Annotated in this window: 46 protein-coding genes and 2 pseudogenes; 9 read left to right on the top strand and 39 right to left on the bottom strand. The window is 35.9% G+C overall.

Features of this window, described 5'->3' with window-relative positions; genetic code table 11:
* Positions 1 to 29 precede the first annotated feature (29 nt).
* The 8 genes from ACFO5Y_RS07295 to glgB form a co-directional block, all read right to left on the bottom strand.
* Complete coding sequence (locus ACFO5Y_RS07295) at positions 30 to 2,915, bottom strand: ATP-binding protein (protein WP_197104696.1); 2,886 nt, start codon at positions 2,913 to 2,915, stop codon at positions 30 to 32.
* Positions 2,905 to 4,176 (bottom strand): metallophosphoesterase family protein, encoded by a 1,272-nt coding sequence (locus tag ACFO5Y_RS07290; RefSeq protein ID WP_197104695.1) that lies wholly within the window; start codon positions 4,174 to 4,176, stop codon positions 2,905 to 2,907. The genes ACFO5Y_RS07295 and ACFO5Y_RS07290 overlap by 11 nt, the downstream gene beginning before the upstream one ends.
* A 119-nt stretch (positions 4,177 to 4,295) precedes the next feature.
* Positions 4,296 to 4,655 (bottom strand): YlbF/YmcA family competence regulator, encoded by a 360-nt coding sequence (locus tag ACFO5Y_RS07285; RefSeq protein WP_197104694.1) that lies wholly within the window; start codon positions 4,653 to 4,655, stop codon positions 4,296 to 4,298.
* Between the two features lie 124 nt (positions 4,656 to 4,779).
* On the bottom strand, positions 4,780 to 6,906 hold the full coding sequence (locus ACFO5Y_RS07280; protein WP_197104693.1) for a transglycosylase domain-containing protein: 2,127 nt from the start codon (positions 6,904 to 6,906) through the stop codon (positions 4,780 to 4,782).
* Positions 6,907 to 7,213: 307 nt separating this feature from the next.
* Positions 7,214 to 8,650 (bottom strand): glycogen synthase GlgA, encoded by a 1,437-nt coding sequence (gene glgA / locus ACFO5Y_RS07275; protein WP_197104692.1) that lies wholly within the window; start codon positions 8,648 to 8,650, stop codon positions 7,214 to 7,216.
* Between the two features lie 10 nt (positions 8,651 to 8,660).
* Positions 8,661 to 9,809 (bottom strand): glucose-1-phosphate adenylyltransferase subunit GlgD, encoded by a 1,149-nt coding sequence (glgD, locus tag ACFO5Y_RS07270; protein ID WP_231606900.1) that lies wholly within the window; start codon positions 9,807 to 9,809, stop codon positions 8,661 to 8,663.
* Complete coding sequence (locus tag ACFO5Y_RS07265) at positions 9,793 to 10,944, bottom strand: glucose-1-phosphate adenylyltransferase (RefSeq protein ID WP_197104691.1); 1,152 nt, start codon at positions 10,942 to 10,944, stop codon at positions 9,793 to 9,795. The genes glgD and ACFO5Y_RS07265 overlap by 17 nt, the downstream gene beginning before the upstream one ends.
* A 71-nt stretch (positions 10,945 to 11,015) precedes the next feature.
* Positions 11,016 to 12,923, bottom strand: a complete 1,908-nt coding sequence (glgB, locus tag ACFO5Y_RS07260; RefSeq protein ID WP_197104690.1) for a 1,4-alpha-glucan branching protein GlgB — start codon at positions 12,921 to 12,923, stop codon at positions 11,016 to 11,018.
* 1,049 nt (positions 12,924 to 13,972) lie between these two features.
* On the opposite strand from glgB, the gene ACFO5Y_RS07255 reads away from it, so the two are divergent.
* Positions 13,973 to 15,133 carry an ABC transporter substrate-binding protein gene (locus ACFO5Y_RS07255; protein ID WP_197104689.1) on the top strand — a complete coding sequence of 387 codons (1,161 nt, stop codon included), beginning with the start codon at positions 13,973 to 13,975 and terminating at the stop codon, positions 15,131 to 15,133.
* Positions 15,134 to 15,200: 67 nt separating this feature from the next.
* On the opposite strand, the gene gloA is transcribed toward ACFO5Y_RS07255, so the two are convergent.
* The 3 genes from gloA to ACFO5Y_RS07240 form a co-directional block, all read right to left on the bottom strand.
* Positions 15,201 to 15,581: a lactoylglutathione lyase gene (gene gloA / locus ACFO5Y_RS07250; protein WP_197104688.1), complete on the bottom strand. Its 381-nt coding sequence runs from the start codon at positions 15,579 to 15,581 to the stop codon at positions 15,201 to 15,203.
* 67 nt (positions 15,582 to 15,648) lie between these two features.
* Positions 15,649 to 16,056 (bottom strand): cytidine deaminase, encoded by a 408-nt coding sequence (gene cdd / locus ACFO5Y_RS07245; protein WP_138405437.1) that lies wholly within the window; start codon positions 16,054 to 16,056, stop codon positions 15,649 to 15,651.
* Positions 16,057 to 16,180: 124 nt separating this feature from the next.
* Entirely contained in the window at positions 16,181 to 16,447 is a 267-nt protein-coding gene (locus ACFO5Y_RS07240) for a glutaredoxin (RefSeq protein ID WP_138405436.1), read from the bottom strand.
* Positions 16,448 to 16,622: 175 nt separating this feature from the next.
* Between ACFO5Y_RS07240 and ACFO5Y_RS07235 the strand changes: the two genes are divergently transcribed.
* Positions 16,623 to 17,468: a DUF368 domain-containing protein gene (locus ACFO5Y_RS07235; RefSeq protein ID WP_197104687.1), complete on the top strand. Its 846-nt coding sequence runs from the start codon at positions 16,623 to 16,625 to the stop codon at positions 17,466 to 17,468.
* Positions 17,469 to 17,539: 71 nt separating this feature from the next.
* Here ACFO5Y_RS07235 and ACFO5Y_RS07230 read toward each other — a convergent pair whose 3' ends face one another.
* Positions 17,540 to 18,538: a LacI family DNA-binding transcriptional regulator gene (locus ACFO5Y_RS07230; RefSeq protein ID WP_197104686.1), complete on the bottom strand. Its 999-nt coding sequence runs from the start codon at positions 18,536 to 18,538 to the stop codon at positions 17,540 to 17,542.
* Between the two features lie 245 nt (positions 18,539 to 18,783).
* Here ACFO5Y_RS07230 and malQ point away from each other — a divergent pair, with 245 nt between their 5' ends.
* Both malQ and ACFO5Y_RS07220 read left to right on the top strand, forming a co-directional pair.
* Positions 18,784 to 20,427, top strand: a complete 1,644-nt coding sequence (gene malQ, locus ACFO5Y_RS07225; protein WP_331459526.1) for a 4-alpha-glucanotransferase — start codon at positions 18,784 to 18,786, stop codon at positions 20,425 to 20,427.
* Between the two features lie 87 nt (positions 20,428 to 20,514).
* The gene (locus tag ACFO5Y_RS07220; RefSeq protein WP_197104684.1) at positions 20,515 to 22,800 is read left to right on the top strand and encodes a glycogen/starch/alpha-glucan phosphorylase; all 2,286 of its coding nucleotides are present in this window, start codon (positions 20,515 to 20,517) and stop codon (positions 22,798 to 22,800) included.
* Between the two features lie 64 nt (positions 22,801 to 22,864).
* Here ACFO5Y_RS07220 and ACFO5Y_RS07215 read toward each other — a convergent pair whose 3' ends face one another.
* Positions 22,865 to 23,329 (bottom strand): S-ribosylhomocysteine lyase, encoded by a 465-nt coding sequence (locus tag ACFO5Y_RS07215; protein WP_197104683.1) that lies wholly within the window; start codon positions 23,327 to 23,329, stop codon positions 22,865 to 22,867.
* A 168-nt stretch (positions 23,330 to 23,497) separates the two neighbouring features.
* Positions 23,498 to 24,559, bottom strand: a pseudogene (locus ACFO5Y_RS07210) (glycoside hydrolase family 3 N-terminal domain-containing protein); the annotation flags it as partial.
* Positions 24,560 to 24,569: 10 nt separating this feature from the next.
* Here ACFO5Y_RS07210 and ACFO5Y_RS07205 point away from each other — a divergent pair.
* Positions 24,570 to 24,755, top strand: a pseudogene (locus ACFO5Y_RS07205) (IS3 family transposase); the annotation flags it as partial.
* Positions 24,756 to 24,808: 53 nt separating this feature from the next.
* On the opposite strand, the gene ACFO5Y_RS07200 reads toward ACFO5Y_RS07205, so the two are convergent.
* From ACFO5Y_RS07200 to dhaK, 17 genes are all read right to left on the bottom strand, one after another.
* Positions 24,809 to 25,516, bottom strand: a complete 708-nt coding sequence (locus ACFO5Y_RS07200) for a FadR/GntR family transcriptional regulator (RefSeq protein ID WP_197104682.1) — start codon at positions 25,514 to 25,516, stop codon at positions 24,809 to 24,811.
* A 96-nt stretch (positions 25,517 to 25,612) separates the two neighbouring features.
* Positions 25,613 to 26,434: a metallophosphoesterase gene (locus tag ACFO5Y_RS07195; protein WP_197104681.1), complete on the bottom strand. Its 822-nt coding sequence runs from the start codon at positions 26,432 to 26,434 to the stop codon at positions 25,613 to 25,615.
* A 123-nt stretch (positions 26,435 to 26,557) separates the two neighbouring features.
* Positions 26,558 to 27,058, bottom strand: a complete 501-nt coding sequence (locus ACFO5Y_RS07190; RefSeq protein WP_197104680.1) for a PTS sugar transporter subunit IIA — start codon at positions 27,056 to 27,058, stop codon at positions 26,558 to 26,560.
* A 70-nt stretch (positions 27,059 to 27,128) separates the two neighbouring features.
* A complete protein-coding gene (locus ACFO5Y_RS07185) occupies positions 27,129 to 28,046 on the bottom strand; it encodes an aldo/keto reductase (protein ID WP_197104679.1) in 918 nt (305 codons plus the stop codon).
* A gap of 18 nt (positions 28,047 to 28,064) precedes the next feature.
* The gene (nagA, locus tag ACFO5Y_RS07180; RefSeq protein ID WP_197104678.1) at positions 28,065 to 29,213 is read right to left on the bottom strand and encodes an N-acetylglucosamine-6-phosphate deacetylase; all 1,149 of its coding nucleotides are present in this window, start codon (positions 29,211 to 29,213) and stop codon (positions 28,065 to 28,067) included.
* 165 nt (positions 29,214 to 29,378) lie between these two features.
* The gene (locus ACFO5Y_RS07175; protein ID WP_197104677.1) at positions 29,379 to 30,485 is read right to left on the bottom strand and encodes an ABC transporter ATP-binding protein; all 1,107 of its coding nucleotides are present in this window, start codon (positions 30,483 to 30,485) and stop codon (positions 29,379 to 29,381) included.
* Between the two features lie 50 nt (positions 30,486 to 30,535).
* Positions 30,536 to 31,363 carry a DUF1189 family protein gene (locus ACFO5Y_RS07170; protein WP_197104676.1) on the bottom strand — a complete coding sequence of 276 codons (828 nt, stop codon included), beginning with the start codon at positions 31,361 to 31,363 and terminating at the stop codon, positions 30,536 to 30,538.
* 17 nt (positions 31,364 to 31,380) lie between these two features.
* On the bottom strand, positions 31,381 to 32,229 hold the full coding sequence (locus ACFO5Y_RS07165) for a sugar ABC transporter permease (protein ID WP_197104675.1): 849 nt from the start codon (positions 32,227 to 32,229) through the stop codon (positions 31,381 to 31,383).
* A 2-nt stretch (positions 32,230 to 32,231) separates the two neighbouring features.
* The gene (locus ACFO5Y_RS07160; RefSeq protein ID WP_197104674.1) at positions 32,232 to 33,539 is read right to left on the bottom strand and encodes a carbohydrate ABC transporter permease; all 1,308 of its coding nucleotides are present in this window, start codon (positions 33,537 to 33,539) and stop codon (positions 32,232 to 32,234) included.
* An 88-nt stretch (positions 33,540 to 33,627) separates the two neighbouring features.
* Positions 33,628 to 34,875 (bottom strand): extracellular solute-binding protein, encoded by a 1,248-nt coding sequence (locus ACFO5Y_RS07155; RefSeq protein ID WP_197104673.1) that lies wholly within the window; start codon positions 34,873 to 34,875, stop codon positions 33,628 to 33,630.
* A 116-nt stretch (positions 34,876 to 34,991) separates the two neighbouring features.
* On the bottom strand, positions 34,992 to 36,287 hold the full coding sequence (locus ACFO5Y_RS07150; protein WP_197104672.1) for an alpha-amylase family glycosyl hydrolase: 1,296 nt from the start codon (positions 36,285 to 36,287) through the stop codon (positions 34,992 to 34,994).
* Positions 36,288 to 36,422: 135 nt separating this feature from the next.
* Entirely contained in the window at positions 36,423 to 38,258 is a 1,836-nt protein-coding gene (glpO, locus tag ACFO5Y_RS07145; protein ID WP_197104671.1) for a type 1 glycerol-3-phosphate oxidase, read from the bottom strand.
* A complete protein-coding gene (gene glpK, locus ACFO5Y_RS07140; protein WP_197104670.1) occupies positions 38,258 to 39,775 on the bottom strand; it encodes a glycerol kinase GlpK in 1,518 nt (505 codons plus the stop codon). Before glpK ends, glpO begins: the two co-directional genes overlap by 1 nt.
* Before the next feature lie 41 nt (positions 39,776 to 39,816).
* A complete protein-coding gene (locus ACFO5Y_RS07135) occupies positions 39,817 to 40,530 on the bottom strand; it encodes an MIP/aquaporin family protein (protein ID WP_138405104.1) in 714 nt (237 codons plus the stop codon).
* Positions 40,531 to 40,547: 17 nt separating this feature from the next.
* Entirely contained in the window at positions 40,548 to 40,922 is a 375-nt protein-coding gene (gene dhaM, locus ACFO5Y_RS07130; RefSeq protein ID WP_197104669.1) for a dihydroxyacetone kinase phosphoryl donor subunit DhaM, read from the bottom strand.
* Positions 40,922 to 41,503, bottom strand: coding sequence for a dihydroxyacetone kinase subunit DhaL (dhaL, locus tag ACFO5Y_RS07125; protein ID WP_197104668.1), 582 nt, complete (start codon positions 41,501 to 41,503; stop codon positions 40,922 to 40,924). Before dhaL ends, dhaM begins: the two co-directional genes overlap by 1 nt.
* A gap of 12 nt (positions 41,504 to 41,515) precedes the next feature.
* A complete protein-coding gene (gene dhaK, locus ACFO5Y_RS07120; protein ID WP_197104667.1) occupies positions 41,516 to 42,508 on the bottom strand; it encodes a dihydroxyacetone kinase subunit DhaK in 993 nt (330 codons plus the stop codon).
* Positions 42,509 to 42,704: 196 nt separating this feature from the next.
* Here dhaK and ACFO5Y_RS07115 point away from each other — a divergent pair, with 196 nt between their 5' ends.
* On the top strand, positions 42,705 to 43,463 hold the full coding sequence (locus tag ACFO5Y_RS07115; protein WP_197104666.1) for an NADPH-dependent oxidoreductase: 759 nt from the start codon (positions 42,705 to 42,707) through the stop codon (positions 43,461 to 43,463).
* A gap of 74 nt (positions 43,464 to 43,537) precedes the next feature.
* Here ACFO5Y_RS07115 and ACFO5Y_RS07110 read toward each other — a convergent pair whose 3' ends face one another.
* Positions 43,538 to 44,398, bottom strand: coding sequence for an AraC family transcriptional regulator (locus ACFO5Y_RS07110; protein ID WP_197104665.1), 861 nt, complete (start codon positions 44,396 to 44,398; stop codon positions 43,538 to 43,540).
* Between the two features lie 143 nt (positions 44,399 to 44,541).
* Positions 44,542 to 44,742 carry a cold-shock protein gene (locus ACFO5Y_RS07105; RefSeq protein ID WP_138405099.1) on the bottom strand — a complete coding sequence of 67 codons (201 nt, stop codon included), beginning with the start codon at positions 44,740 to 44,742 and terminating at the stop codon, positions 44,542 to 44,544.
* Between the two features lie 344 nt (positions 44,743 to 45,086).
* Between ACFO5Y_RS07105 and ACFO5Y_RS07100 the strand changes: the two genes are divergently transcribed.
* The 3 genes from ACFO5Y_RS07100 to ACFO5Y_RS07090 all read left to right on the top strand — a co-directional run bounded on the left by ACFO5Y_RS07100 (position 45,087) and on the right by ACFO5Y_RS07090 (position 49,962).
* Positions 45,087 to 46,727, top strand: coding sequence for a phosphoenolpyruvate carboxykinase (ATP) (locus ACFO5Y_RS07100; protein WP_197104664.1), 1,641 nt, complete (start codon positions 45,087 to 45,089; stop codon positions 46,725 to 46,727).
* Between the two features lie 572 nt (positions 46,728 to 47,299).
* The gene (locus tag ACFO5Y_RS07095; RefSeq protein WP_197104663.1) at positions 47,300 to 49,087 is read left to right on the top strand and encodes a LysM peptidoglycan-binding domain-containing protein; all 1,788 of its coding nucleotides are present in this window, start codon (positions 47,300 to 47,302) and stop codon (positions 49,085 to 49,087) included.
* Positions 49,088 to 49,362: 275 nt separating this feature from the next.
* The gene (locus ACFO5Y_RS07090) at positions 49,363 to 49,962 is read left to right on the top strand and encodes a nitroreductase family protein (protein ID WP_197104662.1); all 600 of its coding nucleotides are present in this window, start codon (positions 49,363 to 49,365) and stop codon (positions 49,960 to 49,962) included.
* Positions 49,963 to 50,012: 50 nt separating this feature from the next.
* Here the strand turns inward: ACFO5Y_RS07090 and ACFO5Y_RS07085 are convergent, their stop codons facing one another.
* The 6 genes from ACFO5Y_RS07085 to pulA form a co-directional block, all read right to left on the bottom strand.
* Positions 50,013 to 50,900, bottom strand: coding sequence for a VOC family protein (locus ACFO5Y_RS07085; RefSeq protein WP_197104661.1), 888 nt, complete (start codon positions 50,898 to 50,900; stop codon positions 50,013 to 50,015).
* A 174-nt stretch (positions 50,901 to 51,074) separates the two neighbouring features.
* On the bottom strand, positions 51,075 to 51,662 hold the full coding sequence (locus ACFO5Y_RS07080) for an acetate uptake transporter (RefSeq protein ID WP_231606898.1): 588 nt from the start codon (positions 51,660 to 51,662) through the stop codon (positions 51,075 to 51,077).
* A 105-nt stretch (positions 51,663 to 51,767) separates the two neighbouring features.
* Positions 51,768 to 53,576, bottom strand: a complete 1,809-nt coding sequence (glmS, locus tag ACFO5Y_RS07075) for a glutamine--fructose-6-phosphate transaminase (isomerizing) (RefSeq protein ID WP_197104659.1) — start codon at positions 53,574 to 53,576, stop codon at positions 51,768 to 51,770.
* Positions 53,577 to 53,961: 385 nt separating this feature from the next.
* Positions 53,962 to 54,459 carry a flavin reductase family protein gene (locus ACFO5Y_RS07070; protein WP_197104658.1) on the bottom strand — a complete coding sequence of 166 codons (498 nt, stop codon included), beginning with the start codon at positions 54,457 to 54,459 and terminating at the stop codon, positions 53,962 to 53,964.
* A gap of 114 nt (positions 54,460 to 54,573) precedes the next feature.
* Complete coding sequence (locus ACFO5Y_RS07065; RefSeq protein WP_209494372.1) at positions 54,574 to 55,200, bottom strand: phosphoribosyltransferase; 627 nt, start codon at positions 55,198 to 55,200, stop codon at positions 54,574 to 54,576.
* Positions 55,201 to 55,556: 356 nt separating this feature from the next.
* Positions 55,557 to 57,506: a type I pullulanase gene (gene pulA / locus ACFO5Y_RS07060; protein ID WP_197104656.1), complete on the bottom strand. Its 1,950-nt coding sequence runs from the start codon at positions 57,504 to 57,506 to the stop codon at positions 55,557 to 55,559.
* Positions 57,507 to 57,671 lie beyond the last annotated feature (165 nt).

Raw genomic sequence — 57,671 nt, 5'->3', positions numbered from 1 at the left:
TCAGATACTGACTTGTCTAATTTAACCTTTTATTCAGATACTTCTTCCTTTGCTGCTTCCATTGATTCATCCAAAGCTTCTTTATAATCTTGAGTGTTCTCATTAGGTAAATCAATCGAGTTAATCTCCTCTAGATTAATAATAAATTTCGGATGGAATGTTTCATTGGCTTGCTGATCAAAGGTAAAGAATAGCACTTGTATGTCTTCACTAATATCTTGAAGCACTTTATACATGCTAGTCTTACGGAATTCGTCAAAGTTTACAAAGGCATCATCAATGATGATTGGCATCTTAATCATTCTTTGAGCACTAATGACAAAGGCTAATCTTAAGGCAACATATAATTGCTCCAAGGTACCTTGTGACAATTCGTGTGGCGAGAATAAAACGTCACTAAATTGTTTTACTTTAATATCTTTCTTGTTCATCTTAATTTGTGTATAGCGACTGAAACTTAAGATATTAAAGATGCGATCAGCAATATCATTCATCTCATTGACTGGGTTATCCAGACCTTTACGAAGTGTTTGATTAATTATATCCATTGCTAGACGTTTTGTTCCCCATTCTTGAATCACTTCAAGAATTTCAGTCTTTTTATTCTCAAGTTGTTGTGATAATTCTTGGAAAGTACCATCTTGTTCAAGTTGTTGAATCTCAACTACGAGATTCGCTCTTTCACGAATATTAGGATCTAACTTCCCTTTGAGAATTGTATGTTCACGTTCTGATTCATGGAATGACTCGTTAAGACTTTGTTTACTTTCAATCGAAGCTAAATCATCTTCGAAGCCAGTAATTTGTTCTTTATATAGTTCTTTCTTATTCGTTAAGTCTTCAATTTCTTGGTTAATTGACACTCGTTGTTCAAATTCTAAACGGTTTGTCACATCCGTCTTATTATAGATGTCTTGAATCTCAACTTGTCGTGCGTCAATTTTGTCTTTGTTTTTCTCAATGCGTTCTCTAGCCTCAACTAAACGCTCCTTCAAGCTATTCCCTCTTTGTTGAGCTTGAATTAATGACGCTTCAACTTCTTCCACGTGACGAATTAACACGCGCGTAGTTACATCCTTGGCTGGGAATCGTTCTAGAAGTGGCGAGATTGCATCTTTCCAATCTTCAATTTGCGATGCTAATTTGGCCAATTCTGCTTCATAAGTCTCGCGTTTTTCCATCTCAGAGAAGTAGCTTTTCACTGGATTTGTCTTTAGAATCCATTCTGGATCAGCTGTTGGATAAAAGCCAATCTCAGTTAACCAATGATTTTGATCTTTTACAATTTCAGCTTTAGCTTCTTCTAATTCATTAATTGTATCTTCTTTTTCATTGATTTCTGTACCAAGTTCACGACTTTGCTCACTCACTTGTTTCTCTTCTTCTTTCAACTGGTTTGCTCGATCGAGGACTGGACTATTATTAAACTCATTCATTAAGTTACGGTGTTTTATAAACACATAAGACATTGACGCAATTCCGATAATGGTCATAAACACACCTAACCAGAATATTATATTCGCCATACTTGCTTCATTAACTAAATTGAAGAATACGACAATGAGCCCAACAACTAACAGTGTTAAACCTTTAAAGTACTCTGATAATCGTGTATTTTGAATTAGAATTTCTTCCTCATTTACACGCTGATTCTCAATCTTCGCCACATTTTGACGCAAGTTTGCGCTTTTATTTTGCAGATTTTTCCTCTGTTCTAAAAGCATCTTACGTTGAATTCGAATGGTTTCAATTTCAGAATTGCTGTCGATTAATTTTGTTTGGATGATTAAGCCTTTTTCAACTTTTTCTTCATAAGCTTGGCTGTTCTCAATCTTTTCTGGATAGAATTGTCCTTTTACCGCTAATTGAGTCATAGATTCGTTTGTTTCATGAATACGCTGATTCATTTGCTCAAATTTGGTTTGAACTTCTTTAATTTGCTCTGTATGAGATAACCATTTCTTACGGTCTTGTTCATGATTATTCGCCCAATTAAATCGTGTTAGCTGGCCTAAATCGTTTTGAATGTGAGAGATACGTTCTGTTAAGGCTGTATTCTCTTCCTCCAAGTTTTGGATGGAGTCCACATTATCTTTCAATTTCTTTGGAGCGTTCTCAGGAATAGTCGTAAATACAAGTCCCTGTAAGGCTTTCTCTGTCGCTTTGAGTTTCAAGTAAGTGTCATAACGCGAGATGAGTTTATCTTTTTCTCGTATGTCTTGTTCAACTTGATTGAGTTGTTGATTTGTTTCTTTGATGACAACATCAATTTGGTCCCGACGTCTAGTTAAATCATTGTAGCGTCCCGTGTTTCTTTTAGCTTCATTGGCTTGTTCAGAAAGAAGATCATAATCATTAAGCAGACGGTTTAGTTCAGGTTTAACTCCCCTAGGTTTGAATAATTCATCCGTTTGTTTCTCAAGATCCTTAGAGATGCTTAAGAACTTATCGCTTCCAAGGGTTCCAATACTTAGAAAGTAATCATTTAACTGATCCGCACCAACATTCGCTAATTCTTGTAAATTTGCTAAGTTAAAAGCATAAAAGTTATCAAATAATGACTCGTCTAAGCCACCTAATATTTCATTCAGTTTAGATATAGCTAATTCTTCGCCTGAATCTGTATAAAGTTTCAATTCTTTATCCGTTCTTTCGATCCAAACATCACCATAGATTGTTTCTGTTAACAGAATGCGTCCACCGTATACGTCACTATTCTTAGGTTCATAACGATTAGGTTGGTTTACTTTTTTACGTCGACTTGGAAAACCGAAGAGAATCGAACGAATAAATGATTGTAAAGTTGATTTACCTGACTCATTACGGCCATAGAACAATTGAATGTCATCGTTAATATCAAACTTTTGGTTAATCCAACGGCCATATCCATAAATATCTAATGTTTTAATTCTCATGAGTCTCATCCTCCGTCTCTTTATCTAGCCCGATCATTTGTGCTATTAATTGTCGAGCAGAATAAATCATATCTTCCTGTAAGGATTCATCATGTTCTAAGTTAAAGTGACGTTTAATTAGTGGATGTTGATACAAATCAGATACGACTGTCTTAAAGCGGTCGCCCTCTTCTAATTCTACCACCACTTTATTAAAACTTTCCTCCAAACCTGGATCAAAATGAAAGACATCTAAAGATACATTTAATTTGGGTGTCATTCGATGAATGAGTACAAATGGACTTTCGTGATAATCTTGGTCTAAGACTTGGAAAAATTCGCCATCTTGAATTTGTTCAAGAAGTAGTGGGTCAAGTCTTTGGGCTTGAGTTAACTCCACATGAATAAAGTAAGTTTGTTGGTTAGCGTTCGCTTCGTCTTGGAAATTAGCCCTGATTTGTTGTAATTCTTCAATAATATCATTCGCTTGCCAATCAGATTCGCACTCTAATTTAGCATTTTCCCAAACAATTGAAGCGAGAGAGTAAAACGTGTTTTTCGTTTTTTGACCCTTCTCTAATTCAACGATATAGCAACCTTTATCGCCTGTTTCATTAATATGACGGCCTTGAATTGTCCCAGCATATTGAATTAATGGTTCTTGGTTCATCACTTCAGCTTTATGAATATGTCCCAAAGCCCAATAATCATAGTTTTTTGAGAGTAACTCCTCGATACTAAAAGGAGCATAATTTCCTGAATCTGATTCAATTCCTTCTAAAGCTCCATGTAATAGCCCAATACTAAAAGCATCTGGATTATTATTAATTGGATAAGCATTAATCACTCGTTCGTGAATCCATTTCGTTGTATAACTAAAACCATGTATTTGAACTAATCGGCCATCTGCTAGATTAAATTCATAACTCGATACTTGGCGCGAATCTAAAGCATGCACATTGTCGGGATAGACCATGCGCGCTTTATCAGGTCGAATATAGTCATGATTTCCATGAATTAGTACAACTGGAATGTTCACTTTGTCTAATCGTTCCATTTGTTTCATAAAAAAATGCTGAGCGACGATGGATTGTCGCTCACTGTTATAAATATCGCCAGAAATTAACATCGTATCGACGTCTTCATTAATGGCAATACTCACACAGCGTTCAAACGCTTTAAACGGGGCATTGATTAACTCTTTCTGTAGTTGTGGAGACTCATTCCCTAATCCTGCAAAGGGACTATCTAAGTGTAAATCGCTGACGTGCAATAATTTCATCTTGTTTGCTCCTTTCATTGAATAGTTTTATATAAGAGAGAAAATTTACGTAAAGAAAACCAGCCAAAAGCATCGATCGTCTCGAAAACTTCCAGCTGGCAATAAAGTTCAGCAAATAATTACTGGCTCATGTTTTGGTAAACTTCATTTAATGGCTTCGTAATGATTTGGTTGATGTCATTAATCGTTTGGCTTACTTGTTGCTCACTAGCCATTAAACGGTTAATGTTCTCATCTTCTTGAACTTTAACAGACATTGCTTGAATGTTTGCAATCTCTTCTTCTGTAGGTGCTTCACCTTGCATTTGTTTCTGTTGTAATTGTTGCGAAATCGCGCGGAATTCTTTGAATAACTCACGACTCTCATCGTTCGCTTCAATGGCAGCAACTGATTCTTTTAAATCATTATATGCTGGTAATGCTCTTAAGTCGCGCTCCAATTGATTCGCAGTATCATAAATATTGTTATTTTCTGTCATAATCTCTCTCCTTCTTAACTTCTATCTTAATATTAGCAAAATTAGACTCTCTTTACTACCAGAAACGGTTATAAATCTGAATTAATTTGAAAGTTACAAAGACGCATTTTCAAAACAAAATTAACTAGTTTATCCATCCCGAAACTTCCTCAACGACATTTGACCCAATTCTACCCACCTCATCAAGTAAATTACCTCCGTGTTCGGAAATAAACTCACCCGCATCATTCAGGAAGTACGTTGCTTGTTCTTGCCAATTATTCGCATTCTCCACAATGTTTGTAGACTCTTGAGTTTGTGACGCATAAGTGACATCGAAAGGCGTCTGTGGTGATTGATTCATTAGTGCGGTTGTCTGAAGATTGAATAAGGCACCCATACCAGTTGGCATTAGTTCATCTAAAGACGGTTGGCCTTCGACGTCTACTTCGTCTAAACCTGACCATGACACGACGACAAAGTCTGGTGTGTAACCAACCATCCATCGATCACGTGTATCCATATTTCCTTCTGCTACTTCGGTACTTCCAGTTTTACCAGCTAACATACCATAATCTGGCCCGGATCCATAACCGGTCCCGTACCCGCCATAAGTATCTAGCATCATACTTGTCATATCTGCAGCGACATTAGAAGTCATTACCATATGTTTCGTTGGTGATTCATTGTTGTAGACCTCTCGTCCCGTTGCATCTTCAATTCGACGAATAAAACTACTTTCATAACGAATACCTTCATTAGCAAAGGCTGAATATGCATTCGCTATTTGAAGTGGTGAAAGCCCTGGATTAATAACTCCAAGTGCTAAGGATAAATCTTGATTCTCTTGCGGGACATTAATACCAAATTGTCTTAATTTTCTGACCGATTCACTAATTCCAATTTCATCCATTAAGTGGACTGCTGTTGTATTCTTACTTTGCGCTAAGGCATAGTACAATTCAGTTTCTCCACCTGGTTCCGTATAATTATTATAATTATTTGGCGCATAATCATTCGCACCATGACCTTCCACGACATCCGGAACGATTGAATGCATATTGTAACCTTTCTCTAAAGCGGGTACATATACAGCCATTGGTTTAAGTGTTGAGCCTGGTAAGCGGTTCATGTCCGTTGCGCGGTTAAAGCCGCGGTAGACATAGTCACCTCGGCCACCGTAGACTGCCATAATCCCACCTGTATTTGGATCAATAACGACACTTGCACTTTGAACTAATGGTTCACCTGTGCCATCATCTGGAAATATCCATGTATTATCATATGAACTGTCAATGGCATTTTGATATGCAGGATTTAAATTCGTATATATTTTATAACCTTTTGATAATAAATCATCTTCTGGAATATCAGTCACTGCCACTGCTTCATTAATGACACCATCGAAGTAATAGGGATAAGTGTAACTATCCTCGACATAGTAATTATCATAAAGATATATTCCTTCAGCCATAATGGCATTGGCATCTTCTTGGGAGATGACATTATCAGAAGCCATCAATTGGGCCACTACATTCCGTCTTTCAATCGCCGCCTCATAGTCATCGATCGGATTAAATATCGATGGCCCTTTTAGCGTACCGGTTAGGACCATACTTTCATTATAGTTAAGTTGCGAAGCTGGATGTCCAAAGTATTTCTGAGAAGCATCCTCAATCCCCCAAACTCCGTTACCATAATAGGAATTGTTTAAATACATTTCTAAGATTTGATCTTTTGTATAATGCTTTTCAACTTCTATAGATAGAAAGAGTTCTTTAATCTTCCGTTGGAAAGTTTGATCGAGCGTTAAGAAGGCATTCTTCACCAATTGTTGGGTAATTGTACTCCCTCCACCGCCACTCGTATCTCGATTAATTAATAACCTAACGAAGGCTCGTCCAATACCAATCGTATCGAAACCATTATGTTCGTAAAAGCGTTTATCCTCAACGGCAACTAATGTTTCTCGCATCTGGGGCGAGATTTGTTCTAAAGGTACATAGGTCCCTTTTTGGGCCATTAAAGTACCAGCACTTGTATCATCATAAGCATAAATAGTTGTTTGAGACATGAGTCCTTCTTGCAAAGTTGCGACACTCGTTGTCTTAGCAATAAGAACAGAATAACTTGATAACAGTAAGGCAAACGTTAAGCCAATAAAGATTAACCATTTCCAACCACGGTAATATTGCCACATGGATTTTACTTTGTCCCAGGTCGTATTACTTTTTCTCGTCGGTCTCGTTGGTTGATTGTTATTTTCTTCCATAGTTTGCCTCCTTTCATTTTTTATTGTATAAATTAATATAGTATTATCTTACTTAATTGTTATCAGCCTAAGGACTGATAACTTTACTTATTATATAGATAAATTTCAGCAAGACAAGTCAGATTACACTAATTTAACTTAAGGACATTATAAGCAATAAGTGTGAAAAATAAATGAAATATTCGCTATCTTTAATAGGTATACCACTTTTAAGATATTTGATAACTTTTGAAATTGCCTATGCAATTATTGCATAACAAAAAACTACTGGATACAAACAAGATATCCAGTAGTTTTATTCATTTAATTATTCATTGAGTAATTCTTCATATAATTTAATATAGTCTCGAGCTGGGCCTTCCCAACTAAAGTCACTCTTCATTGCTTGCTCTACTAGCTGGTTCCAAGTTTCTTTATCATTGCGGTAGATATGTAAGGCTAAATTAATTACATCTATCATCGTTTGAGCATTAAATGGCGAGAAGCTGAACCCAGTCCCTTCACCAGTGAATTGATTATATGCCTGAACAGTATCTACAAGGCCACCAGTTTCGTGAACGATTGGTAAAGTCCCATATCTCATGGCCATCATCTGTGATAAACCACAAGGTTCAAACGCACTTGGCATTAAGAACATATCCGAACTCGCATAAATCATTTGAGCTAGCTCGACATCAAACATAATGCAAGAACGCATCTTATCGCGGTAAACTTCTTCAAAATATCTAAACGAGTTTTCAAATTGTTCTTCACCCGTACCAAGTAAGACGACTTGAACATCTTGTTGAAGTAAGTCATTCAATTTTTCTTCGATTAACTGGAAGCCTTTTTGATCTGTTAAACGACTTACCATTCCAATGATTGGTACATCAGGATTCTCTGGTAAACCTAAACGTCGTTGAAGTTCAAGTTTATTCTTAGTTTTCCCTGACATATCTTCAATTGAAAAATGATGTGGAATAAGTGGATCAGTTTCTGGATTGTTTGAATCATAGTCAATACCATTAATAATCCCACGTAATTTCCAACGATTATGACGAATCACAGCGTCTAAACCTTCACCAAATTCAGGTGTCGTAATTTCATTCGCGTAAGTTGGGCTGACGGTTGTTACACGATCAGAGAAATTAATTCCACCTTTTAGATAGTTAACTAATTCATTATATTTAACGCCGTCATCCGTAAAAGTGTTATAACTTGTCCCAAAGACATTCGTTAATATATTTGGATCATAAATTCCTTGGAAGCGAATATTATGAATCGTAATCACTTTACGAATTGACTTCAAGGCATTCTTCCAATGATATCTATCCACTAACATGGCTGGTATCATTGCTGTTTGCCAATCATTACAGTGCACAATATCTGGAATGAAGTCTACTACTTCCATCATTTCTATAATTGCGGTTGAGAAGTAAGCAAAGCGCTCGCCATCATCCCACTCACCGTATAAATCTGGTCGATCAAAATAACTTAAATTATCTATAAAGTAGTACATGACATTGTCATGTTTTAATGTTTTGATTCCGCAGTATACATTTTTATTTCCTAATTGAAAACGGAAATGAGAATGCTCCTCTAATTGGCTTTTGTATTTTTCTGGCATTTTTGTGTAATTCGGTAATACAACTCGAATATCAACGCCTTGTTTGACTAATTCCTTAGGTAATGCCGCAGCAACATCCCCTAGTCCTCCAGACTTAAAGAATGGTGCTGCTTCCGCTGAAGCAAATAAAACCTTCATTTTTACCCTCCTAGTCTGCTAATACGTGTGAATTTTTACCAATAACTTTAATATCATCGGGTGTTCCAATAATTTTAGCACCTGGTTCCACAACCGTATTCTTATCGATGATGGCATATTCGATTTGAGCACCTTCACCAACTTTAGTACCTTGTAAAAGGATACTGTTAAGAACAAGCGCATCACTTTCAACAACGACACGACGGTTTAATACCGAACGTTTAACTGTTCCTTTGATAAAAGTATCACTACCAACAAATGATTCTCTTACTACTGATTCAGGTGCATAATATGTTGGTGAACCATGTTTTGATTTTGTTAAAATCGGAATGCTCGTTTGGAATAATGAAGAAAAAGTTGGGAAACTTAATAAATCCATATTCGCTTTGTAGTATTTATCAATTGTATCAATATTTGAAGCGTAACCAGTATATTCAAATCCGTTTAATGAACAAGCTGTCGCATAATGTTGTAATAATTCATTAAGTTCTAGATAAACTTCATCTTCAGTAGCTTGATCTAAGATACTTAACATCTTATCAACACTTATGAAGTACATATTTAAACCAAGATTTACTTTCCCTTCTTGACTTGGTACGACATAGTCTGTGAATTTCTCGATCTCATCGCCATTAAAGACAATACCATGTGCTAACATTTCATCGTCAGAGATTTGATTTTCATCAAAATGTTTGTAGACAACTGTAATATCACGGTCATTTTGAATATGTTGTTGTCTAATTGCACGAATATCTACGTTTGCAATAATTTTACTTCCGGCAACGAAGACGTATTCTGCTTTTGATCTTTCTAAGAATAAGCGGTGGTTATAATAAAAATCTTCATTTTCATCAGATTTTGGATGACTTCTCTTCCAATCTTGGTGTGAGAAAGTAAAAATACCTCCACTGACTTCAGATTGTAAATCCCAAGCTGCTCCTGAGCGAACGTGGTCATAAATAGAACGACCAGACTCACCAATAAATAATCCTACCGAATCAATCTCAGCATATGCTAAGTCTGAAAGCATAAAGTCAATAATACGGTAACGTCCTGCGAATGGTAATCCAGCGATAGGACGATTGTTTGTTAAGGGTTTTAATTTAGTTGCATCTTCCGTTAAGTTTATAATTGCACAAATATTATTTTTCGCCATCATTCTTTGGGCCTCCTACCTTATCATAAAATCCAACTACAGCAATTTCATCTCTTGTTCCAACAACTTTCGCTCCGTCTGCGATCACTGCACCTTCACCAATGATTGCGTAATCTATCTCACAGTTTTCTCCAATGACAGCGTTAGACATAATGACTGAATTTGATACTGTAGTACCATGAGAAACGGTTACGTCTTGTGAAATAATTGAATCTGACACTTTACCTGCTACATAACTTCCGTCTACAATTAAAACATTCGAAATTTCTGCATCTTCAGTTAAGAACTGAGCACCCGTTACTTTATTTGATGTGTAGACTCTCCAAGAATTTCGCGTTTCATTTAATGGATGATCAGGATTTAAATATTCCATATTCGCTTCCCATAGACTTTCAATTGTTCCTACATCTTTCCAGTAACCCTCGAATGAATAAGCGAAACAGTTCTCAGCATTATCTAAATAAGTTGGGATAACATCATGACCAAAGTCTTCTAATACACGGTCTTTAGTTGAATCATTCACTAAATATCTACGAAGTGTTGGCCAGTCAAAGATATAAATACCCATTGAAGCTAAGTTGCTCTTTGGCTCTGCTGGTTTTTCTTCGAATTCGATAATGCGATTACTATGATCGGTATTCATAATTCCGAAACGTGATGCTTCGCTCATATCAACTGGGATGACCCCAACTGTTAAACTCGCGTTATTCTCAACGTGAAAATTGTACATTTCACTGTAATCCATCTTGTAAATATGGTCTCCTGATAAGATTAAGACGTTTTCAGGATTTAAAGAATCTATATAACTAATGTTTTGATAAATAGCGTTCGCAGTTCCTTTGAACCACTTCTCACCATCTGAACTAGAGTAAGGTTGTAGAATGGTTGCTCCACCATTACGGCTATTTAAGCCCCATGAAGCACCTTTACCGATATGTTCATTTAACTCTAATGGTTGGTATTGCGTAACAACCCCAACATTTTTAACTCCAGAGTTAGCACAATTACTTAAAGCAAAATCAATAATACGATACTTTCCACCAAAAGGTACGGCTGGTTTAGCGATATTCTTCGTTAGAACTCCTAATCGAGTTCCTTGTCCACCAGCTAAAATCATTGCTATCATTTCATGTTTCATTATACAGTTAGAATATTGTTGAACGTTGGCGAGACGGTTTAACTATGTTAACCAATATTCTATCTCCTTTCCTATTTCTTTACGCCTGAAATACGTTTGGGACGGATGTAAAGGACTGAAGTAGCAGGAATAATCGTCTTAATCGAAAACGGTTGGTCATTTGTTTCGAGTGCTTCGGTTTTTATATCTGGTATTGGGTCAACCCACGTACCACCGAATTCTTTCATTTCTGAATTTAATAAAACTTCATAAGTACCTTCGAATGGAACGCCAATGCGAACATCTTCTCTTTGTACAGGAACGAAGTTACAAATGATTATTAAGAAATCATTTATTTTTTTACTATGTCTAATAAAGGTTAAAACACCTTCGCCATAATTATCTGCATCTAATACCGTCAACCCATCTACGGAATGATCTAATTGATGCAGCGATTTTTCTTTAAGACCTAAATGATTTAAAGTACTCATGTAGTGTTGGTACTCTCGATTGAATTCTCTTTCCAAATCAATCCACTCTAATTCATTATAATATCGCCACTCTAAGTATTGACCAATTTCATTACCCATGAAATGCAATACTTTCCCAGGTTGCGCCATCATATAGCCGTGAATAAGTCTTAATGTTGCAAATTGATTGTATCGGTCTCCTTGAATCTTACCTAACATTGAATGTTTACCATGCACAACTTCATCATGCGAGTAAGGAAGGATATAGTTTTCATTTAACTGATACATGAAAACAAAAGTAATTAGCGTTAAATTTTTTGGTCGATAGAGCGGATCCATCTCAAAGAATTTCAACGTATCATTCATCCACCCCATGTTCCATTTAAAGTCAAACCCAAGGCCACCTTCATCGACACTCTTTGTGATGCCGTTCCAGTTAGTACTTTCCTCAGCCATCATGATCGCTTGGGGCCATTCTTCATGAACAACAGTGTTTAATTTCTGTAAGAAATCAACACCTTCAAGCTTAATGTTAGTTCCTTCTTCATTCGGAGTCCACGGTCCTTCATCAAAATCTAAGTAAAGCATATTAGATACGGCATCTACTCGAATGCCATCTATGTGGAACTCTTTTAACCAGAATAATGCGTTGGAGATTAAGAAACTTTGAACTTGAGTTCTTCCTAAGTCAAAATTAAGTGTTCCCCAGCCAACATTATTTGCTTTATTCAAATCTTCATATTCAAAAGTTGGAGTACCATCAAAATATGATAAGCCGTTTGAATTACGTGAATAATGCCCTGGTACCCAATCAACAAGAACACCAATACCGTTTTGATGGGCATAATCAACAAATTCTTGTAATTCATCTACAGTTCCATATCTTCCACATACTGCATAAAATCCAGTTATTTGATAACCCCAAGAGGCATCTAAGGGGTGATCCATTAACGGCATTAATTCGATATGCGTGTAACCCATCTTCTTAACATAAGGTATTAATGTTTCAGCAAGTTCTTGGAAACTATAATCGCTTCCATCGGGATGTTGACGCCAAGAACTAAAATGAACCTCATAAATTTGTAAAGGTTCTTCTAGTATGTTCTTCTTACGCTGATCTTTAATCCAATTTGAGTCATTCCACTCATAGTTGGGTAAATCCCAAACAATTGACGCATCTTTCGGTGCCGTCTCATGTCGGTAGGCAAATGGATCCATCTTGTATTCAATATGTCCGATACCATTATCGATACCATATTTGTAATGTTGACCCTTTAAATCTTCATTAAAGTATATTGACCAAATGCCTCCATCAATATATTCTAATTCCTTCAGATTCCAATTTGTAAAGTCACCTTGAATAAACACTTGTTTCGCATTTGGTGCCCAAACATTAAATCGATAACCAATCTTACTGCCGTCTTCAACCCGCTGACTTCCTAAAAATTTATAGGCTTGTCTGTGGGTTCCTTGATTGAAATAATAAATATCTTTTTCAAAATTCGAAGCCTTGGCAAGTTCACTGTTCATTAACTCCCCTCCTTATTAGCATCTAGTACTATGGTTTTATTATAACATGAAAGCGCTTTACTTTGTATCATTCTATTAACTCCCGTAACAATATTTTGCAATAAAATATATTTAACACTGTTCATATTTTCATTATAACCTATATCTCATTTTTATTTAATCAAAAAATGAAAATTTACATTTTCTTAACAATTAAATTCGTTTATTGCACAAAAAAACCACGAAGAATTAATTCTTCGTGGTTTTATTCGAACGGTGAAATTAATATAATTAATCGAAGTCTCTGTTCACAGCAGAGAGCTTGCTATACTCGTCTTCCCGACGTTGATGTTAATCAGTAGTATATCACCTTGCAATCTACCTGATCGCTTTTCGACTCATCGCATATTACTATTATATAGCATTATCATTTTTTAGCAATTACTTTTTTGACTTATTTAATTAGATTATGATTAAATAAGTCCCTTTTTATTTTATTTATACTCATTCATTTAATTTTATCTTGAGTTTTAATTAACTAATACACTTAAAGTTTTCATAAAATATTTTAATTCGGTGATGAAAGCTGTTTCATTTATACTTTTTTATTTATTTTATTCCCGCTTTATAAAGTTAGTAAACAATATCTATCAGTCTTTGTCCGTAATATATTATTTTTATTAGAATAAGATTAAAATTAGTGTTGATTTTTAATCTTAATTATTATACACTAACTTTACCAACAAAAAAGGAGGCAAAGTATTATGCAAAAATCTAACCCAAACATTCAATCTAACAGTCATCGATGCTTTGCCATCCAAAATATAGCTTTATTATTATTATTAGACATGTGATAGGATTTTAATCATTAATGATTAGAGTCCTATTCCTCGTGAATTCGGGCTCATGTCAAATGACGAGCCTGAATAACTCAGGCTCGTTTTTTTGTTGACTATTACTAAATAAATGAGGTGGTAAAAGTGGATAGCTTATCAGACTTATCGGATTTATCAGATTTATACATGACTTTAAAATACACAATTTACCAAATTAAACTAGGAGGAACTTAAATGTTCAATTCAATTAGAAAAAATCTTACAAAAATTATTGCTACTGCTACCATTGCTACTAGTGCGTTCACGCCTGCCTTTACTGCTTTTGCCCAAGATGAAGATCCAATTAATCTAGGTGTTATTTATGAATTATCTGGTGCCGTAGCAGCTTACGGAATTACACAGTCCAACGCCATTAAGATGGCGGTTGAAGAAATTAATGAAGATGGCGGAGTGATGGGTCGTCCTTTTAATATCGTTGAGTACGATACTAAATCAGATGATACGGAAGCTGCAATGATTGCGACTCGTTTAGCAACTCAAGATGATGTTGTTGCTATGGTTGGGCCTGCGACGACAAGTCAAATGCAAGCAGCGATCCCAGCAGCAAATGAATATCAAATCCCATTAATTTCTCCATCCGTGACTAATAATGATATTACCTTCGATGACGATGGAAATGTTCAGCCCTTCGTATACCGTTCATCATGGCCAAATTCATTCCAGGGTTCTGGGATTGCTAAATTCGGATACGAAAATATGGAAGCAGAAAAGATGGTCGTTCTATATGATAACTCAAGTGATTATGGTTCTGGGCTATATGATAATTTTGTTGAAGGTTATGAAGGAGAGATTGTCCATACTGAAACTTTCACACCGGAGATGAATGACTTTAGTGCGATTATCTCAAACATTGCTGCTCAAGATTTTGATGCAATTACTATACTAGCCTTTTATCAAACTGCTGGTCCAATTGTTAAACAAGCTCGCGAGTTTGGTATCGATGCTCCAATATTAGGTTCTAATGGATTCGGTAATGATATTATTTATGAATTGGCTGGCGCTGAGAATATGAATAACGTCTACTACGCTTCACTTTACCCTATTCAAGATGAAGACGAATTTGTTGAAAAATACCGTGATCAATTTGACTCAGATCCAGATATGTTTGCTGCCTTAGCTTACGACACAATTTATATGCTTAAAAGTGCCATTGAACAAGCAGGTAGTGATGACCCAGTTGCAGTCAATGAAGCGCTTGAAAATCTTGAAGAATTCTCTGGAATTACCGGCGACTTTATCTTTGATGAAAACCATAACCCGACAAAAAATGTTGTAAATATGATTGAAATTCAAAATGCTGAAGAAACTGCAGTTCATGAAGTTGTCTTTGACTAAAAATAGAAGTACCCAAAAAACCGCTACAAGCTTGAATTCAAGCTTGTAGCGGTTTTTTGGTGTATTGTTATTTGTTAGACATTACTTCTAAACGGTATCCATCTGGATCTGTAATAAAGAAGTATGTAGTTGAATTATCTGATAAAGATTTCATTTCTGTCATTTCATAGCCAGATGCTTTTGCTTTTTCGAAAGTTTCTTCTAAGTTATCAACACCTAAAGCTAAATGACTGAATCCATTACCGATTGTATAAGGTTCTGAATCATAATTGTAAGTAAGCTCTAATTCAAAATTACTTCCAGGAACCGTTAAGTAAGACAAAGTAAATTCATCTTCTGGAAAATCTTTCTCACGACTCACTTCAAAATCAAATACACCCATATAGAATTCTTTTGATGCTTTTAAATCTTGCACACGAATACAAGCATGTAGTAATGTTTGTGCCATTCTCTCACTCCTCATTTATAATAAATTAAATATATCAGATATACGAACGACTCACAAATTATTGGCTTTACATATCCATCGTTGAGAATGCAAATGGTACTAAACCTTCCACACTAGTTTCTAAAACTTTTCCATCTTTACGCGTTAAGTATACTGGTGTCTCGGGTTCACAAAATTCGACCATCACTTGACGACAAATACTGCAAGGTGGTAGAAATTCATCTGTATCGCCTGAAACCGCAATCGCTTTAATCGTTTTAGGTTGATAACCTTGACTGATTGCTGTGAAAATTGCGCTACGTTCTGCACAATTAGTTGCACCGAAGGAAACGTTTTCAATGTTGACCCCAGTAAATAATTCTCCATCGTTCATTTCAATTGCTGCACCAACTCTAAAATTTGAATAAGGAGAATACGAATTAGGTTTAATATTTATTGCTTCTTCAACTAAATTATCTATCTTTTCTTGCTTCATACTAACACCATCCTTTTATTTGTAACTATATTATAGCTTATTATCAGTTAAAATAATTATTTTTTGTCAAAAAAAGTCTTTTAAGTGAAGAAGTTACCCCTCACTTAAAAAACTTTATACATGACTAGTTATCAAATTTATTTCTTAATTGTTCTCCATCAAAAAGGTACTCTTTATCTTCTGTTACTAAAACTGGGATACCTACTTGATTTGTTTCTTTTTTATCATTAAAGACAGCTTCATTATCACGAACTGCCAAGAATTCTTTTAGGTTAGAAATCGATTCAGTGATATTCACACTTTTGAAACGAACCTCTAAACGGTTCAACTCATTTAGAAACGATTTGGTGTCTGGACATACATCACTATAATATAAAATATTGTTTTCCATTTTTTCACTCCTATTTTTTACCTAATTTATTTATACGTTACATTCCTCATAATTTCAACTATGATGATTTGCTCATCATTCAACTTTTAAGTATAATTGGACAGTGAGTGATAAAATTCGATAGAAAAAACTTGAATTCTATTTAATATTTATTGTCATATTAATGGAGGTAACAATGGAAAAAAAAGAAAAAAACGATAACCAAAGTTGGTTGCTTCGTTTCGTAAAAGGTATGTTTGTTGGATCAGGCTTTATTGTTCCTGGTGTTAGCGGGGGTGCACTTGCAGCAATCTTCGGTATCTATGAAAGAATCATTAATTTTTTAGCTAATATTACTAAAAACTTTAAAGAAAATGTTCGCTTCTTTTTACCTGTTGGTATTGGGGCGTTGGTAGGTATTGCCATTCTTTCTTGGGGAATTAGTTATTTACTTGGTTCTTTCGAAGTCATTATTACTTGGTTCTTTATTGGTGCTATTGTTGGAACCGCTCCGGCTCTTTGGGCTGAAGCTGGAAAAGAAGGGCGTGATAGAAAAGATTATATAATTATGATCATCGCTTTTGTTTTCGGTATTATTCTACTTGGTTTTGGGACTCAGCTATTCAACGGTGCGGTTCAACCAAGTTTTATTGCTTGGATGGTCTGTGGTGCTTTAATTGCATTGGGAATCTTAATCCCCGGAATGAGCCCATCAAACTTTATTCTATATATGGGATTATATCAAGCAATGGCAGACGGATTTAAAACTTTTGATTTGGTTATCATTATTCCAATCGGAATTGGTGGTTTAATCACTATTTTATTACTTGCTAGAGTGATCGAGAAGATTTTCAGTACAAATTATAGTGAATTCTTCCACTTTATCGTTGGAATTGTGTTGGCATCAACTATAATGATTGTACCTCTTGGTTCAAAATACGCTGGCTTTAGCTTTTTAGAATTCTTGATGTGTTTTGTATTATTCACTCTGGGTGCTCTTTTAGGCTGGTGGATGTCACAACTTGAAAATCGTTATAAGTAAACTAATATTTAATAAAGCTCCTCATTTAATCCTGATATTGGGTTAAATGAGGAGCTTTTTGGTACAGCTGATTATAAGACTAGTTCTGCTTCGACAATTTCTTGGATATACCTTTGTGTATTATTCTCTGCATGCTTAAATGTAATTATGTCTAAAAGCATCGACAGTGCGCTATTCCCTAATTTTTGAGCATTAATATCCATGAATAACTCGTACTTTTCACAAGATTTATGAGACTCATATGCTTTAAAAGTTGCCATTGGAATAGGCTCTTTTCCAGCTGTTTCCCAGCCAGAACGAATCCCCCGAGCAACCAGCTGGTCAGCTATAACCACCCCATCTAATTCGGGCAATTCTAATAATTTTTCAACTAATTGATATCCCACGTTTGATAGGAATTGAAACTCATTAAATACAAGCGACTGATCCACTTCTATCCCATGCTCTTCAAGCGCTTTACGATACCCTTCATATCTTAATTCGATAAAGTTTAACGACTTCTCTCCCCCAACAAAAGCAATCTTTTTCCCGCCTTGCTTAATAATTTGAGAAGTTACTTCATATGACATGTCCTCATTGTCATTATCCACTGAGTTCACCGCTTTAATTGATGGCGTCCCAATAACAACAAATGGAAAATCAATTTCTTTTAAGAAATGAATAATTTTGTCATTAATTTTTGAATAAAGAAAAATCAGTCCATCAACTTGTTTACCAAATACCATAGTCTTAATTCGATCGAGTCTCTCATCTTCCGTATTACCTGAACTTAAAAGTAATGTATACTTTTCTTCATTTGCTACTTCATTCATACCACGTAACACTGTTGGAAAGAATGGATTTTGATAAAAAGTATCTGTATTATCTGGTAATACTAAGCCTATAATACGTGAAGTACTATTCACAAGGCTCCTTGCATTCATATTTGGATAATACTTTAATTCATCCATAATTGTTCTGACTTTTGTCTTTGTCTTTTCACTGATTGATGGGCTATTTGATATAACCCTAGAAACAGTAGAGGGAGAAACTCCTGCTACTCTAGCAACATCTTTTATTGTTACTGACATTTTTACACCTCAATCTGATAATTCGTCCCTTTTACGCAAACGATTGCGTTTTTTTAATTATACTAAAACATTGTCTTTAAAGCAATCACAGTCTGTAATAAAATATTTTAATCGCTTTCATTACGAAAACGTTTGTTTTTTATTTGTTTCTCTCTTATAATGGAATTGTATTAATTATTACATCTCCTTTTCGTTATGTAAGAGTTTTCAGTTATCTTAGCGAAAGCTTTTGCATAACGGAAAGGATACAAGAAAATTTTTTTAGTAGGAGGTTATACAATTTGACACGTACAAGTGGTGTATTAATGCACATATCATCATTGCCAGGCCCTTTTGGCATTGGAACATTTGGACAATCTGCTTATGATTTTGTTGATTTTCTAAAAGAGACGAAACAAACTCATTGGCAAATTCTTCCGTTAACAACAACCAGTTACGGTGACTCGCCTTATCAGTCCTTTTCAGCTTTTGCGGGTAATACGTATTTTATAGACTATACTCTTTTAGAAGAAGATGGTTTATTAGTGAAAAGTGATTATGAATCAGTCAACTTTGGAGATGATCCTGAAAAAGTGGATTATAGTTTAATTTACAAAGTTAAACGCCCTATCTTAGAAAAAGCTGTGAAACGGTTTATTGAACTGGGTGACTTTGACGATTACTACCGCTTTGAAGAAGCAAATAAGGATTGGCTCATTGATTTTAGTGAATTTATGAGTATTAAAGAAAGTTTCAATGAAGAACCTTGGTATAACTGGGACGAAGCGAGTATTAATCGAGAACCTGAAACAATGAAGGAATATCGTGAGACACTCAGTGATCAAATTAATTATCATAAAGTGACTCAATATTTATTCTTTAAACAATATAATCAATTAAAGAAATATGCGAATGATAATCACATTCAAATTGTTGGGGACATCCCTATCTACGTATCTAGAGATAGTGTAGAAATGTGGGCAACACCTCAATACTTCAAGATGAAGAACAAAGTAGAACCAACGCATGTTGCTGGAACACCGCCAGATAGCTTTTCAGATGACGGGCAATTCTGGGGGAATCCAATTTATGATTGGGAATATATGAAGGAAAATGGCTATGACTGGTGGATTTGGAGATTAAAAGAAAGCTTTAATCTATACGATGTTGTTCGTATTGACCATTTCCGTGGGTTTGAATCTTTCTGGGAAGTTCCTTACGGCTCAAAATCATCGGCAGCGGGTCAATGGACAAAAGGTCCTGGCTATGACTTATTCAAACATATTACTGATGCCCTTGGTGAACTAAATATTATTGCTGAAGACTTAGGTTTCATGACTCAAGAAGTTATTGATATGCGTGATAAGACTGGTTATCCTGGTATGAAGATTTTACAATTTGGTTTTAATGGTTTCGAGGATAGTATCGAACTACCCCATAACTACATTCCGAATACTGCAGCCTATGTGGGAACGCATGATAATATGACTGCTCGTGGATGGTATGAAGATACTACGAACCAAGCAATGAGAGACCAATTAGATTCTTACTTAAACAGACGTCCTGGAGAAAAAATCTCTGAAGCATTAAACCGTGGAATCGCTTCTTCTGTGAGTGATTTCGCCATTTACACAATGCAAGACTTACTCGATTTAGATAATAGTGCCCGAATGAATGAACCATCAACCATTGGGCATAACTGGCAATGGCGTATGTTAGACGGTGCGATTGATGAACCTCTTAAAGAGTCATTAACTAAACTCACTGTCGAGTACTTCCGTGCACCTCAACAATATAACCCTGAGCAAACTGAAGAAAATACGGATGAATACGTTGAGTTGGAAGCATCAGACACTAAAGGTGAGTATCACCCAGCACCAGAATTAGATGATGTGGAAACAGATATATAAGAGTTATTAGTGTCTATTTACTTTTATAATCAGTAATATATATGTAGTACGTTACTTAAAATAAATCAACCCATAAAGGAGTTCAAAATGAGTATTTTAGAAAATTATGTTTTAGATAACTTTGATAAGCCGATTCGTGAGTGTTCGGATCAAGAGATGTATAAGGTCTTACTAGATCTTGTTCGTGACAAATCACGTGAATTACCTACAAATGATGACAAAAAGAAGAAATTATACTACTTTAGTGCGGAGTTCTTAATTGGTAAATTATTATCAAATAACCTTTTAAACTTAGGTATTTACGATGAAGTAAACAATGAGTTAATCGCCAATGGTAAAAACATCATGGACATTGAGCAAGCAGAATTAGAACCTTCATTAGGTAATGGTGGATTAGGTCGTTTAGCAGCTTGTTTTGTCGATTCAATTACAACTTTAGGTATTAATGGTGATGGTGTTGGACTGAATTATCATTTTGGTTTATTTAAACAAGTCTTTAAAGATAACCAACAAACTCAACTCCCTGATCCATGGATTACGGAAGAATCATGGTTAATCAAAAACGAAAAATCATATGAAGTGCCATTTAATAACTTTACTCTAAAATCAACTTTATATGATATCGATGTCTTAGGTTATAATAGCGATACTCGAAATCGATTACGACTGTTCGACTTAGATTCAGTAACAAGTGATATTATCGAAGAAGGAACGATTCACTTTGATAAGACTAATATCGAAGAAAACTTAACATTATTCCTATACCCTGATGATTCAGACCGTGAAGGAGAATTATTAAGAATTTTCCAACAATACTTTATGGTATCGAACGGTGCGCAGTTGATTCTTGATGAAGCTGTTGCTCGTGGAAGTAATTTACACGATTTAGCAGAATATGCAGTCATTCAAATTAACGATACTCACCCTGCTTTCGTTATTCCAGAAATGATTCGTCTATTAACACAACGTGGTATTGATTTTGATGAAGCCATTCAAATCACTCAAACAATGACAGCATTCACTAACCATACAATCTTAGCTGAAGCTTTAGAAAAATGGCCAATAGATGAATTAGAACAAGTTATGCCAGAAATTGCGAACATTATCCGTGAATTAGATAATCGTAAAAAAGATGAATTCCCTAATAATCACGCCGTATCAATTATTGATGAACACGACCGTGTACATATGGCACATATGGCTATTCATTATGGTTACAGTATCAATGGAGTGGCTGCATTACATACTGAAATCTTAAAAAATTCAGAATTAAAAGCATTCTTTGATATTTATCCGAATAAATTTATTAACAAAACAAACGGTATTACGTTCCGTCGTTGGATTATGGACGCAAATAAAGAACTTGCTGACTTCATTGATGACCTTATTTCAGATGAGTGGAGAACTTCAGCGAATCTAGAACCATTATTAGACTTTAAAGATGATGAAAATGTCATTACTAAATTGCGTGCAATAAAGTTTAATAATAAACAACGTCTAAGTCATCGTTTAGAAACTATGCAAGATGTTAAGATTAATGAACACTCTATTATTGATGTTCAGATCAAACGTATTCACGAATATAAACGTCAACAAATGTTATTACTTTATATCATTCATAAATACAAAGATATTAAGAACGGTAATATTCCAAAAACACCGATTACAATTATCTTTGGTGGTAAAGCAGCAGCTGCATATACAATCGCAAGAGATATCATTCACGCTATCTTAACTGTATCTGAAATTATCGCCAATGATGATGATGTCAATAAGCATTTTCAAGTGGTTATGGTAGAGAACTATAACGTAACTCATGCACAATACTTAATTCCAGCTACTGATATTTCAGAACAAATTTCGCTCGCATCTAAAGAAGCAAGTGGAACAGGTAACATGAAATTCATGCTGAATGGTGCCTTAACATTATGTACTTTAGATGGTGCTAACGTTGAGATTGCCGATTTAGTTGGTGAGGAAAATATCTATATCTTCGGTAAACGAAGTGAAGAAATCGTAGATTTATATGCTACAAATGGTTACAACGCTCGTTCATACTATGAACGCGAAACAATTAAACCGTTAGTTGATTTCTTAATTGATCCTAAGATGCTTGAATTAGGTAACGAAGATCGCTTATCTCGCTTACATTCTGACATGATTAACAAAGATTACTTCATGGCTTTAATTGACCTTGAAGAATTCATTGAAACCAAAGAGAAAGTTTATGAAGATTACGAAGACCACGATACATGGACTCGTAAAACATTAATTAACATTGCTAAAGCAGGATTCTTCTCTTCAGATAGAACAATTAATGAATATAACCGTGATATCTGGCATTTAGAACAAGAAATTAAAAACGTAAATTAATATAATGTTTTGATACATGAGCAAAAGGGCAATTCCGTTTGGAATTGCCCTTTTTTTGTTCAAATTAAATAACTTTACGTTCAAATGGCTCGATACTAATTCCGTCATTCAATACTTGTTTTGCATATTCTTTTGCTGAAAATAACGAGTGGTCTTTATAATTCCCACATTCGATTGCTGTTGTTGCTTCAATCACATCTGCTTCAATAATTATATTTAAGACTTTCTTTAATGCTTCTGCAATCTCTTCTGGACTGTGATCATTCCAAGCAACCATGTAGAAACCAGTACGGCAACCCATTGGCGAGATATCGATAAGACCTTCGATTTCAACACGCATATGAATTGCTAAGAAGTGCTCTAATGTATGAACAGCACTTGTTGGTAAAGCATCTTTGTTAGGTTGTAGAAATCTTAAATCATACTTCTCAATTACTGCTCCCTTTTCATGCTCTTCTTTACCCGCTAACCTTACATAAGGTGCTATTACTTTGTTATGATCTAACGAAAAACTTTCTACTTTAGCCATTATCATTGTCCTCCTTGTTTTATATAGACGTATTCTTGTTTTCTTTCATATCATATCTTAACATAACCTAGAATAAAGGTCATTTAAGAAATATTTCAGACAAAAAAATCCAGCAAGCACCGGGGGAGATGCTTGCTGGATTCGGAGATTTTGAATGTTTTAATTATATTATTTTCTATCTCTCCAAAGTTTTGTATCCCATAAACCACAGAATGGATCCACTGAGCTTACACCTTGGAATTCAGATTCGCCAGCTAATTTCTTAACTAGTTCTTCCATTGTTACTAACATACCATCGTAAGTATTAATGTAAGTACCTACTTGTGGAACGTCAGCTAAATCGAATGGATTTTGCACTGAAACATAGATAGTTGGAATTTCATGTACATAGAATGGGCTATCTGGAGTACCTTTAGATGCTGGCCAAATAGTACGTTGGATAGTACCACCACTGTTAACATCACCTACGTTAATGATTAAATCATAATTTTCAGTTAAGTTAGCAATTGGTTGTTTTTGAGCATAAACGTTCGCAATAGCTGCTCCACGTTCTTCTTCGGGTAACTTCATGATTTTCTCTTCAGTTGATTCCCAAATTGATACTTCATGTCCACGTTCTTCTAATAATGCTTTCAAGTGGTCATGTGCTTTTGGTTTATTACCAGCGATCATAGCACCGAATCCACCTTTAATACCTGAAACTGGTACTAATAAGATACGTTTGTAACGTTCTGGTGTTACTGGGAATAAATCTTTTTGTTTATCTTTAACTAAAGTGATTGCTTTATCTGCAACGTCACGAACAACTGCAGTGTTTGCTTCTGTCGCGATTCTAGATAGAGCTTCTTCTTTTGGTAACATAATTTCTTCACGTGGAGTGTTATGTAAACCAATTTTAGCTTTTAGACCTAAAGTACGACGAATTGCATCGTGTAAACGTTCTTCAGTTAATAGACCGTTTTCTAGTCCTTCTTTCATCCATTGGAAGTCTTCGTCTGGATCATTGAAGAATAAGTCACATCCAGTTTCAATCGCTGTTGGTAACATTTCACGACGAGGTAATGAAGCAGTCATCGCTACCATGTGTGAAGCATCTGTTACGATAATACCGTTAAATCCAACTTTACCACGTAATAATTCGTCTAATAAAGTTTTGTTTAATGACGCTGGTAAGAAATCATCTTCGTCACGTTCTGGGTGTAATGCTTTTTCGTATTCTGGTAAGTGAATTTGTTCAGGAGGGAACTGTCTAGATAATGCACCGGTGGAAAACTTTTTTGGTTTATTGAAGCAAGAAATGTACTGCGGTGAAACAATTGAAAGTATCGGGGAGTTAGAAGTACGAATCAGATCATATATTTACTGGTACAATCACGAATGTATTAAATCAAAACTAAACGGCTTGTCACCTATTCAATATAGGTGACAAGCCGCTTAAAAAATATTCAATTAAAGTCCATTTTTAAGGGTGCACTACATTCAGTGGTGTTTTTCAAGTTGTTTTTTCTTATTTTTTAATAAACCTCTGCGGTTTGTTACAATATGAATTCGCATCACATCTTCCGCTAAAATCGGATCCCTACCTTTAATTGCATCAACAATCTCCCTATGCGATACAATCGTTTCATCTTTAATTCGGTTACTCGTGTAATAATCATTATAAAGTGAAATTGATTGGTTAATCACCGGAATTAAGTTTGACATAGCTACGTTGCCACTCATCTCAGATACTAACTTGTGAAATTCAATATCTTTCTCAAAATGTTTATCACTGAATTCGCCGATTTTTTCTTCAATTTCAAGACGAATTTTATCTAATTCTTCGATTTGTTCTTCAGTTGCATTTGTCGCTGCCAGACCAGCAACACGTGGTTCTAGAAGATACCTAATCTCAAATAAGTCTTCTGTTAGTTTAAGTGTATCTTTTACAAAGCTAAATCCCAGTGGATCATCAACGATTCCTGTATTCTCACTAACATAAGTTCCTGAGCCTTGTCTGACTTCAAGAATATTACGTGATACAAGCGTACGAACAGCTTCTCTTAATGTACTTCGCCCGACATTCACTTCTTCTGCTAACTTATATTCGTTCGGAAGTTTATCTCCTGTGGATAAGTTATTCGTAATAATGTAGTTTAAGATAGACTCACTTGTTTGTTCAATTAAAGACTTAGCAGTCCCTTCCATATTCTTTCCTCCATATCATCTGATGTCTTCTATTATATATTACACTTTTTTTACGTTTTTGCAAATGCTTTCAGTGTGTTTTAATCGGTTTTCACATCATTTTATATCATATATGTATAGAGCATTTTGGATTTCTTTACGCATATCCTTTGAGCGCCATTCTTTTACATAACCCAGTGAATTCGTTATGTAAAGCGTTCCTTCCCTTTCAACTTCTCCTCTAAAATGAACATGACCCATAATACTTTTCTCGATGGGGTACTTTTCATATAAGGATAGTAAATCATCTGTAGCAATATAAGCATTAAAAAAATCGAATACTCTATGAGGTAATGGCATCGTAAATTCTGGAATAGTAATCATATGAGTGACTAAAATGTAGCTTTCAGCTTGTAGTTTTTGGATATCTTTTTCGATGATTTCTGCAAAGTATTTCGACATTTCTGGATCTTCTTTTGGCCATTGGATATATTTCTTATCTTGCCAAGTTACACCTTTATAGCGCCCTTTTTTAATTTTGTCTAAGCTAAATTTTTCTTTATTGTATTTCACATAATTGTACCAAGCTGTATGACCAACTAGACCAACATTATTATTCAACATGATTGGTGATTCGATGAGACATTGTGGATGTTCTTTGTATTGTTTATAGATGTTCATCGTATTTATATCTGCTTTATCTGATGCTCGGTCCCATAAATCATGATTGCCAGGAATAAAATACACTTGAATATTAGTTTGACTTTGTAGTTTTTCAACAAAATCCGTTGTTGTCTTGTAACTATTCGTAATATCTCCACCGATAACTAGCGTCTCTATGGTATTCTTCTTAATTATTTCTGACATGGTGTCTAAATAATCTTGTACTTCATAAGTAAAATTATCAACATGTAAATCGGATATAAAACCTATGCGCATGCTTCATTCGCCTCCCTCTCAACAATTTGATAGAATCAAAAAAACGGTTCTTTTTAATATATACATGCTCTATTAAAGCACAGTATATAACAAATTTAGAACCGTTTCCTAATTATTTCTTTGTTATTTTAATTTGATTGTGGCAACTAAATCACCTTTAGATACCGTTCCACTTGCTTTTACATCGATATTTTCAATCACTTCTGCGCCGTTTGTAAACACAATAATCATGTCTTTATCTTTATCATTTGCTTCGAGTTCAGATAAATTAACGTCTGCTATATCGTCACCTTTTGAAACTTGAGTGTTCTCATTTACATGAATGGTAAATGGCTTACCTTCTAGAGAAACTGTGTCGATTCCCATATGTAGTAATATTTCTAATTCACCGACTGTGAAACTCACCGCATGTTTTGTTGGGAAAATGTTGTCTACTTGTCCATCTACGGGTGAACTGATTGTACCATTATTCGGTCTAATCGCAAAGCCGTCTCCCATCATCTTTTGAGCAAAAACTTCATCTTGTACATCTTCAATATTGACAAATTCCCCGTCACACATTGCATAGACATTAACTTCTTTTACTACTTCTTTTTTATCTTTCTTCTTAAAAAAATCAAACATATCTCTTTACCTCCTATTATTATTCACTTTAATTATACGATTAAAGCGCTCTATTACAAAATAATATCACTTAGGGTAACTTTCTTCCGCCACTTTTATAAACGTCATACCATTCTTGCTTAGTCAAATTAATTGAAAAAGCCTCACTCATATTTTTAATACGTTTAGGTGACATCGATCCAGCAATCGTCTGCATTTTAGCTGGATGACGATTAATCCAGGCAATCACAATCGCTTCTAGTGAAACGTTATAGTGTTCAGCTAAATTTTTCATCACCTTAGTCATTTCTTCATAGTCAGGATGATTAATAAATAATCCTTCACTCAATGAAACTTGAAACGGTGACCACGGTTGAATCGTAATATCATTTAAGCGGCAATACTCAAGAATGCCTCCATCATGATTGACTGACAAGTCATTCGTCATATTCACATTAAATCCTGCATCAATCATTGGTGTATGAGCGGGTCCAAATTGCAATTGATTCGCAATGAGTGGACGATTCAAGTGTTTTTGTAATAACTTGATTTGCCCAGGATTTTGGTTTGAAACACCAAAATATCTCACTTTACCACTCATATATAATACATCAAATGCTTCTGCCACTTCTTCTGGCTCCATTAAGGTATCGGGTCTATGAAGTAATAGCATATCTAAGTATTCTGTATCCAATCTTTCTAAGATACCGTCTGTCGCCTTCAAAATATGTTCTTTTGAGAAATCAAAGTAGCCATCACGAATACCTACTTTAGATTGTAGAATAATGTCTTCTCGTCTAACTTCTGAATCTTTAAGTGCTTGGGCGAACAATATTTCCGATTGACCTTTTCCATAAATATCTGCGTGATCAAAGAGTGTAATTCCTTGTTCAAAGGCCGTATTAATGACTTCAACAGCTTTCTCTTTTGATTCATCTGCCATTCTCATACAGCCTAAGCCTAATTGACTGGCTGACAGTTGTGAAGATCCTATCTTAATCTTTTCCATTACAATCCACCTTTATATTTATTGCTTATATTTTAGTTCTCCATTTAAAAATGTTGCTTTTAATTCTAGGTCTTCTCCTACAATTATAAAGTCAGCATCTAAACCTGCTTTAATTTGTCCACATACATCATCAATATCGACTGACTTAGCTGGTGAGTATGATGCCATTCTTAAAGCATCTGCTTGAGACACAATGCCCCATTCAAACATATTCCGTACACTTTCATTTAAGCGAAGAATCGATCCAGCTAGATTCCCACCATCTTTCAGGCGAGCTTGTCCGTCTTTTACTATAACTTCAAGTTCCCCTAACATTGATTCACCGTCACCTAAGCCTCCTGCACGCATACAATCTGTTACAAGGACCGTTTCTTTAGGTCCGCGAGCTTTAACTACGACTTGAGCTGCTCCTGGGTGAACATGATGCCCATCACTAATTAATTCTGCGAAGACATTATCTAAGCCTAGTGCTGCCCCAACCATTCCAGGATTACGATGATGAAGTCCACTCATGGCATTGTAAGTATGAACAAATATATTTGCTCCAGCGTCCACGGCTTCTTTCGCTTCTTCATAACTAGCATCACTGTGAGCTAAGGCTGTTTTTACGCCAATTGTGTTTGCGAACTTGATAAATTCTTTTACTCCATCACGTTCCGGTGCAATCGCAATCTTCTTAACTAAGTCTTTCGATAAGTCATTCCAATGTTTTAACTTTTCAATCGATGGATCACTCATATAAGCTAAGTTTTGAGCGCCTTTATACTTTTCAGTAAAGAATGGTCCTTCTAGAAAAATACCGCGTATCTTTGCGCCTGCCACATCTTCATAGTTGTCTCCGATTGTTTGGCATACGTCGTTTAACTGCTCTGTTGGCGCTGTTAACGTCGTAGGTAGCCATGATGTCACACCACACGCTAGCAGTGCTTCTGATATCTCTTGAATCCCTTTGAAATCATTATCCATCACATCATGTCCCACATACCCATGGATATGTGTATCCACAAGCCCGGGTGCAATCGTATCTTCAGAATAATCTAAGATGTCGCCATCCGTTGGTTTCTCTAATGTTATCCCATTGAACTTGCCATCTTCTATAGCTAAGTAGCCATCTTCAATGACTTCGTCGGTTAAAATTATTTTTTTAGCGTGTACATATTGTGTCATGTATTTCAACTCCTCCCTTTTCAATTTACTTATATGATTATCATACCATTTTTTCGATTGAAAATGCCTTCATTTTACATCTATTTATAACAAAACACTCGTTAAAGAATGTATCGGTGACAACTTGTAATTGTGTCAATCATTCATTCAACGAGTGTAAATCTTTTATTTTTTAATTACTTCTTCTGTGTCTACATCAAAGAAATGACCTTTATTCATATTGAAAGCAAGTTCTACCGTTTCGCCAGGTCCATGAGTATCACGTGCGTCTACACGGGCAACAAACGTTGTATCTCCTACTTTCGAGTGAAGCATTGTCTCAGACCCCATTAACTCAGACACTACAACTTCAGCGTTAACACGTGCTTCAGAGTGTAAGTCTAGTGCCACTTGCTCTGCATTAATGTCTTCTGGACGAATACCGAATACGACATCTTTTCCTTCGTAGCCTTTCTCTTCTAATAGACGACGAGCAGGTTCGTATACTTCAACATCAATTTCTTTACCATCTGTGATACGTCCATTTGAATAAGTTACATTAAAGAAGTTCATTGCAGGTGACCCCATAAATCCAGCCACGAACATGTTCACTGGGTGATCATATACTTCTCTTGGTGAACCAATTTGTTGGATAAGCCCACGGTCCATAATGACAATGCGTGTTGCTAAAGTCATCGCTTCCGTTTGGTCATGGGTAACGTAAATCGTTGTTGTGTTTAATGTGTTATGTAATCTAGCGATTTCCGTACGCATTTGAACACGTAACTTCGCATCTAAGTTTGATAAAGGCTCATCCATCAAGAACACTTTTGCGTCACGAACAATCGCACGACCTAGTGCCACACGTTGTCTTTGTCCACCAGATAAAGCTGCTGGTTTACGTTCTAAGAACTCTGTTAATCCTAAAGTTTCAGCTGCTGAATCGACACGCTTTTTGATTTCATCTTTTGAATATTTACGTAATTTTAAACCATAAGCCATATTATCAAATACAGTCATATGTGGATAAAGAGCGTAGTTTTGGAACACCATTGCTATGTTTCTATCTTTTGGCTCAACATCATTCATCACTTCTTCATCGATAACTAGCTCGCCTTTTGTAATGTCTTCAAGACCAGCAATCATTCTAAGTGTTGTTGATTTTCCACATCCTGATGGTCCGACAAAGACGATAAACTCTTTGTCATCGATTTCTAAATTAAAGTCAGAAACAGAATAAGTATCATTTCCTGGGTATTGTTTATAAATATTATTTAAATTTATTTTAACCATTATAGTATAGCTCCTTTATTTTTTGGTAGTAGCAATCCATTAATTATCCTTTATTTATTCTGTACATAAGTATCATTAAAGTGTGTCTTCCAATAAACCCACATTAACATAAGAACAAATAACAATCCTTGAACCGTCAACATTGTTGTTGGGTTTCCACTAATTAAACCAATGACCATGGCAATTAAAGTTGGTAATCCTAAACAATTTAAGACGATGGTTAAAGCTTCAGAATATGAATTAATATCGTACATATCATTTTTGCGCATAAAGGATAGAAAGAAACTTGATCCTAATACTAATAATAGTAGACTCACTATTATTAGTGCACTCAATTGAATATAATTTGTTAAGACAATTGATGTTCGATTACTCCAAAACCATTGTTGTGACATGAGTGTTTTTAAACTCCCCACATCTTCGACTTCATTCATTGCTTTATCACCCGTGTAAGGTTGATAAAATAGAGATGAGCTGTCTTCGCCAAAAATGGTCTGATCAGAAGTATAAATTATACCTCCTCGATCACTCAATAATGTTTCAGCTGCTTCAGTTGAAGGTGCTAAGCCAATAATGAGTTCATCATTTTCTTTAATGATTTTTTCTTCAGTAATCATAAGATCTGTTCCGCTATTATCAAGTGTATTTAACTCTTGAACGACTGATTCGTCGATATAATCCATCACTTCTGGCACATAGTTTGTTAGGTCTGCGCCAGTTGTTCTACCTAACTGAAATGATAAAGGTATCATCATTAATGAAGCGAGTAGAATCATGACAACTAGCTTTTGCCAGTGTTTTAAATACTGTCTTTGTGTAAAGCTTTTAACTGCAGAGAAAGCAGTTATAAAATAATTAATTGGAAATACTTGCGCCATATAAAATCCTTCCTTATCTAACCTTTAGTACCACCACTCGTTAATCCAGATACAAAGTTCTTTTGTAACATAAAGAATAGAATGGAGATTGGAACCGCAATTAAGATTGCACCAGCGGCAAAGAGTGCGACACGTTGATTTCGAGTGTCATTAATAAAAGTTTGTAAACCAACAGCGACCGTATATGATTCTTGACTTCTTAATAAGAATCTAGCTAACATGTAATCCCCGAAAGGTCCCATGAATGCCCATAAAGCTTGAACGGCGATCATAGGTCTAACCAGTGGTGTTACAATCTCCCAGAACGTTCTAATATGTCCGGCACCGTCAATTTTTGCGGATTCATCTAAGTCATAAGGTACTGTATCAAAGTATCCTTTCATTAAGTAAGTATTCATTGGAATACCTCCACCAATATAAAGGAATGAAAGGAACCAAAATTCATTAATCGCATCTAATAAGAAAGCCATGACGAAGAAGGCTGTTAAAGCTGCGGTTGTTGGAACCATTTGGATAATTAAAAACATCATTAAACTATTTTTACGTCCCATAAAACGGTAACGACTGTATGCGTAACCTGCTAAAGTAACAATGGTTACTTGAACAATCATTGTACTGAAGGCTACGATTAATGTGTTGACATACCATCTACCATACATCGTCTCATCGAATAATCGTCTAAAGTTATCTAACGTCCATGTTGCATTTAAATCTAATGAGAAGGACGTGATGTTACCTGCCTGAAAGGCCGAACTCGCTGTTACTAAAAGCGGGTAAATGATAATAATCGATAAGACAATCATAAATAGATACGTTAAGATCTGACTGATGAGTCTTTTTGTTTTCGCTGAACCTTTCTTCTTCATAATTATTCATCCTCCATGTTAAATGCATTTGTCCGTTTAAATACAATCAACGTCACACCAATAACGATAAATGATACGATGATTGTTAAAGCAGCTGCAAGTGAATATTGAGGGGAGTTATTCGTCGTCAGCTTGAATATCCAAGAAATTAAGATATCCGTCTGTCCGGCCCCGCCACCCGCACTTCCGGGTCCACCATCATTAAATAGATAGATCATTGAGAAGTTATTAAAGTTTCCAGTATATTGAGTAACGAATACTGGTGCTGCTACAGCTAAAACTGTTGGCATTGTGATGTCACGGAAACGTCTAATAGCTCCAGCGCCATCAATTTTGGCTGCTTCATATAAATCTTCAGGAATCGCTTGTAAAATACTTGTCGTCATAACGTAAATATAAGGGAAACCTAACCAACCTTGAATCATAATAATTGCAACTTTGGTCCAATAAGGATCTGTCTTCCAAGCAATTCGTCCGATATCCAAGAATGGGATAAAGTTATTTAGAAACGGAATAACTTGGGTGTTAATGGCTCCAACTGAATCGTTAAACATATTCGAGAATGACATAATTGTAATGAACGCAGGCACAGCCCACGGTAATAAGAAAATAACCCCAAAAATACGTTTACCTTTAATGAACGGTTGGTTAGCAATGACTGCTGTGAACACTCCTAAAACAATTTGTAATGTAGTCGCACATAGCGTCCAAATAATTGTCCAAGAGAATACCGATGTGAATGCATCACGGAAAGTACTTAAAGTGAATATATTAAGAAAGTTTTCTAAACCTACCCAACTTAATAATTTTGCCGGTGGCATATTCATAATACTGTAGTCCATGAATGCCATAAATATCGTTACGAGAACTGGGAATATAATTGCAAAGATCATTGCTAAGTATGCCGGTACAATTAATAAATATGGAAATCCATTTTTATATACATTATTAAAAAGTTCACGGAAAGTTTTATTTACGTGAATACCAGAGTTCCAGTGTGACGCCACTTTCTTCGCATCATAAATATTGAATACGTAGAAAAATAAAAATATGACTGTAACTAATACTTGTAATGTTCCTCGAATCATCATAAATAATGAATGATCTTCCATCGGTGTTGTTCCAAGCGTTACTAAATCATATATGGCTTGAATTCCAAAAACATTTAATTCATAAACGAATAAAACAGCTACAGCTAAAAATAAGATACCTTTTATAATTTGCTTATTATAAAGTTGCCCAAGACCTGGGATAATCGATAAGGCAGCTACCAATTTTTCATTTTGAATTGACTTTTTTTCCACTTCCATCATAAAGCCTCCTCTAATACTTCCCAAACTAATGATTAAAAAATCTGGCTGGCGTAGGCCAACCAGACATTGTTAGTTAATTTCAGTATTAATAATTTTGTTGAATTGTTTGCGTAATTAACTCAACTGCATCATTTGCTGAATCTTCTGCAGTTTTAGTTCCTGAAGCTGCATCAAACATTAAACTTTCAGCTCCTACCCATACCTCGGCCATTTGAGGGATATTTGGCATTGGTACTGCGTTTTCATATACTTCAATTACAGCTGCTGTTAACTCGCTGTCTGATTGAGCTGCTTGCTCACGAGCTACTTGGTTCGCAGGAATTTCGCCTAAGCGTTCGTACATAATTGTTTGTTGCTCTTCACTAGTTACCCAGTTTAAGAACTCTTGTGCTAATTCAGTTTTTTCAGTAAAGGCTGAGATTGCCCATGCTTTCCCTCCACCAAATGGTTTGTATTCTTCACCATTAGGTAATGTTGGGATTGTTGTAGTAGCATAAGGAATTCCAGAGTTATTGAAATCATTTGCCATCCAAGGTCCAGTAATTACTGCAGCAGTATTACCTTCCATGAATGATTGGTTAATGAAGTCTGTTGCACTTGTTACGTCTAACATACCTTGTGGCCATGTGTTTTGGTACCAGTTTGTTGCGTATTCAATTGCTTCGATAGCACCTTCATTATTTAATCCGATGTCTTCAGTATTTGTCCCATCTTCACCAAATACATATCCACCGTAACCAGCTAATAGACCATAAGTCATATAGAAGTCAACCCAGTTAGTTAAGAAACCAACGTTACGTCCTTCTTCACCTTCGAATGCGAAACGCTCATCTTGAGAAATCGCTTCTAATTCTTCAAATGTTTCAGGGGCAGCGTCTAGTAATTCTGTATTATAGAACATTACTAAAGTTTCAATAACAGTTGGCGCTCCATAAATTTGACCGTCCATTGTTACTTGTTGCTGATCCGTTTCATCGTAGCCTGCGTCTTCATTTAGAGTCACAGGTTGGATTAAACCTTGCATACTTAATGAACCAATACGGTCATAAGGTGCGATAACTACGTCCGCTCCTGTTCCAGCAGGTCCATCTAATGCTAAACCATCTAATACTTCGAACATGTCAGTGTCCCAAACTTCAACACTTACACCATGCTCTTCTTCAAAAGCTTCGATATTTTCAATAACATAGTCATAATGACCAGCGGCAGAGATAATTAGTGTTTCCTCTTGTGCTAATACTTCCTGTGCAGGTAGTAAGACACTTGCAGCGACAGATGCTCCTAGAATCGCAGTTGTAGCACCTGTAACAATTTTTTTCCAATCAAATTTCATTGATTTTCCTCCTATTTTTGCGTTTGTGTAAACGCTTTAATTACTACAATTATAATACCGCAATCGTTTGCATTAATCAAGCGTTTTCAAATAAAAAATTCACATTTATTTCATAATTAGTAATTATTCACAAGTAAAGCCAGTGGCGTATTGGCTATATCTAGCTTTCCGTCAGTAATTGTTACTTTTTCATCTGAAATTAAATTCGTATATTCGCCATCTGCGACTGGGAAATCGATGAGTCCTTCTGAGTCTTTTAAGTTAAAGACTCCATAAAAAGTTTGTTGAGCATTTTTATAATTTAAAGTCACTGTATTTGTCTTATTATCTGCTTCCAGTGAATATAAACCATCTAATGGAACAAATTCTTTCTGAACATGGGCTAACTTAGCTAAAAACTCGCTGATATCATGCCCACTCTCCCAGTCAATCGGGTCACGATCAAATAAACTTGGTGTCATCTCAGCTAATACTTCTTGTCCGTTATAAATAAGTGAAGACCCTTTTTGCATAAAGGTAAAAGCCGTCCATTGCATTAATTCACTGTCTTTTGGGATACGATGTCTAATTCGTAAGTGGTCATGGTTTTCTAAGTTTCTCATCTTCACATAATTCCAAGGATATGTATAATCTTGTACTTTAAGACGTTCGATATAAGCTTCAATATCAATCTTACCTTCTAAATATAGTTCAAAATGATCATGAACATCATAATCATAAGTCATATCAAAGGCTTGATAAATTTCGCTATCACTTTGTGCAATCATATCTTTTGATCTTAATTCGCGAATAAAACCTGGGTGTACTGATTCTGATAACCAAATCACTTCTGAATTAATTTCTTCTACCGCTTCACGTGCTTGTAACCAAAACTCAATCGGTACTAAAGGTGCCACATCACATCTAAACCCATCTACACCACGTTTAACCCATTGTTCTAGTGATTCAATTTGGTAATTCCATAGATCAGGATGCTGATAATCCAAATCAACAATGTCACTCCAGTCACCGACACGGTTTCCAAAATGACCTTCGGCTGTTTTATAAAACCAGTCAGGATGTTCGTTAGCAAGGATAGAATCAGGCGATGTATGATTATAGACAATATCTATCATAACTTTCATTCCACGATTGTGGATTTCTTCAATTAATTCTTCAAAGTCCTCCATAGTACCGTAATTTGGGTCGACACTGCGGTAATCTTTAATCGCATATGGTGAGCCATCTTCCCCTTTGCGGCTCTCCTCACCTATAGGATACATCGGGAGAAACCAGACGATATCTGTGCCTAAATCTTTGATTCGATCTAACTCAGAAACGACTGCTTTGAATGTACCTTCTTCAGTGAAATTTCTAACAAAGATACTGTAAATTACAGATTTTCTTAAGTTAATACTTCTTTGTTTTGCCATTCAATCTTCCTTTCTTCATTTAGTAAAACGTTTGCATAAAATATACAAAAACAATCCCCTTTTGTAAAGTGAAATGTTAATTAAAATATAATTAACTTGAGTTATAATCTTTACAAAGGGGATGTATGAGTTTGACTATTTTAAATCTTCGAGTGCATGTTCTCTCATTGATTCTTCTAATTCTTTGGCTTGTTTTTCACTTTCTTCTGAACTTAATTCTAACTCTTCAGTAATGATTGCTTGGACTGGGTCGACTAAGGGATGCATCTCATCCGTTCTAAAGAGCATGTAGTTTGTCCGTCTTAAGAAGAAGTCTTCACTTGTTAGGTTAGCTTCTTCATGAATTGCATAGAGTAAACTCATCGCATCTTTAACTGGCAATGATAATTTATCTGCATATTCTTTGGCTTGATCTAAATATTGTAATACACGTTCAGCGTTTGAACCGTATAGATTTGCTAAGTAATCAGCCTCTTCTGAATTCAAACCAGCTTCTTCGTATAATTTGGCAAATTCTTGGATGGATTCATCGACGCGCGTTTTGTCAAAATGTCCACCAGACACTTGGTACGCTTTAGAATCAATTAAAGTAAATTCTTTATCAGCCTTTTTGTTCAAAGTATCGATTATAACTTTCATCGCGCCTTCGGCCATTTTACGGTAGTCAGTTATCTTTCCACCAGCAAGGGTCAGAAGTCCAGACTCACTGACAGATAAATCACTTCCACGAGAAATGGCGGATGGGTCATTTCCAGACTCTGCATTATTGCGATTCGCGTCACGAATTCCTTTCTCAACTTCGGCTCTTGGAACTCTTCCTTCATTATATTCAGTAAATAATAAAGCTAATTCATCAAAGCTTTCATCTGATAATGCGCCATTATGCCCACCATTATAATCCGATCCACTATTTCCTGAAATGAGCGGTCTCAGACCTGCCCAACTCGCTTCAATATCATCAATTGTAATTTTCGCTTCTGGAAAACGGCGATTCACAATCTCAAGTAAATACTCAACGTCATGTAAGCTGACTTGAGGGTGTTTTAAATCACCATCATAATCTGTATCGGTTGTTCCAAAATACGTTTTAGTTTCTCTTGGTAGAACGAATACCATTCGTTTGTCACCTTCACCACTATCAAAGTATATGGGTGAATTAACAGGTAGTTTCTTAGCATCAACTACCAAATGAACCCCTTTAGTTGGGCGCATTTGAGGTGTTGATTCAACTTCCGTATCAAGTGTTCGAATTGTATCACTCCACGGTCCAGTCGCATTAATGACTAACTGGCTTTTCACTTTAAATGATTCTTGACTCAAGATATCTTCCACAACGACAGACTGAATTCTTTGTTGATCATCATATTTAAAGCCTGTCACTTTTGCACGACTTAAGACCGCTGCACCATCTTTATTGGCTTGCTTAATATTTTCAATAACTAAGCGTGCATCATTATTACGATAATCTAAGTAAAAACCGCCACCAACTAAATTTTCTTTCGCTAAGTTTGGTTGTCTTTCGATAACTTCTTCTCTTGATAATAGTTTATTCGCAAAGTCCGTCTCTTCGACACCAGCTAAACGGTCATATAAATCCATCGCCACTTTTAACTCTAATTGAGAAAAAGATGCGCCTGGTTCGTCATATAATGGTAGTAACATTGGATCTGGTTTCGGTATGTGCGGTGCAATACCTTGAACAACTGCACGTTCTTGAACTGTCTCAGATACAACTTCTACATCAAATTGCTTCAAGTAACGTAAGCCTCCATGTACTAATTTCGTTGAACGGCTACTTGTTCCTTCGGAAAAATCTTGCATTTCGAGCAAGGCCGTTTTCATTCCACTCGCCGCTGCTTGTACCGCCAGTCCAGCTCCAGTAATACCGCCACCGATGATTACTAAATCAAATGTATCTGCTTGTAACTGTTCAATTACTTCAGATCTTGAGCGATATGATAGAACTGCCACTATTCATCTCCTCCTTGAGATTTCTTAGCATAATAGATTGTTGCGTCTACTGCATTTTCCCATCCTTCATATAAGGCTTTACGCTTGTCGTCTGCCATATCTGGTTCGAATGTTTCACCGACTTCAATTAATTGTTTCAGTTCTTCTTGGTCTTTCCAATAACCTACAGCTAAACCAGCTAAGTAAGCTGAACCTAGAGCAGTTGTTTCTAATAATTTTGCACGTACAACTTTTACGTTCGCAATATCAGATTGGAATTGCATTAAGTATTGGTTCATTGCTGCCCCACCATCAACACGTAATTCCTCTATCTCTAAACCAGTATCTTTCTTCATTGTTTCTAATACGTCACGTGATTGGTAAGCAATTGACTGTAATGTTGCTTTAACTAAGTCTTCTTTAGTAGTACCACGCGTTAAGCCGTAAACTGAACCACGGGCTGCTGAGTTCCAATGCGGTGCACCTAAACCAGTAAATGCTGGTACTAGATATACTTCTTCTTCACTTTCTGATTTATATGCCATCTCTTCAGTTTCTGGTGATTCTTTGAATAACTCAAGACCATCACGTAACCATTGAATCGCTGCTCCAGTAACGAAGATCGATCCTTCTAATGCATAGTGCACTTTACCATCAATGGCGTAACCAATTGTAGTAATTAAGTTGTTCTCAGAAGCTTTAGCTTCTTCACCCGTATTCATAATCATAAATGAACCTGTTCCGTAAGTATTTTTAACCATACCTGGTTCAAAGGCCATTTGTCCGAATAAGGCTGCTTGTTGGTCGCCTGCCATCCCTGCGATTGGCACTTCTTGTCCATAGAAATGATATGTCTTAGTGTATCCATAAACTTCAGAGTTTGATTTAACTTCTGGAAGCATTGAGGCTGGAATATTTAATAATTCTAGGATTTCGTCATCCCATTTTAGATCATGAATATTAAATAACATCGTACGAGCTGCGTTTGAATAGTCCGTGACGTGAACGTCTCCACCAGTTAATTTATAAACTAACCATGAATCAATTGTTCCGAATAATAATTCGCCGTTTTCAGCGCGTTCTTGTGCGCCATCAACTTTATCAAGAATCCAACGAACTTTAGTTGCTGAGAAGTACGCATCGATAACTAATCCAGTTTTACCTTGGATCATATCTGTATGTCCATCTTTAATTAATTGATCTGCGATTGGTGCGGTTTGACGAGATTGCCATACAATGGCGTTATAGATTGGTTTTCCAGTTTCTTTATCCCAGATTACTGTTGTTTCACGTTGGTTTGTGATACCAATGGCTTCAATGTCTTCTGGTTGTAATTCACTTTCAATAATTGCTTTTGAAATTACCGCTTGTACATTGTTCCAAATCTTATTCGCATCATGCTCTACCCAACCACTTTGTGGGTAAATTTGTTCGAATTCTTCCTGGCCACTTCCAACGATTTCACCTTTTTTGTTAACAATAATTGCTCGTGAACTTGTTGTTCCTTGGTCAATTGACATAATATATTTTTCAGCCATTCATATTCTCTCCTTTTTTAAACTCAAAGCGTCTCAAAAAATTAAATACCTGCTAAAACTAGATTATAAATTAATCCTCCAACGATACCACCAACGATTGGTCCTAATACTGGTATCCAAGCATAGCCCCAGTCAGCATTTCCTTTGTTTTTCATTGGTAAGAATTGATAAACGATACGTGGCCCTAAGTCACGAGCTGGGTTAATCGCATAACCGGTTGTTCCACCAAGTGAAAGTCCGATGGAAGCTACAATTGCACCAACGACGAATGGTCCAAAACCTGATGATAAGTTATTTGGTCCCATTGCCATTACACCAATCACTAGGACTGCTGTACCAACAACTTCACCAATGAAGTTTGACGTTGTATCACGAACAGCGGGTGCTGTTGAGAATGCGGCTAATTTAGTTTCTGGATCTGGTGTCATATCCCAATGTGGTAAATATTGTAACCAAACAACGACTTGCGCTAACATTGCCCCAATCATTTGAGCAATAATATACATAAATGCTGTACCCCAAGATACTTGTCCTAAGACTGCGAAAGCAATCGAAACTGCTGGGTTTAAGTGAGCTGGACTATAGAAACCTGACACAAGTACCCCTAAAGTTACCGCAAGACCCCAACCAAGTGTAATCATAATCCAACCTGTGTTTTCGCCCTTAGTTCCTTTTAACACATTACCTGCAACAACACCATTACCTAATAATACCAATATAAACGTCCCTAATAATTCTCCTACAAAATCCATAATTGCCTACCTCCATTTTTTTATTTGTTTATTTTTAACTCATTAAGCTGTACTTCAATTACTTCTATGTCTGCCTCTGCTTGTAATAGTGCACCGGCTGTATATGCTCCTTCAACTACTGGAACTTCATATACTTTCACTTCTTTATCTGACATTTCGACTGCCATTTCTAAATTCATCTTTGCACTTCCAAGATCAAAAAACGCGAGCAATTTATCTTTTGGATTCTTTTCAATCATCTCTGAAGCAGCATCAAACGTTGTTCCAATCGCCCCATCCTCGTCTCCACCAGCATGGGTAATACTGACATCTTTTGCTACTTCGTCTAATAAGTTATGAATTCCTTGAGCTATATCTTTCGAATGTGACATAATGACAATTCCATATTCCGACATTATTCTATGCCTCCTGCTTCTATAAATGCTTCAAATAGTAATCCTGAAGAGTATGCACCAGGATCAATATGTCCAATTGAACGCTCGCCAACGTAGGAAGCTCTTCCTTTCGTTGCTTTCATATCTTTTGTGTTCTCAACAGCATCTTGGATCACTTCAGAAGTTAAGGCTCCTTCTTTGAGTGCTTTCACAACGGGTGACCATGTATCAATCATTGTCTTTTCGCCTTCAGTGGATTTACCACGTTTTTTTATTGCCTCCAATCCATCATTCATTGACTCTGCCAACTCTGCTTCATTTTGCACACCTTTAGCTAAACCTAAAATTGCAGAACCATATAAAGGACCCGCAGAGCCTCCGACTTTACTCAAAAGATTTTTTGCTACCACTTTTAGAGCGTCTGCTGCTGTTTCTGGTTGATCTGTTTCCAAGCCTTCCATAACAGCTTTCATTCCACGGGACATATTATTCCCGTGGTCTGCATCTCCAATAGGTGTGTCTAGTTCTGTTAATTTAACTTTTTCTGCTTGAACTTTTTCATTGAAAAGTTCCATCCACTTTAATACTACTTCTAATTCCATCAACCATCTCTCCTATTTCCAAGCAATTGTTTTCGCTGGTGCATTTAATGCTTCTAACCATTTCTCGTCTTCGAATTTAATTAATGTTAATGAAAGTCCTTGCATCTCAAGAGACGTCATATTGTCGCCTACTTTTTTGAAGCGAACATCAATATTTTTATCTTCGAGTAATGCACGAACATCATTCATAAAGACATATTGTTCCATTAATGGCGTACCACCCATACCGTTTACAAAGACACCAATTGACTCATTCTCTTTAATCTCGAATGATTCTAATAATTTAGTGACTAATTCTTCAGCTAAGTCTTTTGAAGGCTTTAGTTTTTCAGAACGATAGCCTGGCTCACCGTGTATACCAACACCATATTCAATATCATCGTCTGCTAAATTAAAACTTGGCTTACCACCTTCAGGTGTTGTCGCCCCAGTTAAAGCGAGACCAATTGTATGAATATTTGGTACAAGTGCATCCGCTATTTCTTTGATTTCTGCTAATGATTTTCCTTGATCAGCAAAATATCCAACCACTTTATGTACTAAGACCGTTCCCGCTACCCCACGTTTACCTTGTGTATATAGCGAGTCTTCTACACCGATGTCATCGTCAACAATAATTGTTTCAACGTCGATATCTTCCATCTCTGCTAACTCTTGTGCCATTTCGAAGTTCATAACGTCTCCTGAGTAATTTTTGATTACTAGGAAAACTCCTGCGCCTTCATCTGCTGCTTTAATTGCTTCTAGAATTTGATCTGGTGCTGGGGAAGTGAATACTGGACCACTCACTGCTGCTGATAACATACCCTCACCAACAAAACCTGCATGCGATGGCTCATGACCTGCGCCACCACCTGATACAACCGCCACTCGATTCTTTTTCTCAGAAGTCCGAGTGATAACATCAAACCCAGATAATCTTTCTACAATGTCATTGTGCGCATATGCTAAACCCTCTAACATTTCATCAACAATTTGACTCGGATCATTCATAATTTTCTTCATGAAACGGCACTCTCCTTATTCTTTTGATGCCTTAATCTTACTAGATGAAAACGCTTATATCAATTATTTCAACCATTCTCACTTATTAAACTTATTTATGTGAACCTTAAGGCAGACTTCTAAGCTTCGCAAACGTCTTATGAAAATATTTATGCTACAATTATCTCAATGTTTAGAAGAAAGAGGTCATAAGCATATGCAAAATTACACGACAAGTCATCAATTAGAACACAGAACGATGCGCTTCTTTAAAGATAAGCCAGTTGATGACGACTTAAGACATAACTTATTTACTATTATGAACCGAACAGCAACAAGTTCTGGAATGCAAACTTATTCCGTGATTCGCGTCACAGACCAAGCGAAAAAGAATCAAATTGCTGAAGTTTGTAAACAAGCTTATGTAGCCGAAGCACCTGAATTATTAATCTTTGTGGTAGATACTTTTCGTATGAAGCAAATTGCTGAAGAGAAAGGTTACGAAGGTGAGAGTTACCGATCGATGGATATTTTCTTCCAAGGTGTTGCGGATGCTTACTTAGCTGCCCAAAACTTAACAAATGCTATTGAATCATACGATCTCGGTGCAGTTTACTTAGGGAGTATTCTAAATGACCCGCAAGAAATTATCGATATCTTAGAGCTACCTGAACTAACGTTTCCCATGGTTGGCATGTTATTTGGTTATCCTGATGATAATCCTCAATTAAAGCCGAGAATGGACTTGAAATATAAAGTTGGAGAAAATTCATATCCTTATGTGGCTGATATAACTACTGAACTGAAAGATTATGATGAAGAGATGTCGTATTATTATGACACTCGTGAAAAAAATCGCCGATCTGACACATACACAGATCAAGTAGTTCGTAAATTAAGTACACCAAATCCATTGCGTCAAAAATTGCTGCAAGTTGTTGAGAAGCAAGGGTTTGATTTAATGGTTGATGAATAGTTGGTATATAAAAAAGCCCCAGCCTTCCTGATTGATTGGAAGACTGGGGCTATTGATGTGTGAATTTTGTGGTTCTATTTTTCTTTAACTGCAAGCCAAATTTCGCTATAAACGTTATCTTGGGAATGATCAAATTGTGTAAACGAAATTTCAGGCGCTTCGACTAACTCAAATTTCGATGATGGTAACCACTCAGAATATATCTTCGCCCATGTATCTTGCAATGTTTTAGGGAAAGGTCCTTTATTTGGAAATATTGCCCATGTATGTTTTTCAACATTTACTTGTTCTAAATCTTCAAAGGCATTCTCCTCTGTAGTTAAAAAGCCAATCATATGAGTGAGTTCCCCTTTTTCCTCAAATCGTTTGTCATCAAAATTATATGATGCATTGACGACTTGATTTGGATACAATCCTTTTAGTTGGTGCATTTCTGCTTTTTGTTGTTTTGTAATGGACTTGGCTAAATTGGCAATATGGTTATTTTCACCTTCAAATTGAATGGGTACTGTCGCCTTAACACCAACAATATTAAATGCTTCTTTATGTTCGATTTTAAATTCCATTATTTCTCCTCCTCGAATATCTATATAAAATGAGAGTTTAGAATAAGATTGTTGAATGTTATTCTTAATGACTTCAGAAGGCAGATAACCACTCCACTCCCGAAAAGCTCTTGAAAAACCTTCCACGGTTTGATAGCCAAATCTTAGTGCTACATCTGTAACATTTTTCTTTTGGATGAGTTGTTCATTAGCGAGTGTAAACTTTCGATTTTTTATATATTCGCCGATTGAAATGCCTGCAATGAATGAGAAAGTTCTCTTTAAATGATAGACGGACAAGCCGGCTTTTTTTGCGAGATCGTCAATTTTTAAATCTTCTTCAATATGCAATTCAATATAGTCCATGATTTCATTAAAACTCTGTAACATCTTATTCCTCCTCACATCTATATAATAACGAGAATCTTGGGAATCCACTTGATATTTCTAATACAAATAATGTCGAATCTAGGAAATTATTACAAAATAAAAAAGCAGCCTATTGCTAGGCTGCCCTGAATTTTTAATGTGAATTATAGTTTAACGATGTTAGTCGCTTGCTCTCCACGTTGTCCTTCTTCGATATCAAAAGAAACTTGTTGTCCTTCTTCTAAAGTTTTGAACCCATCACCTTGGATAGCTGAGAAATGTGCAAAAACATCTCCACCATTTTCGCGTTCGATAAATCCGAAACCTTTGTCTGCGTTAAACCATTTAACTGTACCTGTATTCATAAAAAATTTCCTCCATGTGTGCTCTATGCACGTTGTATTTGCAATATATCGTTTTAAAATTGTTGGATTTAATCTAAAATGAATAAAAAGCCAATTAATTTGTTAACTAATAATACTACAATTAATACTATAACATTGGATCTAGTAAATGTAAAGCTTTTTAACAAAATAGTTTTAACTTTTTATAATTCTGTTTCTAAGCTGTGTTTCTGACTGAAATAAGTGAAAAGGCTTAACAAAAGACTTGAACAGGGATATAATATATTTATATAGGAATGTTCTAATGTTTTACGTTTCTTTATGTCAGCAATATTATTTAAATAAAATTTGAAAGGTTGGTAATTATGGGAACTATTAGGAATCACTCGACTGAAACTATTCGCAAAAGTAACCCGAACTTCTCTTCTTTAAAGACAACTGTTGAAACTGCCTTTTATTCAAATAATACACGAGAAATTACTTCTGTCAAAGAAGCGTATGAATTGGCTAAAAATGCACCGCAAACAATTGTATTAGATGCTACCGTTAAACATGCTGAGGAATTAGAATTGCCGCAAGACGCAAATATTTTACTTGTAAATGATGGTGAAACAGTAGGTAGAACTGCACAGGCCCGACGAATCCTCGGCTTAGATTCAAAGGAAGATAAAGAACTCTTCCCTATTGTTCGTGAGGCGATTTACGATGCGAGCTTCAGACCCTTTATCAAATCAACCGGTATCGTTGGTTTAGATGAAGACTTTATGGTGCGCGCTCACATTACAATGCCTGAAAAAGAAAGTAATAATATGTATTCTTGGTTAATGAACTTCCAAATTATAAATGATACGTACGCGAATCGTTACCAAAACTCTAAGGAATATGACGAGAATGATATTTATATTTTCTTTGATCCTGATTGGACCCATCCTGATTATCCTCTGGGCTTATCATATATTGATGCAAAACAAAATGTTGCCTGTATCTTAGGAATGAACTACTTTGGTGAAATTAAAAAAGGAACGCTAACGCTGGCATGGGCATCAGCACATCGTAATAACTATGTGGCTTGTCATGGTGGTTTGAAGAAATTTAAGTCAAAAGACATCGAAAATCATGTCGCTTCTTTCTTTGGACTGTCTGGCTCAGGGAAATCTACTTTAACTCATGCCAAACACGACGACAAATACGAAATAGAAGTTCTTCACGATGATGCGTTTATTATTAGTACTGAAGACGGTTCATCTGTAGCTTTAGAACCATCATACTTTGATAAAACGAGTGACTACCCTGCTGGACATGTGGAACAAGATTATTTTGTCACTGTTCAAAACGTTGGGGTTACATTAAATGAACATAATGAACGTGTGCTTGTCACAGAAGATATTCGAAATGGAAATGGCCGTACAGTTAAATCCAGATATTCAACACCTAACCGGGTTGATAAGATTGAAGATCCAATCAATGCTATCTATTGGATTATGAAAGATGACGCATTACCACCTTTAGTTAAAATAACGGATCCACTACTTGCATCAACATTTGGTTGTACTTTAGCTACAAAACGAACAAGTGCTGAGAATACAACAGATAGTTTAGACCAATTAGTTATTGAACCTTACGCAAATCCATTCCGGGCATATCCATTAGTAGAAGATTTTGACAAATTTAAGTCATTATTCGAAGACGGCGTAGATGCTTATATCATCAATACTGGTGAATTTCTTGGTGAAAAAGTAACCCCCGAAGACTCGCTCGGAGTTATCGAAGCAATTGTTGAAGGTAAAGCAGAGTTTGAAAACTTTGGACCAATCAAAAGTTTCGAGTTTCTTCCATTAGATAAGTTCCCTGTTCCATTCGATGATACTGAATATACAAAATTATTAAAAGACAGAATGCAAGTTCGATTAGACTACATTCAAAATTACAACAAAGAAAATCCTGAAGATAGCTTACCTGAAGAAATTATTCAAGCACTAAAAGAGTTGGTTGGTTCTTTAGGCTAGGATTTGAATATTCCCCATTGTCATGATATGACAATGGGGATTTTTTTGTTAACGGGACAGGTCATTTGGTGACAAGGGAAATTAAACGGTTAACGGGACTGGTCATCTAGTGACATAGGAAATTAGACGGTTAACAGGACGCGTCATGGAGTAACACGGGAAATTAGACGGTTAACGGGACTGGTCATCTAGTGACAAGGGAAATTAGACGGTTAACGGGACAGGTCATGGAGTGACATGGGAGATTAGACGGTTAACGGGACAGGTCATGGAGTGACATGGGAGATTAGACGGTTAACAGGACGGGTCATGGAGTGACACGGGAAATTAGACAGCTAACGGGACGCGTCATTCTGTGACAGGGGAAATTGGAATCCCGCCCCCTCTTTCCCCATTCAAATTCATCTAAAATTCTATGATCGGTTAATATTTATGAATTATTTAAGAAGTTTAAGAAAAATGTAAGAGTTTTCAAGGTTATCCATTGACATTATCCTGTATTATAGTTAACATGAATGTAACGGTTGTGTAATATTTATGTAACAATACAATTTAAGAAAAGGAGCAATAGAATGGAATTACAAAGAAAAATTTTAACATCGTCAATGAGTGCATTGGCGGTAGTAGCAGTATTAGGCGTTGCCCCGCTGAATGTTCAGGCTCAACAAACAACTCATACAGTTGAAGCTGGGGAGTATTTATATAATATTGCTCCTCAATACGATGTGACAGTAGATGAATTGATTGAATGGAATAATTTATCATCAAATGATTTACAAATCGGAGATCAATTAATTGTTCAATCTCCTAATGAGGAAACTCCAGAAGAAGAAACTTCTTCTGAAATCACTGACGAAACGACTAATGAAGAGATTGATACTACGGTAGACGAAACACAAACCGTTCAACCTACTTCGGAAAATGGTCATTATTATGTAGTTAAACCAGGAGATTACTTATATAAAATTGCAAATCGCTTTGGAATCACAACTGAAGATTTAATAGAAGCTAATAACCTTGTAAGTAATAACCTTCAAATCGGTGATGTCTTATTCATACCTTCTGATTCTGCTGAAGAAGATGACGACGATAGTAACGAAGAAACGCCGTCTGAGACTTACTACACAGTTCAAGCAGGAGATTACTTATACAAAATCGCACAACAATTCGGGACAACAATAGAAGCGATTAAAGACGCGAACGATTTAACTAACAATAACCTACAAATTGGGGACGTCTTACTTATCCCAGACGGTTCTGAGGAAGATGACGAAGAAGAAACGCCGTCTGAAACTTATTACACAGTTCAAGCAGGAGATTACTTATACAAAATCGCGCAACAATTCGGAACGACTGTCGAAGCGATTAAAGATGCGAACGATTTAACTAACAACAACCTACAAATTGGGGACGTATTACTTATCCCTGACGGTTCTGAAGAAGATGACGACGAAGAAACGCCGTCTGAAACTTACTATACTGTTCAAGCAGGAGATTACTTATACAAAATCGCACAACATTTTGGAACAACCGTTGAAGCCATTAAAGAAGCAAACGATTTAACTAACAACAACTTACAAATTGGCGATGTCTTACTTATCCCTGACGGATCTGAAGAGGACGATGACGACGAAGAAACACCCTCTGAAACTTACTATACTGTTCAAGCAGGAGACTACTTATACAAAATCGCACAGCAATTCGAAACAACTGTAGAAGCCATTAAAGATGCCAATGATTTAACTAACAACAACTTACAAATTGGCGATGTCTTACTTATCCCTGACGGATCTGAAGAGGACGATGACGACGAAGAAACACCCTCTGAAACTTACTATACTGTTCAAGCGGGCGATTACTTATATAAAATTGCACAACAATTTGGAACAACCGTTGAAGCCATTAAAGATGCCAATGATTTAACTAATAATAACTTACAAATTGGCGATGTCTTACTTATCCCTGACGGATCTGAAGAGGACGATGATGACGAAGAAACACCGTCTGAAACTTACTATACTGTTCAAGCGGGCGATTACTTATATAAAATTGCACAACAATTTGGAACAACCGTTGAAGCCATTAAAGATGCCAATGATTTAACTAACAACAACTTACAAATTGGGGACGTATTACTCATCCCAGATGGTTCTGAGGAAGTCCCGGAAACACCTGAATTTGTTGCACCCGAACCTGGTGACTTAGCTTACATGTCTGGGATGACTTTAGTAGAAAAATATTTCCCAACAGTTAACAGTGCGGTAACTTATGCTGAAGAGAATTTTGATTATAATGAACACGTAAATTATTATGTGAACTACTTTAAAGGAAGTTTTGTTCTATACTTCCAACCTAAATAATTTATAGCAATGAAATACTCCCTCACGGGAGTATTTTTTGTTTAATTATAATATTATACATTCATTATAATACTAAAAAATGAATTCAAAAAATTATACGTAAGTTCTGAAATTTAGATACGTATGAACTAAAGTTAACAAAACAGCTATAATAAACCACTTTTGGTATTTATATCGAATTCGAGTTAAATATTTTGACTTGTCATCCAAATATTGATACCTTTGATTCAAGTGGTAAAAAAATAAATATTTTATATCGAAAGGAGTTTTAATATATGTCTCAATTTACAGATTTAGTTAAAAAACGTCGTTCAGTATACGGTCTTGGAAACAACACAGATTTAACAAAAGAGGAAATTGTTAGTCGCATTCGTGAAGTAGCAAGAGAAATTCCGTCTGCAAGTAACAGCCAAACAACTCGTCTAGTTGTATTATTTGGTGAAGATAACGTTAAATTCTGGGACCATATCTTAGATGTTCAAAAAGATGTTATGCAAGGTGCTATGTGGGATATGTTCTCAGGAGTTATGGAAGGTGCTAAAGGCGCAGTGGGTACAATCTTATTCTTCGAAGATCATGATGCAGTTAAAGAAGGATTAGGTGAAGGGGTTCGTGCTGAAACATATAAGCATCATAATGATGCGAATATGCAATTCTCAATGTGGTTAGCCTTAGCTGAATTAAACTTAGGAGCTAGCTTACAACATATGAATATTGGCTTTGAACAAGGCTTTGATAAATCAGTTAAAGAACTGTTTGACTTACCTGCTTCATACGAAATGGTTGCTCAAATGCCATTTGGTTCGATTGAAGGTACACCAGGCGAAAAAGAATATATTGATGACGAAGTACGCGTGACTGTAAGCGGTGAATAATTAACCAAATTAAAAGGCGATTTCCCATTTTGGGAGATCGCCTTTTTTTCTTAACTCAACTCATATATTGCATTTTCTAATGCTTCGATATCGAGTTTTTTCATATTTAACATCGCTTGTGTGACCCGCTTCTGCTCTTCTTCAGAACCATTTTTCATCAGTTCATAAAGTCTCACGGGCATGATTTGCCAATGGACACCAAATTGGTCTTTCAACCAACCACACTGTTCAAAGTCTGGATCATGAGATAATTTATCCCAGTAATAATCGATTTCAGCTTGTGAACCGCACAGAATCATTAATGAATAAGCTTCATTAAAATTAAAGTCGCCGCCCAATCCATGATCCATCAGAGTTAACTTTTGACCATTAATAGACAATTCACTATAATTCACTTTTGCGCGGCTATCTTCGGCTTCACCTTCACTATAATGAGATATCGCTTCGATTTCTGATTGATTAAAAACCTCATGATAATAATTTAAAGCTGCTTCTGCTTTACCACAGCTCTCACCACTAAATAATAAATTTAACTTGAGCTTTTGCTTTACCGCACTATTTTCATCGACCATAATTTGCCATGTCACACCGTACTTGTCTTGAACCCAAGCATAGCGTTCACTGAAGGGATAGCTATCTAGTGGCATTAAATCAACACCACCGACGGATAACTTCGCATATAAAGCATCCACTTCTTTATCTGTTGCCATCGAAACCATGATCGATATTGATGAGTTAAAGTCAGCGCGTTCACCACCATTAAATGCTTCAAATGATAAATTTTCCAATTCAAAATCAATGGATTCACAATCACCAATGGGTGTATCTTTAAAAGTTTCTCTACGTATAATCCTTGAATTTTCAAATATCGACGTATAAAAATTGACTGCCTCTTCTGCTTCCTTATCAAACCATAGAGCTGAAATTAATTGTCTCATTACAATATGCTCCTTTAAAATTGACAAAGGGACTATCTGTTCAAAGTGTATAATGAATGAATGGGGATGTCGAGTAAAAACCCTTATATTATATTGTTCAAAATAGTACAAAAAAAGCCTACCTTTAATCAGAATATTACTGATTAAAAGTAGGCTAATTATAAACTTAATTACTTATTGTACTTCGCCAATTGGTAATACGACTTTTCCATATGTTTCATTAATTACCTGTGCCATCGCTGCATAAATTGCAGTAAATCCACAAATAATTCCTTCATATCCTGCAATTGTTAATATTAAAGTCGATCCAGTAAAGTTACCAATTGCCAATAAGAAGAATAAAAGTGTTAATGTTCCAAAAACTACTTGTAAGGCTTTTGAAATGCGTAAAGTAGCGATGAACATAAACAATGTGAAGAAGCCCCACATAAATAAAAATGCCGCCATTGAAAGTGAATTAGCCGCTTCTCCATATCCCATTTCTGGAAGGATATTCAGCGCTGCTAATGCCATCCAAAAGAATCCGTATGAAGTGAATGCTGTCGTTCCGAACGTATTATTTTTCTTGAATTCCATAATACCCGCAACAACTTGTGCCATACCACCGTAAAAAATTCCCATAGCTAAGATCATTGAATCTAGTGGAAAGAATCCTGCATTATGAATATTCAACAGTATTGTTGTCATACCAAAGCCCATTAACCCTAAAGGTGCTGGGTTTGCAGTAATCTCACTAAATAAAACATTTTTTTCTTTTTCCAATTCCATATCTCCAGTACAATATAATATTTTACACACTGCCTCTTATTGTACCTATTATACTGGGGTTTAGCAATGTTTATTAAGTTTTATTTAAATAAATGAGTCTTATTCAACGGTTACACTTTTAGCAAGGTTACGTGGTTTATCCACATCTAGACCGCGTCCTAAGGCTGTATAATAAGCAATCATTTGTGTTACAACCACCATAGCTAGTGGTGCCAACAACTCGTTCAAGTTAGAAACAATGAATTGGTCATCTTCTCTAGATAACGCATGTGTTGAAATAACCATCGTATTTGCTCCACGAGCTTTTACTTCTTCAATATTACCACGTGTATGAGCTGAAGTTAATTCGCCACTAATCAAAGCGATGACTGGTGTACCCTCTTCGATTAAAGCAATGGTTCCATGTTTTAATTCTCCTGAGGCAAACGCTTCAGTTTGGATATAAGAAATTTCTTTTAATTTCAAAGCCGCTTCCATCGCTACGTAATAATCTGCAGTACGTCCAATATAGAAAGCGTTGCGTGTTTCCATTAAGTTTGAGTCAACCCAAGTTTTAATATCATCACGTTCTGATAAGATTGATTCCATAGCTGAAGCTGCTAGACCAATTTCTTTAGCCATGTCAAACCCTGCTTCTTCGGATTTTAATGCACGAAGCGCATCCGCTAAAATTGCCATTACTGTAATTTGAGCAGTATAAGCTTTTGTTGAAGCGACCGCAATTTCCGGACCAGCATGAAGTAATAAAGTATGACTCGCTTCACGTGATAAAGTAGACCCTTTAACATTTGTAATTGTTAATGATGGATGACCTAATTCATTCACTTTTACCAAAGCTTGGCGACTATCTGCTGTCTCACCACTTTGAGTTAAGAAAATAAAGAATGGTTTTTCGCTTAGTAATGGAATATCATAAGCAAATTCACTGGCTAAATGTACTTCAGTTGGGATTTTAGCTACTTTTTCCATGATGGCTTTACTTGCCCAACCCGCATTATAACTTGTCCCTGCAGCGATAACATACACACGTTCACTATTTAATAAGTCGTCTGTTAAATCTGAATCGATTTCAAACTCATGCTGGTCATTTTGATATTCTTGAACCAAACGGCGTAATACTGCAGGTTGTTCATCGATTTCTTTAATCATATAGAAAGGATAGGCTCCTTTTTCTAAATCATTGGCATCTAATTCGGCAATATATGACTCGCGCTCAATAACATTACCATCAACGTCTTCGATGATTACGTTATCTTGAGTAATTGTGATCATTTCATTATCTTTAATTTCGATATACTCATTTGTATGTTCAATGGCTGCCATCGCATCAGAGACGATGACATTGAAGCCATCACCTTTACCAATCAATAAAGGACTTTTATTTTTAGCAGCATAAAGAACGTTAGGATCTAATTGATCTACCAAACCGAAAGCATATGACCCTTTAATCACTGATAAAGCTTTTTTAAAGGCTTCTTTCGTTGATAATTCTTCCGCTTCTACAAAATACTCAATTAAAGCAACCGCCACTTCAGTATCTGTATCAGACGATAATTCAACACCTTGTAAATATTCTTCCTTAATCTCTTTGTAATTCTCAATAACACCGTTATGAACCAGCACAAATCGTTGGTTGGCTGAGCGATGTGGATGAGCGTTATACGTTGCTGCCGGTCCATGAGTCGCCCAACGTGTATGCCCAATTCCAACAACGGATTGTAAATCAAAGTCGACTTCGCTTTTTAATTTCGCAATGCGACCTTCTTCTTTAAATAGATGCCCATTGGCTTCTATATCAACAACAAAAATTCCTGCTGAATCATATCCACGGTATTCTAATTTTTCTAAACCACCAATTAAAACTTCTTGTACGTTACCTTCTCCAATAAATCCTACAATTCCACACATTGATTTATTTCCTCTTTTCACCTAATTATTTTGCTTTTAGGTGTGTAAGTTAATCTCTGTACCAACATTTACACATTGGTTTTTATTAACTTTAAAGATTACACTGCCTTGAACCATCCGCCGAAAACTCGATAAGTTCAATCCTCGTCACCTTATATTTAAGGCCTGGCGCTATCCTATATGTTTATACTCCTTTTAATTATTTTCTAAAAGCTATATTACTTTATCTTATAGAAGGCCATTTGTCAAAATGTTTTTTATTTATTTAAGCTGATAACCTTAACAATATAGTATTACCAACATTTTAAATCTATTTAATTTCAGTCAATTAATTCAGAGGTCGACAAAAAACTCGAGAAACGTTTAAGTAACTCGAGGTGTCTATCTATATATTTTCATGAAATGTGAGTGGTAACGGTCCGACTCTTCTTTGGTGATATAGCAATGGATTTTGGATATTTGTCGTGATGTGCTTGACGCTTCCGGTAATAATCGCATGGTCGCCCGCCACCATTGTTTCAAAGGTATCGCATTCAAATGTCGCATAAGCGCCTTCAATAATAGGTAAGCCGCTTTCTGAGTAACTCCACTCAATCTGCGCGAAGCGATCAATATCTTTGCGTGAGAACACATTTACAAGTTCTGGTTGGTTTCCAGCTAATAAATGAACCGCAAATTGCTTGCTATGATTGAATATGTCATAAGATGATGACTTATTACCGATGGACCATAACACTAATAACGGGTCTATCGAAAGTGATGTAAAAGAGTTAGCAGCAATGCCCACAGGGCGTCCTTCATCGTTCATCGTCGTAACAATCACAACGCCTGAGGGGTAATTTGCCATTGCGTCTTTAAATAACTGAACTGTCTTATCTTCCAAATTTTATACCGCCCTTTATATTTATTAAATCTGCTCCACCTTAATCTAACACGTATTAGAATGTTTGCAAACAAAAGCATCCCAATCTATATTTAGAAAGGGATGCTTTATTAATTAAATAGATTGATTGCCTAATAATTGTTGGACTTTGTAGTCATCTAATTGCGGGAAGTTTTCATAATAGGCGCTAACTGAGCCTAAAAATGCTTCCGGAATTTGTACGTAGTAAATATTATCAACGACTTTTTCAAGAGCTTTGAAAGTGTCTTCTGGAATAATTGGAACTGCCACACTAATACTTAGTGGTTTTTTAGAGCAGACAGACTCGATTGCCGCAAACATTGTATGCCCAGTCGCAATTCCATCGTCAACTAGGATAACATGTTTGTCGGTCAATGATTGTTTCTCAATCACTTCGCTATAAATCGCTCGACGACGATCAATCTCGTCCGTAATTTGTTTCACTCGCTTCTCTAACCAAGTCGAACTCACGTGAATATCGTCAGTCATTAGTGGTTCGCCACCTTCTGCCATCGCTCCAATCGCAAATTCTGAATTCATCGGATGACCTATCTTTTTGGCTAAGATGACATCTAAAGGAATATTAAATTCATCGGCTATTGTCAGTCCTAATGGTACTCCACCACGTGGCATTGCCAATACAATTGTATTTTTTAGCTCGTCCACCTTTATCTTTTCTGTTAATTGCTTTGCTGCTTCTTCTCTATCATTGAATCGCATCATCTTACCCCTTTCTTTAATAGCTTTCAAACACTTTTCTTAATGACTTCGCTCATAATTCTAATATAGAAATATAACGACTGGTAATTATCTTTATCCACTGCCACATAAAATATGTTTATCTATACTTAAAATATACCATAGTAGCAGAATGAATCGTAATAATTTTTCCAAAAAAAACACTTTTACTTACGCTTTCAATTTAATCTCTTTTAAAAACACGAACATTCTAGGGTAAAACGATATAACAACTTAGGTTACATATTCTTCATGAGTCTTAAAAACTGCACAAAAAAACCACTATATTTGTAAAGATACATCTAACAAATGTAGTGGTCTGATCTATAAATGAGTGATTAGTCGAATTTCTTTAAGACTAAAGTGGTGTAAGAATCGATAAGTATATTATCAATTTCCCCTGTTAAATTGTCATCTTCAAGATAAACACGACGATTAGTCACTTTTTTAATGTACTCACCTTTTTTAACTGGAACATTTAACATATTCCCTTGAGCATTAAAGGTTACAAACAGCTTATAGCCGTCTCCTTTATAAGTTAATTGAACAATTTGGTAATCTGCTCTAGTTACTTCAATTCTTTCTTTAATCTCTTCATAAGTTGATAAATGGAATAAAGGTTCTTGATTTCTTAATTTAATAAGGTTTTTAACTAACTCGACTGACTCACGATACGCATCTTGTCTTAACCACTCAAGTTTGTTAATTTCATCTGGTTTATTATAACTATCTCGGACGCCTTTTTTTGTTCTAAGAAATTCTTGACCCGCATGAATGAAAGGTATTCCTTGTGATAACAGAATAATTGTCGTCGCTAATTCATGGCGTTTCGTAATGGTATTCTCATCTAAATCTGGATCTGCTGCTCTTAATTTATCATACAAGGTAAAGTTGTCATGCGCTTCAACGTATTGAATCAATTGTTGAGGATCGTTGTATGAACCAAAATCAACACCTGCCAAGACATTTTGAGCGACTTGTTGTTCCATATGCCAAGCTCCATTAATAAAGCCTCGAGCTGTTGCTTCAAAGTCATTTCCTTTTAATGCTTCTCGTAGTCCATCATTAAATTGGCCGACTCTTGGCATCAATACTGCATTATTATGATTGGCTACCATATTTTCACTTAAGGGTGTATATAAATCCCAGCCCTCACCAAAAAGTAAGATACTTGGATCAATTTCATCCAACGCTTTTCGCACGGTATTCATAGTGGTTGTGTCATGGATTCCCATTAAATCAAAGCGGAAACCATCGATTTGATATTCTTTAGCCCAATAAGATACACTGTCAACAATGTACTTGCGCATCATATAACGTTCTGAAGCTGTATCGTTTCCGACACCCGTTCCATTCGTAAACTGTCCAACGTCATTATATCGGAAGAAGTAACCCGGTACAGTGAGGTGGAAACTATGGTCGTCCACTTCATAAACGTGATTATAAACAACGTCCATAATCACTCGCAAGCCCGCATCATGAAAGGCTTGTATCATTTGTTTCATTTCTTTTATTCGCGTAAATGGGTCATAAGGATTTGTTGAATAAGATCCCTCTGGTGCACCATAATTTTGTGGGTCGTAACCCCAATTATATTCGCGTGGCTTTTCGACGGTCTCATCTACGGTTTGGTAATCAAATAAAGGTAAAAACTCCACATGAGTCACACCTAATTCTTTTAAATAGTCGATACCAGTTGGTGAACCGTTAGGATTCTTTGCACTCTCTTCAATGGCTCCAAGAAATTTTCCTTTGTGAGTGACACCACTGTTTGAATCAACTGTAAAGTCACGTAAATGCAGTTCATAAATCACTGTTTTACTAATATCATCCATCTCGGGCACTCTTTCTCCCCAGTTATCTGGATTCGTTTTGTCCAAATCAACAACAACTGAGCGTTGGCCATTGACAGTCACAGCTCTCGCATATGGATCATTTGACGTATTGACTCGTCCATCAAAAAACGTTAAGCGGTAACGATATGTTAACCCATGGTTATCTCCTTCAATTGTATGGATAAATATCTTGTCGTCATTTGACCGCGTCATTACAATATTTTCTTTTAACACACCATAATGACCATCATAAATTAATATTTCAACTTGTGATGCAGTTGGAGCCCATAATTTGAACTCTGTTTTTTCTCTACTATATATAGCGCCGAGTTTTCCAGGATAATAGTTCCTTTCAACAAAGACTGAATCATGACTAATTTGATTTATAATTGTAGTTAAATAATTGTAATCATATTCTGGTTCACTTTGAGACGTTGGATTATATTGTTTCATTAAATTACTCCTATAATTTCTTTCTTACTAGGCAAAAGTTTCAGTTGGTTTAATTCATCTCAATTAACTTAATTTATGTTTGTTTGTGGGTGATTTTAGTCAAGTCCATAATCCTGTGTAAAATACTATACAATGTTTCACCAGTCTCTCATTGATCAAACTTAA

This window comes from Ruoffia tabacinasalis (assembly GCF_042652985.1).
Lineage (GTDB): Bacteria > Bacillota > Bacilli > Lactobacillales > Aerococcaceae > Ruoffia > Ruoffia tabacinasalis.
Note: the sequence above shows the minus strand (reverse complement) of the source record. Positions and strands in the feature narration are given on the sequence as shown.

Bases quoted from the DNA above. Each gene is read 5' to 3' on its own strand.
- ACFO5Y_RS07155 (WP_197104673.1), bottom strand. From the start codon at position 34,875: ATGAAATTTGATTGGAAAAAAATTGTTACAGGTGCTACAACTGCGATT.
- ACFO5Y_RS07085 (WP_197104661.1), bottom strand. From the start codon at position 50,900: ATGAGACAATTAATTTCAGCTCTATGGTTTGATAAGGAAGCAGAAGAG.
- ACFO5Y_RS07295 (WP_197104696.1), bottom strand. From the start codon at position 2,915: ATGAGAATTAAAACATTAGATATTTATGGATATGGCCGTTGGATTAAC.
- glgD (WP_231606900.1), bottom strand. From the start codon at position 9,809: ATGATGGCGAAAAATAATATTTGTGCAATTATAAACTTAACGGAAGAT.
- ACFO5Y_RS07110 (WP_197104665.1), bottom strand. From the start codon at position 44,398: ATGTTACAGAGTTTTAATGAAATCATGGACTATATTGAATTGCATATT.
- ACFO5Y_RS07115 (WP_197104666.1), top strand. From the start codon at position 42,705: ATGCAAAATTACACGACAAGTCATCAATTAGAACACAGAACGATGCGC.
- pulA (WP_197104656.1), bottom strand. From the start codon at position 57,506: ATGAAACAATATAATCCAACGTCTCAAAGTGAACCAGAATATGATTAC.
- ACFO5Y_RS07235 (WP_197104687.1), top strand. From the start codon at position 16,623: ATGGAAAAAAAAGAAAAAAACGATAACCAAAGTTGGTTGCTTCGTTTC.
- ACFO5Y_RS07240 (WP_138405436.1), bottom strand. From the start codon at position 16,447: ATGGAAAACAATATTTTATATTATAGTGATGTATGTCCAGACACCAAA.
- dhaK (WP_197104667.1), bottom strand. From the start codon at position 42,508: ATGAAGAAAATTATGAATGATCCGAGTCAAATTGTTGATGAAATGTTA.
- ACFO5Y_RS07255 (WP_197104689.1), top strand. From the start codon at position 13,973: ATGTTCAATTCAATTAGAAAAAATCTTACAAAAATTATTGCTACTGCT.
- ACFO5Y_RS07175 (WP_197104677.1), bottom strand. From the start codon at position 30,485: ATGGTTAAAATAAATTTAAATAATATTTATAAACAATACCCAGGAAAT.
- ACFO5Y_RS07200 (WP_197104682.1), bottom strand. From the start codon at position 25,516: ATGGAAGGGACTGCTAAGTCTTTAATTGAACAAACAAGTGAGTCTATC.
- ACFO5Y_RS07220 (WP_197104684.1), top strand. From the start codon at position 20,515: ATGAGTATTTTAGAAAATTATGTTTTAGATAACTTTGATAAGCCGATT.
- ACFO5Y_RS07215 (WP_197104683.1), bottom strand. From the start codon at position 23,329: ATGGCTAAAGTAGAAAGTTTTTCGTTAGATCATAACAAAGTAATAGCA.
- dhaM (WP_197104669.1), bottom strand. From the start codon at position 40,922: ATGTCGGAATATGGAATTGTCATTATGTCACATTCGAAAGATATAGCT.
- glpK (WP_197104670.1), bottom strand. From the start codon at position 39,775: ATGGCTGAAAAATATATTATGTCAATTGACCAAGGAACAACAAGTTCA.
- ACFO5Y_RS07165 (WP_197104675.1), bottom strand. From the start codon at position 32,229: ATGAAGAAGAAAGGTTCAGCGAAAACAAAAAGACTCATCAGTCAGATC.
- ACFO5Y_RS07280 (WP_197104693.1), bottom strand. From the start codon at position 6,906: ATGGAAGAAAATAACAATCAACCAACGAGACCGACGAGAAAAAGTAAT.
- ACFO5Y_RS07105 (WP_138405099.1), bottom strand. From the start codon at position 44,742: ATGAATACAGGTACAGTTAAATGGTTTAACGCAGACAAAGGTTTCGGA.
- nagA (WP_197104678.1), bottom strand. From the start codon at position 29,213: ATGACACAATATGTACACGCTAAAAAAATAATTTTAACCGACGAAGTC.
- ACFO5Y_RS07160 (WP_197104674.1), bottom strand. From the start codon at position 33,539: ATGGAAGTGGAAAAAAAGTCAATTCAAAATGAAAAATTGGTAGCTGCC.
- ACFO5Y_RS07265 (WP_197104691.1), bottom strand. From the start codon at position 10,944: ATGAAACATGAAATGATAGCAATGATTTTAGCTGGTGGACAAGGAACT.
- glgA (WP_197104692.1), bottom strand. From the start codon at position 8,650: ATGAAGGTTTTATTTGCTTCAGCGGAAGCAGCACCATTCTTTAAGTCT.
- ACFO5Y_RS07095 (WP_197104663.1), top strand. From the start codon at position 47,300: ATGGAATTACAAAGAAAAATTTTAACATCGTCAATGAGTGCATTGGCG.
- gloA (WP_197104688.1), bottom strand. From the start codon at position 15,581: ATGGCACAAACATTACTACATGCTTGTATTCGTGTGCAAGATTTAAAA.
- cdd (WP_138405437.1), bottom strand. From the start codon at position 16,056: ATGAAGCAAGAAAAGATAGATAATTTAGTTGAAGAAGCAATAAATATT.
- glgB (WP_197104690.1), bottom strand. From the start codon at position 12,923: ATGAACAGTGAACTTGCCAAGGCTTCGAATTTTGAAAAAGATATTTAT.
- ACFO5Y_RS07290 (WP_197104695.1), bottom strand. From the start codon at position 4,176: ATGAAATTATTGCACGTCAGCGATTTACACTTAGATAGTCCCTTTGCA.
- dhaL (WP_197104668.1), bottom strand. From the start codon at position 41,503: ATGGAATTAGAAGTAGTATTAAAGTGGATGGAACTTTTCAATGAAAAA.
- ACFO5Y_RS07090 (WP_197104662.1), top strand. From the start codon at position 49,363: ATGTCTCAATTTACAGATTTAGTTAAAAAACGTCGTTCAGTATACGGT.
- ACFO5Y_RS07190 (WP_197104680.1), bottom strand. From the start codon at position 27,058: ATGTTTGATTTTTTTAAGAAGAAAGATAAAAAAGAAGTAGTAAAAGAA.
- ACFO5Y_RS07065 (WP_209494372.1), bottom strand. From the start codon at position 55,200: ATGCGATTCAATGATAGAGAAGAAGCAGCAAAGCAATTAACAGAAAAG.
- ACFO5Y_RS07195 (WP_197104681.1), bottom strand. From the start codon at position 26,434: ATGCGCATAGGTTTTATATCCGATTTACATGTTGATAATTTTACTTAT.
- ACFO5Y_RS07150 (WP_197104672.1), bottom strand. From the start codon at position 36,287: ATGGCAAAACAAAGAAGTATTAACTTAAGAAAATCTGTAATTTACAGT.
- ACFO5Y_RS07100 (WP_197104664.1), top strand. From the start codon at position 45,087: ATGGGAACTATTAGGAATCACTCGACTGAAACTATTCGCAAAAGTAAC.
- ACFO5Y_RS07230 (WP_197104686.1), bottom strand. From the start codon at position 18,538: ATGTCAGTAACAATAAAAGATGTTGCTAGAGTAGCAGGAGTTTCTCCC.
- ACFO5Y_RS07170 (WP_197104676.1), bottom strand. From the start codon at position 31,363: ATGGCGCAAGTATTTCCAATTAATTATTTTATAACTGCTTTCTCTGCA.
- glmS (WP_197104659.1), bottom strand. From the start codon at position 53,576: ATGTGTGGAATTGTAGGATTTATTGGAGAAGGTAACGTACAAGAAGTT.
- ACFO5Y_RS07285 (WP_197104694.1), bottom strand. From the start codon at position 4,655: ATGACAGAAAATAACAATATTTATGATACTGCGAATCAATTGGAGCGC.
- ACFO5Y_RS07185 (WP_197104679.1), bottom strand. From the start codon at position 28,046: ATGGAAAAGATTAAGATAGGATCTTCACAACTGTCAGCCAGTCAATTA.